This is a genomic window from Patescibacteria group bacterium (genome assembly GCA_041662665.1).
Classification (GTDB): Bacteria; Patescibacteriota; JABMPQ01; order JABMPQ01; family JAQVVF01; genus JAQVVF01.
In genome coordinates this window covers 1-57671 of record JBAZSC010000002.1, presented here as the reverse complement: position 1 = coordinate 57671, position 57671 = coordinate 1, and the positions used below count along the sequence as shown (strand labels likewise).

Genomic DNA, 57671 nt, shown 5'->3' with positions numbered 1-57671 from the left:
ATTGTTTTTGCTGGATGTTTATTATTTGCTTCTTTGATTTTGAGTGGATGTGCATCGAATAATATTGAAGATTTTAGTTGTGGAACAAAGAAAGATTCTGCTGGAATGAAACAAAGTGATGCTTTAAAAATTGCTCAAGCAAGTAGTTGCAACCAAGAAGGATTAACAACAAAAATTTCTTGCAATGAAAATACTGGAACTTGGTGGATTGATTTAAAAACTAAAAAAGAAGGTTGTAGTCCGGCTTGTGTGATTGATGTCAAAAAAAAGACTGCTGAGATTAATTGGCGATGTACTGGTCTGAAGAATTAACGAATTTAAAATCTAAAGTCAAAAATAAAGTAAAAAGTTAAAAATATGATTGATACACATGCGCATCTTGATTTTAAAGATTATGATAATGATCGAGATGAAGTAATTAAAAGGTCGTTTGCGAATGGACTAGAAAAAATTATTAATGTTGGAGCAAATTTAGATCGAAGTAAGCAAGCAATTCTGATTGCAGAAAATAATGAGGATATTTTTGCAACTGTTGGCGTACATCCAGAAGATTTGAAAGATTTTGATAATAATTTTAGGGAAAATTTTATTAAATTAGCAAAGACTAAAAAAGTAGTGGCGATTGGTGAATGCGGATTAGATTATTTTTACACTAAGGATCCAAAAAATATTGAACAACAGAAGAAATTATTTATTGCTGAAATTGAGATTGCTAAAGAATTAAATTTACCATTGATTATCCATTGCCGAGATGCTTATGAAGATGCATATGAAATTTTGAAAGATAAACAAGCTAAAGGAGTAATGCATTGTTATCTGAGCAACTGGCAAATGGCGCAAAAATTTTTGGATTTAGGATTTTATATTTCATTTACTGGTGCAATTACATATAAAAAGAAAGAAGAAGTATTGGAAGTTGTCAAAAAAATGTCATTAGATAAAATAATGGTTGAGACTGATTGTCCATATTTAACTCCACAAATTTTTCGAGGAGAAAGAAATGAGCCAATGTATGTGAAATATGTAATTAAAAAGATTGCAGAGATTAAAGGAATTAATTTTGATGAGGTGGAGAAGAAAACGACTGAAAATGCAGTTAAGTTATTTGAATTATGAATCATGAATTAAGAATTATGATTTGAAGGATGAGTTGTGAATTATGAATTCTCGATTCATTATTCTTTATTCTAATCTTGATTCATTATTCTTAATTCATAATTCATTATAAATTTATGTCAGTAGAAAAAGTAAATATTTTTGGCGAAGATGAGAATGAAATGGGAGTTCCAAAACAAGATGAAAAACGAGAACAGGAAGAACGCGAGGAAAGACCTCAGCGTCCAGAATATGGTCCTGAGTCGGAATTGGAAATAATTCCAAACAAGGAAAAAAAGAATGAAAATCCTTTTAATCCAGGCATGCCAAAGGAAAGGCCAGTAATTAAAAAGAAGAAAGAGAAAGAATTACCGAATTAAACACTCTAATTAATTTTCGAATTTATCGAATTATTTTTCGAATACTATGAAATATGATTTTAAAAAAATAGAAAAAAAGTGGCAGAAAAAATGGGATGAAGAAAAGCTTTATCAGGTTGATGTTAAAAAATCTGCCAAACCTTTTTATAATTTGATGATGTTTCCATATCCATCTGCTGAAGGTTTGCATGTTGGAAATATGTACGCTTTTACTGGATCAGACATTTATGGACGCTATCAAAGATTAAAGGGCAATGATGTTTTTGAACCAATTGGATTGGATGGTTTTGGTATCCATTCAGAAAATTTTGCAATTAAAAATAAGATTCATCCAGCAGTGATGGCAGAAAAAACTCAGAAAAGATTTTATGAACAATTACACATGATAGGTAATGCTTATGATTGGTCAAAGACTTTGGAAACCTATGATCCAAATTATTATAAATGGACGCAATGGCTATTTTTGCAGATGTACAAAAGAGGATTGGCATACAAAAAGAAAGCAGCTGTGAATTGGTGTCCTTCTTGTATGACTGTTTTGTCTGATGAGCAAGTTGAAGCTGGTTTATGTGAAAGATGTAAAACAGAAGTTGTAAAAAAAGATATGAGCCAATGGTTTTTCAAGATTACTGATTATGCTGAAAAATTATTAAAAAATATTGATAAAATTGATTGGACAGAAAAGACAAAATTAGCGCAGAAAAATTGGATTGGAAAGTCAGAAGGCATAGAAATTGAATACAAAATTGTTGACAGTGACAAGAAAATAATTTGTTTTACAACGCGACCAGATACTAATTTTGGTGCGACATTTGTAGTATTGGCGCCAGAAAGTAAAGTTTTGAATGAGATGGTTACTGATGAGCATAAAAAAGAAGTTGAAGATTATGTTAAGAAATCATTAGCAAAAAGTGAACAAGACAGAATTGAAGAGGGACGAGAAAAAACAGGCGTTTTTACTGGAGCTTATTGTATTAATAATTTGACAGGTAAGAAAATGCCGATTTGGGTATCTGATTTTGTTTTGGGAAATGTAGGTACTGGTGCAGTTGTCGGTGTGCCTGGTCATGATATCAGAGATTTTGAATTTGCAAAGAAATTTAAATTGCCGATTATCCGAGTTGTTATTGGAAAAGATAATGATACTTCAGAAATTATAGAAGCAAAACAGGTTCAAGAAAAAGAAGGAAAAATGATTAATTCTGATTTTTTGAATGGTTTAGATATTCATGATGCGACTAAAAAAATAATGGACTACTTAGAAAAAAAAAGTTGGGGTCAGAGAGTGGTTAATTATAAATTACGCGATTGGTGTATTTCTAGACAAAGATTTTGGGGACCGCCAATTCCAATCGTTTATTGTGAAAGTTGTGCTAAGAGAAAGCCAAAAATTATTTTAGTGCACGGAATTTATGGTCATTCTAAAGAAAATTGGTTCCCTTGGTTTAAACAAGAAATGGAAAATAGAGGCTATGAAGTTTTAATTCCTGATTTGCCAAATAATGAGCATCCGAAGATGAATGAATGGATTTCTGCGCTGGAAAAATTACCGATTAAAAAAGATGACCAGATATATTTAATTGGCCATAGTTTGGGTGCTCCAGCTGCTTGCCAGTTTGCATTGAAAAATAAGTTAAATATTGAAAAATTGATTTTAGTTGCACCTACTGGGAATAGTCAAGGTGAGTTAAATTGGAATAATTTGAAGAATGCTGGTTGTGATGACGAGGCATTAGCAATCATTAAGGAATTCAATGAACTGAATATCGGATTAGATGAACTGTCTAAATTAGTTAAAGAAAAAGTAATTTACTTGTCTGATAATGATCCATATATTCCTTTAGAAGTTAAAAAGGACTATGAAGTCTTAAATGCTAAAGTTAGTGTATTTAAGAATAAAGGACATTTCAATGAGACTGCTGGTATTAAAGAATTGCCGGAAATACTTTTTGAATTTCCTGATTCTATAAATAGCGGTATAATTCCAGTTCCAGAAGAAGATTTGCCAGTAATGTTGCCAAAGACTGATGATTATTTGCCTGACGGAACTGATCGATCGCCTCTTGCTCGAAATTTGGAATTTGTTAATACGAAATGTCCAAAATGTGGAGGAGAGGCAAAAAGAGAAACTGATGTCTCAGATACATTCTTAGATTCATCTTGGTATTTTTTGAGATATCCAAGTGTTGATATAAAAGATCAGCCTTTTGATAAAGAGATTACAAAAAAATGGTTGCCAGTTGATATGTATATTGGCGGACATGAGCATGCTGTACTTCATTTACTTTATACAAGATTTGTGACAATGGTTTTACATGATTTAGGGATGATTGATTTTGAAGAGCCTTTTAAAAAATTTCGAGCGCATGGTTTGATTATTAAAGATGGTGCCAAGATGTCAAAATCAAAAGGTAACGTTGTAAATCCTGATCTATATATTGAAAAATATGGCGCTGATGTTTTGAGGACTTATTTGATGTTTATCGGACCATTAAAACAAGGTGGCGATTTTAGAGATGAAGGTGTTGTTGGAATTGAGCGTTTTTTTGGTAGACTTTTCTTTTTAGTTTCTCAGGTACTTAGTTCCTTAGGTACTCAGGATGATGTGTTTGTTATTCAGAGAAATAAATTAATCAAAAAAGCAACTCATGATGTTGAGGAATTGGATTATAATACGATCATTGCATCATCAATGGAATTTTTGAATTTGTTAGATAAGCAAAAAGATAAAATTTCTAAAATTGATATAGAGACTTTGTTAATTATTTTGTCTCCTTTTGCTCCGCATTTTTGTGAAGAAATGTGGGAGACGCTTGGGAATAAGGAAAGTGTTTTTAAAGCATCTTGGCCATTATTTGATGAAAGTAAAATGAAAGAAGAAAAAGTTAAAATGATTATTCAGATCAATGGCAAAGTGAGAGATTTTATGGAAGTTGATACAAATATTTCTGAAGAGAAGGCAAGTGAACTTGTGCAAAAGAGAGAAAAGATTATGAAATATATTGTTGGAAAAAAGATTAAGAAAATGATTTTTGTAAAGGGAAGATTGATTAATATAGTTGTATAAAATACTCTAATTAATTTTCGAATAAATCGAATTAATTTTCGAATAAAAATCCGCCTTCGTTAAAACTTCGGCGGACAAAGAAAAAGTCCAGACTAAGGTTTGGACTTTTGAGTGAATGAGCGTTTAGGCTGTTTGAGTTTGTTGAGCTTCGATCATGATTTGATATTTCATCCAACCGATAATAAAATCAATTCCCTCTTCGTTGTTGCCGCCTTCGGGAATAATTATGTTAGCAAATTCTTTGGTTGGTTCGAAGTGAATTTTGAAGGCACGACTAACTTTTGGCCATTGTTTGCGAACTGATTCATTCGTTCTGCCACGACCACCTTCTTCTTTGGGTCTAGTATCTCTATCTTGTCTTCTGAAACCGCAAATATCTAGTGTTGGATCAACAAATAGTTTTTTGCGGTAAAGTGTTCTAAGTTTTGGATGCCAAAGAGCCATATGGCTGTCAATAAGATTAAAGCGTTTTGGCGTGATGATGAGTGGCTCTGGCCTGGTAACTCTAGTATGGCTGTCGAAATCGTATAGAGGCATTTCAACAGGTTTTCCTTCCTTTAAGCACATTACAAAATGAATAACTTCGAACCAATCAAGAGAATTATTAGGATCATCAAAATCCAGCTTCTCTCTTTCTTCTGGAGGCATATCGCTGCGATCAAGATAAAAATTATCTAATTCGTTATGCCCAACGTACTCTTCGCCAACAGCAGCAATAATTTTTTTTGCAACCTCTCCCTTGCCTGATCCACTTGCTCCTGTGATTGCAATGATATCATAAATTGATGGCCTATATAATCTTACTTTTGGTTGGATGATCACTTTTTCCTCCATTGTCCGCTTGCCATTGAACTATGGCGAAAGCGGGCTTTTGCTAGGGTACGAGAAAAAGCCTTGTTTAATTCATATTAAGATATTAGAATAGTTCGTCAAGTCAAATTTATGCGAAAAGTATCAAAAATTGGAATTGTAATATTAATGTTGGCTATTCTTGTAGCTATTGATTTGTTTTTGGTAAAAATGTTTCAACCTCAAGAAATATCTGAAATAAATGAATATAATGAGTCGCTAAATATAGAAAATCAATCTGAACAAAATATTAGTTCAGAGAATATTGTAGCTGAAGAGAATCAAAATGACGAAAAAGATATAAAAAAGAAACCAGAATTTGTAATGCCTGCGAGTTGTGATCTAGATGCTCCATTTACATGCCAAGCGCCATATCAGAATTGGGCAGAGCCTTGGCAGGAAGCTTGTGAGGAAGCATCTTTGATGATGATTGATCATTATTTGAAAGGAGAATATTTGAATTTAGAAATTCCTAAAGATGTAGCTAATCAGGAAATTTTGGATATGGTAGATTGGCAAGTACAAAATTGGGGTGGACATTTTGATTTGAAGGCAGAAGATATTGTCAGATTAGCAAAAGAGTATTATGGTTATAAGAATGTTGAAGCTAAATATGATATTACAGTTGAAGATATAAAGAAAGAATTAGCGCAAGGAAATGTTGTTTTAGCGCCAACTGCTGGACAAATGCTTGCTAATCCTCATTTTACGGCACCTGGTCCTGTTTACCATAATTTGGTAATTGTTGGATTTGATGAAAATGGATTTATTACAAATGATCCAGGAATTTGGCAAGGATTTAAATTTAGATATACTTTTGATAATTTGTATAATGCGATTCATGATTATGATCCAAGTTCGATGTTGAATGGAAAAAAAGTTATGATAGTTATAAAGAAATAAATATTCGGATATTTGGAAATTCGGAAATTACGGAGATTAGATATCGTACTTTAACAACGAGAAAAGGAGGAGAGAAAGAATGCCAAGCCAGAAGCATAATTTGACAGTTTCTTGCAAGCTTAGCGTGTTGTATGCTTTGCGAGAAGTTTTTAGAGGGGGTCAACTTTGGGATAGTTTTCTATACAATTTCTTGTCTGATTATATAGAAGAAGCAAAAGAAGAAGTAGTGTTGTTACAATTTCCGGATGATGAAGATGGTCGAAAGCAATTAGCGAAATTTCAGAGGGCGACCTTTAGTTTAATGAAAGATGTTGTGCAATTGGCTAGTGAGGTAGATAATTTTTCAAAATCTGTTTTTATTGAGCAAGAGGGAGGAGGACAGTAATGAGCGAAGAAATGGATGGAATGCGAAGATTGAGATGCGGAAGACATTTGTTGGTTGCTTTGCATGATTGTTTGTTTGAAGCAGAAGATCAAGTTTCTTTGGTTTTGACAGAAAGTTTGGAAGAGGCGATGATTCATTGTGGAAATGATGAATTGAAAGAAGCAACTTTGTTTTTTGCGGATAATCCGGCAGGTGATGTGCAATTTTTGAGGTTGAGAGAGGCATGGAAGATTTTGCACAAAGAAATGACTATTTTAGATGCTGGAATTCGTTTGCATGCCGATTCCCTAGCCAAGGAGGGAAGGAAAAATGTTTGAAAAAGATAAGATTGAAGTATCATTTGATTATACTTTAGCTCATTCATTGTTAGAAATTGTACGTGAACAACTTGGCGAGCAACATCCTTTGCTTGATAAAATGATTGCAGCAATTGATCAACATACATGTAGAAAAGCAAAGTTGGTGAAAATAGTTTTGTCTGATCGTGCACAATTGAATGATTTCCGAAATATTTTGGCTCAGTTGATTTCACGAGCTACAAAATTAAACGAGGAGATTCGTGTACATTAAGTGATTACCAGTTTTTACTGGTTTTTTTATGTCTTGAGATAGCAAAAAAAATATGTTAAATTGATATAACTATAGTTTTTTTTACTTTTTAATTTTTACTTTTTAATTTTAAAAACATGTGCGGAATAATAGCTTATATCGGAAATAAAAAAGCATCACCGATTTTAGTTGATGGTTTGAAAAAATTAGAATATCGTGGATATGATTCTTGGGGTTTGGCGACTATCAGTGATGGAAAAATTAATTTTGTGAAAAGCGTTGGCAGAATTGGCCAGAATTTAGAGATGACTAATCTTGCTGGAACAATTGGAATGGGTCATACAAGATGGGCAACTCATGGAGGAGTAACAGATCAGAATGCTCATCCTCATTTGGATTGTGAAGGAAAAATTGCAGTAATTCATAATGGGATTATTGAGAATTTTGCCAAATTAAAAGAGCAATTGATTAAAGAAGGTCATAAATTTAGATCAGAAACTGATACTGAAGTTTTAAGCCATTTGATTGAAAAATATTATGAAGGAAATTTGAAAGAAGCAGTGAGAAAAGCTTTGCTTTGCATTGATGGAACATATGGTATTGTTGTTATTTCTTCACTTGAACCAGATAGGATTGTTGCAGCTCGTCATGGTAGTCCATTAGTCGTGGGAGTTGGTGAGGGAGAAAATTATTTTGCGTCTGATGCGACAGCTTTGATTCCTTATACGAAAAAAGTGGTTTATATTGAAGAAAATGAGATTGTGGAAATTACAAAAGAAGGTTTTTATACTATTACAATTGATGATAAAAAAGTTAATTCAGAAGTTCATGAAATTGATTGGCAACAGGATTTAGCTGAAAAGAAAGATTTTAAACATTTTATGATGAAAGAAATTTTTGAACAGCCAAAAGTAGTTGAAAATGCTTCAGCTGGTCGAGTTGTATCTTCGGAAGGTTTGGCTCATCTTGGCGGTTTAAATATGTCAATTGAAGAAATGTTAAGAGTCAAAAGAATTGTTTTTATTGCTTGCGGTACTGCTTTGCATGCTGGAATGGTTGGAAAATACATGATTGAAGAATGCGCGTCAATTCCTTGTGAAGTCGAATGCGCATCAGAATTGCGTTATAAAAGAATTCTATTAGATAAAGATACTCTTGTTTTTGTAATATCGCAATCTGGTGAAACAGCTGACACAATTGCAGCAATGCGAGAAATACAGAGAAAGGGTATTAAAGTTTTGGGAATTTCTAATGTTGTTGGATCAACGATTGCTCGTGAAACTGATGGCGGAGTTTTTGTTCATGCTGGACCAGAAATTGGCGTTGCTTCAACAAAAGCTTTTTTGGCGCAAACTACTGTTCTATCAATCTTGGCTTTAGAATTTGGTAGACTTAAAAATTTGTCTTTCATGGAAGGAAAAAATATTGCAGAAGAGATAAAGAAAATTCCAGAAAAGATAAAGAAAATTTTAGAACAAAATGACAAAATAAAAAATTTAGCAGAAAAATATCGTGATTACAAAAATTTCTTGTATTTAGGTAGAAGATTTAATTATCCTATGGCATTGGAAGGAGCTTTGAAGTTAAAAGAAATTTCTTATATTCATGCTGAAGGCTATTCTGCTGGAGAAATGAAACATGGCGCAATTGCCTTGATTGATGAAAATTTTCCATGTTTTTTCATAGTTCCAAAAGATAGTGTTTATGACAAAACAATTAGTAATATGCAAGAAATAAGAGCAAGGAAAGGCAAAATTATTGCTATTACGACAGAGAGAAATACTGACATTGAAAAATATGCAGATGACGTGATTTATATTCCAGAAACTATAGAATTGCTTGAGCCATTGTTAACTGTTGTGCCAATGCAATTGCTGGCTTATCATATTGCAGAAATCAAAGGATTGGATGTGGATAAGCCGAGGAATTTGGCAAAGAGTGTGACTGTTGAATAATTCTAATTTTTATTCGAATTATATTCTAATTATTTTCGAATTAAAAAAACCTCGGGCGAGGTTAGAAAGGACATAGAGTTTTTGTTTTGAGAGCGTTTCCGATCCATAGAAAGCCGATGCCTTCAAGAATGATGAATGGGGTGGTGAAATTCATGAAGATCAGTTCTGTTTGGATTGGGGCGCGAAGAACTACTGTTACAAAAATTGAAGTAATGAAGAACAAAATAGCGTAAAGTACGAGAATGAGACCGAAGATTCTTGAAAGGCTTTCTGCTATTTTATCCATTAGCTTTTCAAATGTCTGCCTCATCGTTTTTCCTCCTTCCTTTTGTGGCGAGGAATTTAATTGATTTTAAAGTTTATTATTATTCATGCAAAAAGTCAAGAAAATTATCTATATTGGTGGTGGAACTGGAGCAAGTGTTGTTTTGGGTGGGTTAAAAGTGCACAAAAATGTTCAATTAACTAGTGTTTATCCAGTGACTGATAGTGGAGGATCAACTGGCAGATTATTGAAAGAAAATAAGGATTTATTGCCGATGGGTGATTTAAGAAAAATGCTGTTAGCTTTAATGCCGGAAAATAAAACGTGGAAAGATATTTTAGATTTTCGTTTTGAAAAAGGTGAATTTGAGGGTCATAATTTGGGAAATATTATTATTGCGAATTTACAAGAAAAATCTGGTGATATTGAAAAGGCGATTGAAGAATTATGCAAAGAATTAAAAATAAAAGATAAGATAATGCCTGTAGCTTTGAAAAGAGCTGATCTATGCGTAGAACTTGAAAATGGACAAGTCATAAAATCAGAAACCAATATTGATGAAGTAATTGGTTTTGATGGCAATTTGAAGATAAAAAAGGCTTGGATTGAACCAAAGATTAAAGCAAATCCTAGTGTTTTAAAGGCTATCAAAGAGGCAAATTTGATTGTAATTGGACCTGGAGATTTATATACTTCTGTTGTTGCATGTTTATGTGTTTCTGGTATTGCTAATGCCCTAAAGGCATCTAGAGCCAAAATTGTTTATGTCAGCAACATAATGACTAAGTTTGGACAGACGAACAATTTTAGTGTTCAGGACCATGTAGATGTTTTGGAACAATATTTGGGGCTTGGAATTTTGGATTATGTCATATATAATAAAACCAAGCCTAGTTTAGAAATACTTAAACAACATACGGAAATAAAAGGAAATTTTGTTGAATTTTTGAATCAGAAAAATACTCAAAAAATTAATTATATTGGTGCTGATTTATTAGGAAAAGCTTATAAGAAAAAGAAATCTGATGTTTTGATAAGGAGTTTGATTCATCATGATTCTAAAAAATTGGCAAAAATATTATTTGAATTGGTGTAATCAGGCGTTGTCATTCAGCGTTTATCAGCGTTCGAAATCAGCGTTAAATCAGCGATTTTAAATTATGTTAAGAAAAGATAAAATAGTTATATTAGATTTTGATCATACGATATTTAATACCGAGCTCTTCAAAAGACATTTGAAGACTATTTTTTTGCGTTATGGAATTACTTCTGATAGGTATGAGCAGACTTATAATTATATTAGAAAAAAATTAAAAAGACCGTATGATCCGGCTTTGCATGTTAGATTGTTGGAAGGCGAAATTACAGATATAAAAAGTTTGATGACAGAAGTCAATGGCCTAGTTGCTAATTCAAAAAATTATTTGTATGAAGATGTGATTTCTTTTTTGGAAAGCGTAAAAGATGATTGTGAATTATTTTTGGTATCATTAGGAGTAAAAAGATTTCAACAACCAAAAATTGATAATTGTAAGATAAATGGTTTTTTTACAAAAGTTTTGTTGACAGAAGGAGAAGGTGGTTTGAAAAAGGATATTTTGAAAGATCTGATTAATGAAAACAGAGATAAAAAAATTGCAATCATAGAGGATGTACCAGAAAATATTGATTATATAAAAAGAGGTTTTTCATATATTATTGCGATTAAGATTGAAAGACCAGGAGGCAAATATTCTGAAAGTAAGGCAGAATTAAATAATTTTACTGTAAAAGGTCTTTATCAAGCGACAAATATTGTTAAGTGTATACTTTAGTTATAAAGTTTATAAAGTTTTTAAAGTTATAAAGTTCTATGAAAAACATAACATCTTTGATTTTAGCAGCTGGAAAAGGAACAAGATTGAATTGTACTGATAGGCCAAAAGTAATGCTTATGATTGGAGACAAGCCAATGATAGAGTATCAAGTTAAAACAATGGAAGATTTGGGAGCGGACAGAATCATTTTGGTAATTGGATTTAGAGGAGATTTAATTAAAGATTACTTAAAAGATAGAGTAGAATATGTTGAACAAAAAGAACAATTAGGAACTGGACATGCGGTAATGATGGCAAAAGAAAAAATAAAAGATTTCGATGGATATGTTCTAATTGCTCCTGGTGATGCACCTTTTTTGACTTTGGAAATGTTAAACTCTTTAGTTACAAAATGTGAAGGAAGAGATTTAGATGGTTGTATTTTAAGCGTAAATTTAAAAGATCCATTAGAATATGGCAGAATTGTGCGAGATGAGAGTAACAATGTTTTAAGAATTGTTGAGAAAAAAGATGCAACGGAAGAGCAATTAAAAATTAAGGAAATAAATACCGGAGTATATTGTTTTAAGGCTAAAGCATTATTGGAAAATTTAGATTTAATTAGCAATAATAATGTTCAAAAAGAATATTATTTGACTGATTTGATTGAAATTATGAATAAAAAGGGATTGAAATTAGATACTGTTATCACTGACGATTTTGAGCATACAATGGGAATAAATAGACCCGAGGAGCTTGAAAGGGCGAGGCAGATTGTTAAATAAGTTAAATTGGTTAGATTGGTTAGACTAGTTAATTGTTAAATTGCTTCATTGTTATATTGTTAAATTGTTTATGAATATAATAAAATTAGCTGAGATAAATATTTTGGAAATTATTGAATATTTGAAAAATAATAAAGTTATTGTTGCGCCGACTGAAACCGCGTATGGATTATTAGCTAATGCTTTGAGTGATGAGGCTGTAAAAAAAGTTTTTGAAATTAAACAGCGAGAAATTAGCAAAGAATTGTCAGTCTTTATGAGAGATATTGAGATGGCAAAAAAATATGTTGAATTTAATGGTGAAGCGATGAGATTAGCTGAAAAATATTTGCCTGGTCCTTTGACTTTAGTTTTGAAGGTAAAAAAGAAAATGCCATTTGTTAAAAATAGTTTAGGAATTAGAATTTCAAATAATGATATAATTAAAAAGATTATGGAGAATGTTGATTTTCCAGTGACAGCAACAAGCGCAAATATTGCCAATGAAAAAGCTTGTTATTCTGTTGACGAGATTAAAGCTCAGTTTACTAATAAAGAAAAACAACCAGATTTGGTGATTGATGGCGGAAAATTAAATTTTGGGTGTATTTCTACTGTTATTGATTTAACTGGAGAAAAAGTTAAGATTTTGAGACAAGGGGATATTCGGATATTGAATATTAAATATTAGATCTATTTCTCGTTTTTTCTTAGTTCTGGTTAATTTTTTAAAATTTTGTTTATAAATAAGATATTCGGATATTAGAAATTAACGAAAAAAATTATGCTAAAAAAGACGGATCCAAAAATTTATAAGTTGATTAAGCAAGAAGAAAAAAGGCAAGCTGAATCAATTAGATTAATTCCTTCGGAAAATTATGTTTCCAAAGCAGTTTTAGAAGCAACTGGTTCAATTTTGACAAATAAATATTCTGAAGGCTATGCTAGAAAAAGATATTATGAAGGACAAGAGTTTATTGATCAAATTGAAGAGGAAGCAATAAGCCGAGCAAAAAAGTTGTTCAGAGCAGATCATGTTAATGTTCAGCCATATTCTGGCTCTCCAGCTAATTTGGCAGTCTATTTTGCTTTATTAAAACCAGGTGAAAAAATAATGGGAATGAGTTTGCCACATGGCGGACATTTGACGCATGGTTGGAAAGTGTCAGCTACTGCGAAATTTTTTAGTGCAGTTCAGTATACTGTTGATGAAAAAACAAAATTGTTAGATTATGACAAAATTTTAAGCTTGGCAAAACAAGAAAAACCAAGGATAATTGTTGCTGGTGCGACTGCTTATCCTAGAAAAATTGATTTTAAAAAATTCAAAGAAATTGCCGATTCGGTTAATGCATTGTTTTTGGCTGATATTGCCCATATTTCTGGCTTAGTTGCAGCAAATCTTCATCAAAGTCCAGTTCCTTATGCTGATGTTGTAACAACGACAACACACAAATCTTTGCGAGGACCAAGAGGAGCAATGATTATGTGTAAGGAAAAACACGCAAAAGCAATTGATAGAGCAGTATTTCCTGGCCTTCAAGGCGGACCACATGATAATACAACAGCAGCGATTGCGGTAGCATTGAAAGAGGCAAGTACTTCAAAGTTCAAAAATTATGCCAAACAAATTATTAAAAATGCTCAAGCTTTGGCTACAGAATTATTAAATTATGATTTTGATTTGGTAACAGGTGGAACTGACAATCATTTGATTTTGATTGATATGACTAACAAAAATTTATCTGGCAAACAGATGTCATCTGCTTTGATTAAGGCAGGAATTGAATGTAATGCTAATACTGTGCCTTATGACAAACGTTCGCCTTTTGATCCATCTGGAATAAGAATTGGAACGCCAGCTGTAACTACCTTAGGTACGAAAGAAAGAGAGATGAAAATTATTGCAGAATGGATGAAAGAGGTTAGCGAGAATGTTAACAATGAAAAAGTGTTAAAAAGGATTAAATATGAAGTCAAAAAGTTGTGTGGGAAGTTTGAGATGCCGGGAATGAAATAAATTTTAAATTACAAAATAACTAAATAACAAAAAACGGCTCGCGTGAGTCGTTTTTGATTATCTTTTTTCTGGTTTAACAAGGTTTAGGAATTCATCAATTTTTTTACATAATCTGATATGATATATTGCCTTATTATCTTGTTTTATTTTATAGAATCGAGGCTTATAGTTTAAAGATATAACGCACTTGAAAAAATCATTAGCTAGATTTGAAATATTGGAAACGAACATCATTGTTTTATATTTTCGATCTAGATAGATACTACCATCAGTTTCAATTAGACCTCTTATATAGTTTATCGTATATTGTTTGTTTTCTCTTATCCAATTTGGTATAAATACTTTTTGTTTAAATTTTGAGCCTTCTTTAGCTTGCCAACCTAATAATTTTGGCCAATAATTTGAGTAGCAACTAATGGTTGCACAATTTTCAAATTTACTATAGCTAGTACTAACTTTATTTGATGGTAATAGTTTTTGTAAAGATTTAGAAATTTTTTTAATTAAAAAAGGATATTTTGTGTCGCAGAATATCCTTAACCTTGTTGCTCTGCCATTTGGATTGGATAGATTACCGTCGCCCAAGGCTATTCCAATAATATAAGCTTGTAATTCTTTGTTTGAATTTAGAACTTTTTTATTCATTTAAAATGCCGAAGAAGGGAGTCGAACCCTTATGGACAGAGTCCACACGATTTTGAGTCGTGCGCGTAAACCATTCCGCCACTTCGGCGTAAAAATAAAAATTCTTTAAATCAATTTTATCTTGAATTTACGTTGTTGTCAATTTGAAATAATTATAGTATGATTATATACACATATGTCAAATATAATATCAATTGTAAATCAAAAAGGTGGAACGGGAAAAACAACTACAACAATTAATTTTGCTGCTGCTTTGGCTGAAATGGGAAAGAAGGTATTAATCGTTGACTTTGATCCACAGGGTAATGCAAGCTCTGGAGTGGGATTGGAAGTTAATGAAAAAACAAGAGGGATTTATGATGTTTTAACAGAAAAAGCAGAAATTAAAGAGGTAATTCAGGAATCAGTTGTTAAAAATCTTTTTGTGTTGCCAGCAAGTCAGGCTCTTGCTGCAGCAACGATTGAATTAGTGAATGTAAGTGATCGAGAATTTAGATTAAAAACTGCTTTAGAAAAATTAGATTTTTTTGAATTTATCTTGATTGATTGTCCTCCATCTTTAGGTTTATTGACAATTAACAGTTTAGTTGCTTCAAATTATGTTTTAATTCCAGTACAATGTGAGTATTATGCATTGGAAGGTTTAGGACAGTTATTAAAAACAATTCAACTAATAAAAGACAATTTACAGCCAAATTTGGAAATATTAGGAGTATTATTAACAATGCATGATCGAAGAATTAAATTATCGGAAGAAGTTGTATCTGAAGTTAGGACAAAATTTCCATTTAGAGTTTTTGATTCAATAATTCCTCGAAATGTAAGATTAGCTGAAGCTCCAAGTTTTGGAAAATCTATATTACAATATGCGTCTTGGTCTAAGGGTGCGAGAGCGTATCGCGGACTTGGTAAAGAAGTAGTTGAAGTGCTGAATGAAGCAAAAGTTACATTAGAACGAAGTTAGATAAGTTAGACTGGTTAGACTAAACGAAAATAAAATTAGTAAAACTAAGTAAAATTAATAAACGATAAAAATAATAAAATTGATAAAATTAATAAGCTGATAAAAAAGTAAAATTGTTAAAATAAAAAATTTATGTTAAATAAGAGTTTAGGACGAGGTTTGGAGTCATTGATTCCATTGAAGAAAAATCAATTTGTTAAAGATAATCAAAAAAAAGATACTGATGTAAAAACAGTTGAACGTTTGAAAAAGTTTTCACCAGCTTTGAGTGAATCTGTTGTTTTAGTTGATACAAAATTTATTGAACCAAATCCGCATCAGCCAAGAAAATATTTTGATGAACAGCAATTAAAAGAATTGGCAGAATCAATTAAAATTCATGGAATTTTACAGCCATTGATTGCGACAAAAGTTTTTGATAATCAATATCAGCTTTTAGCAGGTGAGAGAAGATTGCAGGCATCAAAGTTGGCTGGTTTAAAGCAAGTTCCGGTAATTGTAAGAGAACTAAATGAGCAACAGAAATTAGAAATGGCTTTGGTAGAGAATGTTCAAAGACAAGATTTAAATCCGATGGAAGAAGCTTTGGCATACAGCAGTTTAATTGATGAATTCAATTTAAAACAAGAGGATGTAGCTAAAAAAGTTGGCAAGAGCAGAGCGTTTATTACAAATACTTTAAGATTATTAACTTTGCCTCAAGAAATTCAAAAAGCAATTTTTGATAAGAAAATTAGTTTTGGACATGCAAAAGCTATTTTGGGTTTGAAGACAGAGGAAGAACAATTGAAATTATTTAAGAGTATTTTGTTGAACAATTTGAGTGTTCGGGCTTCTGAAAGTGGTGCGAAAAAAGTAAAAGTAAAAGATCATGTTAGATCATTCAGTCAAAAAACTCCTCTAATTATGGATTATGAGGAGCGTTTAGCCCAATCTCTAGGAACTAAGGTAGAAATCAAGAAGACTGGTAAATCTGGTAAAGTTATAGTTGATTTCTTTTCTGAAGAAGAGTTAGGAAATATTATGGAAGTTATAGCAGGAAAGCCACAGATCTGAAACAGATAACTTAACTAATTTACACAGATACACAGATAAATTTTTTAAATCCTTCGTACGTCAATTATTCCTTCAATTTTTGATACTTCGTGTAAAACCTCGAAAAACTGATCGAGGTTTTTTATTTCAAGATGAAGACACATAATAAAGGTGTCTTTTTTTGGATTTGATTTTGAATGAAAGTTTTCAATATTTACTCCAAAATTAGATAAAAGTGTGGCAATATCTTTGATCATACCAATGCGATTTAAACTTTCGACTTCAATCTTTGCATGATAATTTTCTTTAAGATCTTGGTCCCAACAAGCATCAACTATTCTTCCTTGGTCTGGTTTTTTTAATTCTTTGCAATTATATTTGTGAATACTTGCTCCTTCAGATCTTGTAATATGAGCTTTAATTTTGTCATTAATCGTTGGATTGCAACATTTGGCAATTTTTGTTAAAAATCCTCCTGTGTCGGAAATTATTGCACGAGGTTGAGGCTCTTTTTTGAAGAAAAGGAATTGTTTGTCATCTTTTTTTAGAATATCTTTTTCTTCATAAACAGCTTTAATAACTTGATTCAAATTAATTTCGCCTTCGCCTAACGCGGTAAATAAACCATCTAAATCAATATAATTCAATTTTTGAAGTGCTTTTGTTATTTTATTTTTTGGGACAGTTTCAATTGGTTTGTGTCCAAGTTGAGCAAGTTCATTGTTCAGGATTTTTTTACCATAAGCAATATTTTTGTCTTTATTAACTTGTTTGAACCAAGTTTTGATTTTGCTTTGAGCAATGCTTGTTTTAGCAAAAGTTAGCCAATCTCTTTTTGGCTTTGCAATAGATGAAGTAATGATGTTTACAACGTCGCCATTTTTAATTTTGTTATCTAGCGATGCAATATGTCCATTTATCCAAACTTCCTTACAACGATGACCAATTTCGGTATGAACTTGATAGGCAAAGTCAATTGGCGTGGCATTTTCTGGTAAATCTAAGACATCGCCTTTTGGAGTAAAAGCAAAAATTCTGTCTTTAAAAATATCAATTTTAAGAGATTCGGCAAATTTTTCAGAACGATTTTTGATCGGCAATTCTTTTTGCCAATCAGTCAATTTTTTAATCCAAGCAATTTTTTCAGCTGGCAATCTAGCAGGATTTTTGGGTTTTCCAGCTTCGTCATATTGCCAATGAGCAGCAATACCGCATTCTGCTTCTTCATGCATTTTTGATGTTTTAATTTGAATTTCAATGATCTCGCCATCAGGTCTGATGACAGTTGTATGAATTGATTGATAACCATTTGTTTTCGGTAAAGCAATATAATCTTTAATTCTGCCAATTAATGGTCGCCAGTTTTGATGAATAAATCCTAAAACTGTGTAGCATGTTGGAACATCTTTAACGACAACTCTTAAAGCAACGATATCATAAATTTCATTGATATTTTTATTATTGCGCAATAATTTTTTGTAAAGACTATAATAGTGTTTTGCACGTCCATGAATATCAATGTATTCAATATTTGCGTTTTTAAGTTTTCTTTTTAGATCAATAATTACTTTGCTAATATATTTTTTTCTTTCTTCAATTTTCTTTTGTGTTAAACTTTTGACCCAATTGTATTCATTTGGCATCAGAATCGGAAAGGCATAATCTTCCAATTGTCCTTTTAATTCGCCCATGCAAAGACGATTGGCTAATGGAGCATAAATATCTAATGTTTCTCGCGCTTTTTCTTGTCTTTTTTTTGGCTCTTTATAATTTAAAGTAGCCATATTGTGATAGCGATCAGCTAATTTAATTAGAACAACTCTAATGTCTTGAGCCATAGCTAAAAACATTCGTCTGATATTTTCTGCGGAATAGCTTTTAATATTTTCTTGATAAACAACAGCTTGTTTTAATTTTGTAACGCCTGAAACTAATTTTGCAACTTCATTGCCAAATTCTTTCTTAATATCTTCGAGCTTGATTGATGTATCTTCAACTGTATCATGAAGTAAGGCTGCAATAATTGTAGTTGCATCAAGATTCATGTCAATTAAAAAAAGAGCCACTTTAAGAGGGTGGGTAATATAAGGCTCTTTGCTTTCGCGGAATTGTCCAGCATGGCAATTATTGGCAAAAGTGAAAGCCTTCTTGATTTGTTCAAGCTCATTTTCTTGATATAATATTTTTGCTTTGTCGAAAAAAAGTTTTGTATCCATAGCAAGATAGTATTATCATAAAATTAAATAATCATCAAGTCAAATTGTGTAGTTAGTAATTAGTAACCAGTTACTAGTAATTAGGAAATATTGTCATTGACAGTAATTTCAGATTATGTTAAATTTTGATGTTGTTCTTTACAGCAAGGAGGGGAAGGAAAGTGGAAGAAAAAATATTGCCAATCGAAATCGATCCAGAATTGTTAAGAGTGTATAACGAATATGAAGAAGCACAAACTATTTATCAGAAATCATTTTCAGATCCTGAATACAAGAACAAATTGATTGCATTAATTGTTACTTTTTGTGCTTTAATTCTAGCTTTAATTCTTCTTTTTACAGCTGATATTTTTGGATACAAGATCCTTTTGTTGCCAGTTTTAATTGGTTGCACATCATTTGGATTTGTTATTTATCATCTTTTGAAAGAAAGAAATCGAGAGGCGCATTTTGAAAGGATGTCTCATGATAAAATTCTGAATATAAAGTACAAGCTTGGTATGATGATTGTTACTTTTAATGAGATAATTGATCTAGGAAGAAAGTTCGATGTGAAGGTCTTTAAGCAAAGAAGAGAAAATTTATTGAGATTAGCGAGTCAGTTGAAAAAGGCGGAAGAGAGTGGAGAAAATTTAGAACAAGCGATAGAGGCAATCAGACATGAATTTGTTTTTGGTCAAAAAATGTTAATTCAATCGTACTTAGTTCGTTGATCACCTGAAAGGTGATTTTTTTTATTCATAAAAAACCCTGCTATTAGCAGGGTAGAAATTATTTTTCTTGTTTTTCTGGCTGGTCTTTTGTGAAATCGCATTCTTTGCTGGAACATTTTATTTTTTTGTCAGTAGCAAAGACTAATAAGGATTGGCATTTTGGACATTTTTCGCCAGTTGGTTTGCTCCAATAGGCATTTTTGCATTCAGGATATTTATTACAGGCAAAGAAAGTTTTTCCTCTTTTTGATCTTTTTTCAATAATATCGCCTTTACCGCATTTTGGACATTTGACTCCAGTTGCTTTTTCAATTGGCTTGGTTGTTTTACATTCTGGATATTTAGAGCAAGCTAGGAATTGGCCGAAGCGTCCTTGTTTAACGATCATGGATGAACCACATTTTTCACATTTTTCGCCAGCATATTTTTTTTCTAGTTCTTCTTTTTCTTTCTTTTCTGATTCAATTGGTTCAGCAAATTTACATTCTGGAAAACCAGAACAAGCTTGGAATTTGCCAAAACGTCCGTATTTGATGACTACTGGTTTTCCGCATTTTGGGCATTTTTTGCCAGTTTCTTCTTCAAATTTTTTGACTTCTTTTTCTTTTTCTTTCAAATTTTTGGCAAATGGATCATAAAATTCCTTGATAGTAGGTTGCCATTTTTTTTCGCCTTCGGCAATTTTATCTAAGCTATCTTCCATTAAAGCAGTAAATTTGATATCAACGATTTGAGGAAAATGTTCGACTAGAAGATCGTTGACTAAAATACCGACTTCAGTAGGATAGAATTTGCGATTTTCGTCTTTGGCAATATAATTACGAAGTTGAATTGTAGATATTGTTGGTGCATAAGTTGATGGACGGCCAATGCCTTGTTCTTCAAGTGCTTTAATTAAAGTTGCTTCAGAATAACGAGCTGGCGGTTCAGTCATGTGCTTGCTTGGTAATAATTTTATGAAATCTAGATTTTCTTCTTTTGTTAATACTGGCAAAATTACTTCTTTAAGTGGTAATTTTCCATCTTGAGCATAAACTTTTAAGAAACCAGCAAATTTGACAGTTGAACCATTAGATCTAAATGTATAATTTTTTGCTTTGATATCAACAGAAACAGAATCTAAAGTTGCTTGTTGCATTTGGCATGCAAGAGCTCTTTGCCAAATGAGGCGATAAAGTTTATATTGTTTTGGATCTAAATTGTTTTGAATTTCATCAGGAACTCTAGCAAAAGAAGTAGGCCTGATTGCTTCGTGAGCTTCTTGAGCGCCTTTTGATTTTGTCTTAAAACGTCTTGGTTCAGGTAGAGCGTACTCTGAACTAAATTTTTGTTCAATAACATTTTTTGCTTCTGCTAATGCATCTTCTGCTAAATTAACAGAATCTGTTCTCATGTAAGTAATTAAGCCTGTTGATTTGCCATCAATATTAATACCTTCATACAATTGTTGAGCCAACATCATTGTTTGTTTAGCAGAAAAGCCTAATTTTTTGGAAGCTTCTTGTTGCAAAGTACTTGTTGTGAATGGAGGAGTTGGTGACTTTTTGATTTCTTTTTTTACGATATCGGAAACTAAATATTTTGCATTATTAAGATCAGCGACAATTTTGTTTGCTTGTTCTTGATTTTTAATATCGAGTTTTTTAAAGACAGTTTCGTCTTTTTTAATTAGTCTGGCTAAAAATGTTTCTTTAGCATCTTTCTTCTTTAATTCAGCTTCAATTTGCCAGTATTCTTGTTCTTTGAATTTTTCTCTTTCTCTTTCTTTGTCAACGATTAAGCGAACTGCAACAGATTGAACACGTCCAGCTGATAATCCTCGTCTAATTTTTTTCCACAAAAAAGGTGATAGTTTATAACCTACCAATCGATCTAAAACACGTCTTGCTTGTTGAGCATCGACTAAATTTAAATTAATTTTTCTTGGCTTTTTTAAAGCATTTAAAATTGCTTTTTCAGTGATTTCATGAAAAACAATGCGATCAGCTTTGTCTTGATCAAGATCTAATGCTTTTACCAAATGCCAAGCAATTGCTTCTCCTTCGCGGTCTTCATCAGTTGCAAGTATAACACTATCAGCTTTTTTAGTTTCTTTTTTAAGAATGCTGACTTGTTTTTTGGCTTTAGTTGGAATAATGTATTTTGGTTCAAAATTATTGTCAACATCAACTCCAAGCTCAGCTTTGGGAAGATCGCGGATATGACCATAGGAAGATTCAATAATGTAATCTTTCTTTGGCAAAAAACGAGTGATTGTGCGGGCTTTTGTTGGAGACTCAACTATGACTAGTTTTGACATAAATTATTTTAGATATTATTAATTCTTATACTAACTTATTAATAAGGTTTGTCAAATGGTAACGAGAATTAAGAATAACGAATCATGAATTATGATTGGAATAATGAATAGGGAATCTTGATTCTTAATTCATTATTCATTATTCATAATTCTCATTATTATGAGAATTAATTTTGTTATCTTGCCAATACATAATTCATAGCACCCAAATTTCTTACCTTGCCCTTCATTTCCATCATTGTCAAAGTTGCACTAACTTGAGAGGAAGGCATTTTGGATTGCTGTACAATTTTATCAATATGGACAGGTTCTTTTGTTATTATTTTTAATAATATTTCTTCTTCTTTGCTTTCTGGAACTATTTCTTTAGTCTGTTGATAAGATGTGGCGAGAGATAAATTTAATTCATCTAAAATATCTTGAGCGCAAGTGATTAATTTTGCGCCTTGTTTAATTAAATTATTCGGACCAATTGAATTTTGAGAATAAATACTGCCAGGAATAGCAAAAATATCTCGATTATGTTCAAGTCCAAATTTTGCGGTGATTAGAGCTCCAGAATCAGAAGGTGCTTCAATAACTAAGATTCCTAAAGACATGCCAGAGACAATTCTGTTTCGAGCAGGAAAATGTTGTTTTAATGGCAAAGTATTAATTGGATATTCAGAAATAACTGCACCATGTTGAGAAACAATTTCTGATAAAGATTTGTTGCAATATGGATAAATATGTTGGTGGTCAAGGCCTGAACCTAAAACTGCAATTGTTCGACCAGAAGCGGCAATTGCAGCTTGATGAGCAAAAGTATCAGCGCCTAATGCAAGACCTGAAATGATTGTTATTTTATTGCTAGCTAATTCATGAACAATATCAGGAATGACTTGTTTTCCATATTGAGAAATTTTTCTAGTTCCAACAACGCTAATTGCAAATTCATCTTGTTCTTTTAATTCGCCTCTGACATAAAGTAGGGCAGGCGGATCATAAATTTCTTTGAGCAATTTTGGATAGGCTTTATCTTTGATAGTGATAATATGGATGTTCTCTTTTTCTAATTTTTCCATTTCAGAATCTACTGAAATAGTAGGCCTTTTGACCAAAATATAATCAATAACTTTGTCTTCTAGACCAGCTTTGCTTAATTCTAAAGAATCAGCGAACCAAACTTGTTCCATAGTTTCGAAATGGGTGTAGAGTTTTTTGAATCTTCTGGCGCCGATTCTTAGATTTTGATTTAAAGCATTCCAATATTTAAGATCATCGCTAATCATTTGCAAATTTTTGCGAATTATTTGCTAATAAAAATAATTTATGTCTTTACAGTAACATAAAAAAGGAATTTTAGACAAACTATTGACAAAAATACAAAAATACAATATACTCTGTTTCTAATAATAATTTAATTTAATTTTATGGTTAACGAACAAAATCAAATTCAAAATCAAGAAGGAAAAAAACAAAAAAGAGAAAAAGTATTAAAAATTGTTTTCGGAATTATTTTTGGTATTTTAGTTTTAGGTTTAGGTGGATATTTGATTGCTTTTTTAGCTACTGATAATCTAGGATTTAAAAATTATATTAGTTTTAAGAAAGATAAAAAAACTGAAGAAATTAAAACAAATGAATCAGCAAATGAACAAAAAGAAAATATTAATGAGAACACAAATATTGTTAATGAAAATGTAAATTCTAAAAATGAAGATATTACTTCTGATTGGTTAGAATTTGATATTCAAGGAATTTCATTCTTATATCCTGAGGTATTAGATCAAAGCAAAAAAGTTAGACAAATTGATATTCCTGGTGAAAGAAAATATGATTTTTATGATTTTGGTATTTTTGGTGTAGGTATTATTAATAACGATGCAAATGAATCTTTGAAAGATGTTATTACTTATAATTTTGATCAAGATAATCTATTACAATTAGAAAATGTAAAAATCGGTAAAGATCAAAAAATTAATGCTTTGAAAGTTACGGTTACTGATGAATATAGCGAAAATTATGGCGTTCTAGGAATTAAATATTTCTTTGCAAATGGTGGTAAAGTATATACAATTACTCCTGGTCAGTCTTTTCCAACAAAAGAAGCTGAAGATTATTATGTAAAGAATAATCTTAAAACTATTGATGCTTTGATTGAGACAATTCAAATCAAAAATTAAGCCTTCCTTTATATACTTTTAAAAGAATGAATATTTGTAAAATCTGTAATAAAATAAATTATTTTTTGAAAATAATTTTGGTATTACGGCTGGCAAGCAAAAAATTGTAAACTTTGTTTTAAAGAATTTTTCCAATCTGGTCCTAGATCAGATTGGTTTATTTTTATTTCATTATCTTCAATGTCCCATTGAGGATTTTTTTTGATCAATGAGTAGGCATTTTCGTAGTTTGTTTGACCGATGAAGTTGACGACAAAACGATTGTAGCTTTTGCCATTTGGCAGATTAATCTGTTTTGTTTTGATATATTTAATTTTTGCTTTTTGAGAAATTATTTTTAATTCTAAAATATAGAATAAATTATTAACATAGTTAATTTGGGTATTTACTTCAGCGCTAATATTTGGAACATCTTTTAGCAAATTATTTTTTTGCTGTTGCAATTCATCAATATTCTCAATATTGGCAATTTGTTGATAAAGCTTCAAGCGTTTTTCAAAGTTTGGAAATATTTTTTCAGGCAAATATGCAGATAATGGCAAATCAAGTGTTGGAGAAATTTTTTCTTCTAATACTTTTTCTTGTCCTGATTTTAGATCTTTAATTGCTTGATTTAAAAGTCGGCAATATAAATTTAAGCCAACTGTGGTGACAGCTCCTGATTGTTCTTTGCCTAAAATATTTCCAGCGCCTCTAATTTCAAGATCTCGTAAAGCCAATTGAAAACCAGAGCCTAATTCTTTTGCTTCAAGCAATGCTTCTAATCTTCTTCTAGCTTTTTCTTTTAACTCTGTACTTTTATATAAAAAATAGGCATAGGCTTGTTTTTGTCCACGTCCAACTCTACCTTTTAGTTGATATAAATCAGCGAGGCCAAAATTTGAAGCATTATCAATGATAATCGTATTAACATTTGGAACATCAAGACCGTTTTCAATAATTGATGAAGCAACTAGAATATCAATTTTCTTGTCATAGAATTCAGCCATTATTTTTTCCAAATTGTTTTCTGGCATTTGTCCATGAGCAAAAGCAACTGAAATTGGTTTTTTATATTTTTCAATCAATTTTTTAATTTTTTCAGTTGCTGCTTGAATTGTTTGAACTTTATTATGAAGAAAATAAATTTGGCCATTGCGATCTAATTCTTTTTTGAAAGCATTAAAAATAATATTTTCAGAATATGGTTTGATGTAATTTGCAACAGATTGACGTCCTGGTGGAGGAGTACTAATGATGCTGATATCGCGAAGTCCTGATAATGATAAATTTAAAGTTCTTGGAATTGGTGTTGCTGATAATGCTAAAATATCAATGTTGGCTTTTAATTTTTTGATTGTTTCTTTATGTTTTACGCCAAATCTTTGTTCCTCATCTAAAACTAAAAGTCCGAGATCTTTAAATTTAATATCATTAGACAAAAGTCGGTGAGTGCCAATGATAATATTAATTTGACCTGTTGATAATTTTTCTAAAATATCTTGTTGTTGCAATTTTGATTGAAAGCGAGAAATGACAGCAATTTTTAAATCAAAATTTTCTAATCGATTTTTAAAATTATCGAAATGTTGTTTGGCAAGAATTGTGGTAGGACAAAGAATGGCAACTTGTTTTTTGTCTTGAGCAGCTTTGAAAGCAGCGCGCAAAGCGATTTCAGTTTTGCCAAAACCAACATCTCCGCAAATTAAACGATCCATTGGTTTTTTTGATTTTTTCTTTTCCATGTCATCTTTTACTTCTTTGATAACTTTGATTTGGTCAGGAGTTTCTTGATATGGAAAACTATTTTCTAATTCTTTTTGAATTTCATTGTCAGGAGAAAAAGTAAAGCCATGTGATTTTTCGCGATTGGCGTAAATTTTTAGAAGATCTTTGGCAATAATTTCAGTTCTTTTTTTAATTTTGCTTTTTAATTCTTGCCATGATGCAGTATGGAGACGATTAATTTTGGGATGTGATTGGCCGATATATTTGGTTATTTTTTCAGAATATTCGACAGGCAAAAAAAGTTTATCATTGTCAGCATATTCTAAAATTAGATATTCTTTTTCAATATTATCAATAATTCTTTTTGTCGTTCCTTTGAATAAACAGATGCCATGATCTTCATGGACTAAAAAGTCATTAATTTTTAATTCGGAAATAAAAGCTTCATTAATGCTTTTTTTATTTTCAGTTTTTTCTTGAATTATTTCATTGTCAGTTAAAAATAATAATTTTTGCTGATTGCTTTTGAATCCAAAAATATTTTTTAAGTATTCTTTTTTTTCAAGGATTATTTTTGAAAAATTTATATTTAAATTTGTAAATATTTTTTTAATTGCTTTTTCATCTTGAGTGAGAATAATTATTTTATAATCATGATATTTTTGCAATTCTTTTTTTAAGGCTAATAAATTATTGCTAAAATTTGGAATTGAAACAAAATCAAAATCAATTGTTTTTTCTTCTGGAAAAGATTGGATAATGATTTGAGTGAAATCATTAATTGATTTTTCAAATTCTTGATATGGTTTGTAAGAGAATGGATCAATTGATTCTTTTAAACTTTCTGGATCATTAATTATTGCAATTGCTTTTTTTGGCATTTTTAAATAATCAGATAATTTTCCATTGCTGTCATTTGTTTTGATTGGAGGAATTAAAATGGAATTAACTTTTTGTAATCCTTTTTTGTTTTTTGGATCAAAAATTTGAATGTCTTCAATTTTATTGCCAATGAATTCGATTCTGATTGGATATTTTTTATTGATTGGAAAAATTTCGATAAGTCCGCCTTTTTTAGAAAAATATCCTTTTGTAACTGCATTTGTATCTCGCTCATAGCCTTGAGTAGAAAAATCTTTAGCTAAATCATTTGGATCAATTAACTCATTTTTTGTCGCGCTTGAAAAATTTCTTTCAAAATTGCTAATTTTTGGACAAGTGCTATTTAGATATTCAATTGGAATAATATAAAATCCTGATTTGTTTTCAGAAATATCGGATAAGAAATTTTGTTTTTTAATAAAATCTTGTCTGATTTTTTCATTATCTAAATCTAGCGATTTTTCATCAATTGGTTTGAAGATTCTAATTGTAATATTTTCTTGCCAGTTTTTTAGATTATTATATGTAGATATTGCCAATTGATGATTTTTGACGAAATAAAAAATCGGCTGATCCATATTTTTTGGGGGTATCAGCTTGGTAATAATGTATGGCTTTGCTTGTTCACAAATACCGGTTAATACCGTTTTTTTGCTTGAAGAAAGCGTTTTGGCTAGAATTTCTAGCATAGAGAGATGATAGCATACTTGAGCCAAAAAAGCAAGACAAAACATTGACTTTTAATTATTTATGTTTTATACTTATATGTTTTTCAATCTGGTTGCAACGAAAGGAGGAAAAGGCAATGACGGAGAAATCGTTGGATTTAAAGGTATTTGTTGAGCTATTAAGGATGGGTGGGTGGTCGTTGGTAGGTGGCACTTTCTATTTAGGTGAATCAAGACCTATTACATTGTCTCGTCTTTTTTTTGAAGAAACTCAGATTGGTGCTGGAGTTCGTATGTTTAATGATGATATGTGTAAAAATTATCTCATTACGGTTAGAGATGATATCTTTATGATAAAGGATTGTGCAGTGACAGTACGTCGTGGTTCCGTTGCAATTATGAAGATTCGGAATCTGGAATTGGATAAGAAATCGCAGCAAGTAGTAAAGGAAGTTGATGAAAAAAGAAAGCGTAGAGCAAAGAATCAGCGTCGTTATGCTTTACGCAAACAAGTGGTTGGAATTTCGAATGATCTTATTGGTTCGGTTTTGACAAGTATTGATGTCGATGATGAGCAGAAAGTAACGATTCGTTGTGGCGATAAGAGCTTGAGAATTGAGTTTTTCAGAGGACGTTTGTATTTGAATGGTAGAATGATGCCAAAAATCGATCTTTGTTAACTGTTACTTTGTGACAGTTTTTTTATTTTTAAAATCTTGATTATATATTTTGATTTGCTATACTAAATTATTCTAGAAACCGAAACACAAGGAGGGAGAGGAAGATGGAGAAGGGCGAGGAAAGATTGAACGCTAAACAATTTATTGAGTTTTTAAGCACTGGTGAATGGGAAATTAGAGGTGGTGTTAATTGCCCATCTGGTCTTGAAAAAGCGCGTGTAATCAAGGATGCTTCTTATGGAAGTATAAGTGGCAGTGTTATTATGCGTACAGATTCAGGTTCATATTTTAGTGTTACATATACAGATAAGATTATTCTACTAAACCCATACTGTATTTTAGTAAAAGGTCGAAGTAAAAGAATGAATAAGGAGATCATTACTTTAAGAATAGTGAATTCGAGTTTACGTGAAAAAATCAAAAATGAAAAAGATCGTTTCCGAAAATTTAAGAAAAAGATTGAAAAAGAATATGGTTTTTCTTCGAATCTAAGTATTGATCAGAGCTACGGTTGTATTACTGTTTCAGTTGTTGTAGACGGTAGGACTTTGATTATTAGCGGAAAAGATCTTTCGATAAATGATGAACAAGTACCTTTGATTGGAGTTTAAGCTATTGCTTTGGTGGTAGCTTTTTTTATTTCTTAAAATCTTGACATAAATTTTCCATTTGATAAGATGTTATGAAAATGTTTTTTTCATTTTTCTGTCTGCGAGTTGCCAAAGCAAGACTATCCCTCCTTAAGTTTTGTGAGTAGCTATAATTTAAGCTTTTGCTTAGGCTTGCAGGCAGAAAAATGGAAGAAAACTAAAAAATAGTAACTAGTAAAAAGTAACTAGTAACTAGACTAAAAATATAATCGCATTGTTTGCGGTTTTTTTGTTTTAAAAATCTGCTTTTATTTAGCGGATTTAGTAATTTTTTCGATAACTTGATCAATGCTTTTATTAATGATTTCTTGTTCTTCTTTTGAAAAATTTCCTAGAACATAATTGGCAGTATCTGAAATTTGTTCTTTAGGTAAATTTAGAACACCAATTCTAAAACGTTGTATTTCATTTGTATTTAAAGATTGAATAATTGATTGCATGCCATTATGACCGCCAGCAGATTGGCCAGAAGTTCGAACTTCGCCAATTGGCAAATCGATATCGTCGTAAATTATAGTTAAATCTTTTTTGGGATCGATTTTGTAAAATGAAACAAGAGCTTGAACTGCAGTTCCTGAATTATTCATGAAAGTTTGTGGTTTGGCAAAAATTGTTTTTTCGTCTTTTAGATTAGTTTGAGCGACTTCAGCATTAAATTTTTTTTCTAAACTAAAATTTAAATCTAGCTTTTTTGCTAAACTATCTAAAGTTTGAAAGCCAACGTTATGTCGAGTATTGTTATATTTTTCGCCTGGATTACCTAAGCCAATAATTAATTGCATATTTTTAAATTAGAGTGAATATGAATATAAGAATAGACTAATTTGCATGTATTTGCATATTTGTAGATTAGCATAGATTTGTATATTTGTATTATGTTATTTGTCTTCTCTTGCTACAGAAATATGAATTGGAGCACATTCAAATCCATATTTCTCATGAATTTTTCGTTCTAAAAATCTTAAATATTGAGGAGCGATTGTTTCTGGTCCTTCTAGATAAAGATTGAATTTTGGAGGGTTGGTTCTGAATTGAATTAGCCTAATTAATTTTGGTCTTTTCTTTGATTTTTTATTGCGATGTGGAGGATAGTCTTTTAAAATATCTAATAAAAATTTCGTTAATTCTTCTTGATCAACGATTTGATTTCTTTTTTCGTTGGCTAGAATTAATAAATCTAAAATTTCTTTGATATTTTGATTAGTTTTGGCAGAAGTAAAAACAATTGGCGCAAAATAAAGAAAATTAAAATGGAAACGCAATGAATTTACTATTTTATCAATATTGCTTTGTTTTTGTTCCATTAGATCAAATTTGTTAGCAACAATGATGACGCTAGCTTTGCTTTCAAGAATTCTTTCGGAAATTCTTTTGTCTTGTCTTGATAAAAAATCTTCGCAATCAACAACAAATAGAATTACATCGCAATCTAAAATAGTAGCCAAACTTTTTCGAATCGAAAATTTTTCAATTCCAAATCGAGCTTCTCTTTTTCTTTTTATTCCAGCAGAATCGATGACAATAAATTTTTTGTCTTTGTATTCAATTGTATTTTCAATTGCATCTCTTGTTGTTCCTGGAATATCAGAGACTATAACTTTTTCTTCGCCTAATAAGGCATTAATGATTGAAGATTTACCGACATTAGGTTTGCCAAAAAAACCAACTCTGATTGTTTTTATTTCTGTTTCTTCTGTTTCTGATTCTTTTGTTTTTTTAATCAAAGAAGAAATTTTGTCTAATAGATCACCAATGCCAGAACTAGTTAAGGCTGAAATTATTTGTGGCTCTCCTAGTCCTAGACTTAACATTTCTTGGCCTCTTTCTCTTAGATCATCATTATCAGCTTTGTTGGCAACTAGAATTATTGGTTTCTTGATTTTTTTTAATTCTTTTGAAAAACTAATATCTGGAGCAGTAATGCCTGTCTTGATATTAGTTATAAACAAAATAATATCCGCTTTTTTTAAAGCGAATTGAATTTGATCTTGGACACTTTTATTTATTACATCTTGTGCTTTAACTTTGTATTCGAATCCGCCAGTGTCAAAAATGGTAAATACTTTTCCTTTCCAGCTAGTACTTCCATTAACGACGTCTCTTGTCGTTCCAGCGATAGGCGATGTAACAGATCTGCTTCTTCCAACTAGTTTGTTAAAAAGTGTTGATTTACCGCAGTTTGGTCTGCCGATGATAACGACGTTAGTATTCATAATGAGGTAATTGCGAAAAATTTTTGCCAATAATCATGATAATGTCTATTTTGCTATTATCATTATTATATTCTTTCGGAATTGTTGTTGATTTAATAACTTTTGCATTAAATCTGTTTTTTAAAAATTCGATAGTATTTGGTTTTTTGCCATTTGAATAATCATAGACTATCGTTTTGTTATAATCTATTTTTGAAGCATTGTCAAGAGCTAATACTTTTATATTGTCGTAGGCAATTAATGCTGATGCTTCTTGCGCAAGATTTGGAGTTTCTGTTCCATTAAGAACTTTAATATTAGCAGTTTCAATATCCTCTTGTTTTGGTTCAAAAACATTTTTGCAGTAATGATGTATTTCTGTAAAATCATTTGATTTTGGCAAGAAAATGAATGAACCATTAGGACTTGTTGAAGCATAAAGTAAACCATTTGGAGAATCATCTAAGACATGATTTTTTAGGTCACTTGAATCAATATTTTTTGCAAGTTCGCCGAGTTTTAACATTTCCCATAATTCTAAATTTGTTCTGATATGATCACCGAGGATGCCTAGAAGATCATTAATTTTTTTAGGATTGCTAATCGTTGAAACTGACATTGTTTTTTCTTTGGAGGCATAAAGAATTTGTTGTTGTCTTTTTGCTCTAGCGCTATCATTTGCTTCAAAAGCTTCTGATTTATCAGTAACCACTCCATGTCGAGAGCGAGAATATTTTAGAGCTGTTTCTCCATCCATGTGATTTAATCCTTTTTCAAAAGAAATTGTTTCTACGCCAAAATTATTAGTTGGATATTTGTCGTCAACAAAACTATGTTCAACATTAACATCAATTCCGCCAACAGCATCAACGGCTTTTTTAAAGCCTTCAAAATCAGCTTGAATATAATAATGAATTGGTAAACCAGTAACGCCTTCAATTGATTTAATAATTCTGTTCGAATCAGGATTGCTGTCTTTATCAAGAGCATAAACGCTATTGATTTTTGTATTGCCGAAATCTTTTAAGTTTACATAAAGATCTCGAGGAATAGAAATCAATGCTACTCTTGGTTTATCATTTTCATATTTAATGCTGAAAATGATAATTGTATCAGTAAGCATCGCGCCATCATGTCCTTCGCCACCTACTCCAAGAAGTAAAATATTTGTTCTTTTTTCTTTTTCGCCTTTTAATTTTTTATTAGGAATAATAAATTTTTGGAGCTGGCCTAACAAAGAAGTATTAGCTGTGACTTTAAAAACACTTTTTCCAATTGAAAAAAACTTAAAAGAAATAAGAGAAGTTATTAATAAAAAAATAATTAAGAATATAGGAACAATATTTTTCTTTAGCATTTTTAATTTTTGATCATTTAGTTTTATCATAATAGATATATTATATAAGTTGTTGCTAAGTGATGTCAATTGGTCTTGCTAAAAAATCTTTGATTGTGGTATAATTGTGTTACTTATAAAATATTAATTTTGCTTTTTTTAGAAAAGCGCGGAGGAGATATAATGGAAACAAAAATAGTACAAAAAACTTCAACAAAAGAATTTGTTGTTGAATTAGTGAAAATAATTTTAATTTCTTTAGCAATTATTATTCCAGTTAGATATTTTTTATTTCAGCCTTTTTTTGTTAGAGGTGAGAGCATGGAACCGAATTTTTCAGATGGTCAGTATCTAATTGTTGATGAAATAAGCTATCGTTTTGAAAAACCAAAGAGAGGAGATGTGGTTATTTTTAAGTATCCAAAAGATCCATCCCAATTTTTTATTAAGAGGATTATTGGATTGCCAGGTGAAAGACTTGAAATTTTTAATGGAAGTGTTAAGATATACAACCAAGATCATTCTGAAGGAATTTCTGTTGACGAAAGCTATCTGCCTGCTGATTTAAAGACGCCTGGCAGAATTGATTATACAGTCAAAGATAATGAATTTTTTGTGTTGGGTGATAATAGAAAAGCGAGCAGTGATTCAAGAATTTGGGGTCCGTTGCCAAAAGCAAATCTAATTGGTCGCGTTTGGCTTCGAGGTTGGCCATTGGCAAAGGTTGGTCTTTTTAAGACACCACTTTATTTTAGTGTTAAAAATTAAATTTAATCAATTATATGGGTAGACCTAAGAAAACATTAAAGAAACCTAAATTAAGAGTAAAGAAGAAATTAGTTGAAAAAGTAAAGGGAATGCATGATATTTTGCCTTCAGAAATGCCTTATTGGGATTTGTTTTTCGATGCAGTAGATAAAGTAACTAGAACTTTTGGTTTTAGTAAATTTGAAACGCCGATTTTAGAGAGAACAGAGCTGTTCCAAAGATCAACAGGAGAGAACACAGATGTTGTTCAGAAAGAAATGTTTTCTTTTATTGATAAAGGTGGAGATGATTTAACATTGCGACCAGAAGGTACACCTGGTGTTGTTAGAGCATATATTGAGAATGGTATGCATACCTATCCTCAGCCAGTTAAATTGTATTATGTTGGTCCAATGTTTCGCAGAGAAAAGCCACAAGCTGGCAGACAAAGAGAATTTCATCAATTTAATATTGAGGCTTTAGGAAGTTCAAAAGCAGTGATTGATGCGCAAGTAATTTTTATTGCATGGAAGATTTTGAAAAAAATTGGCTTGAACAATTTTGAGGTTCAGATAAATAGTGTTGGTTGCAGAGTTTGTCGTGAACAATATCGCGAGATGTTAGTTGATTTTTTGACAAGCAAAAAACAAAGATTATGTATGGATTGCAAAAAAAGATTAAAAAGCAATCCAATGAGAGTTTTAGATTGCAAGAATCCAAAATGTCAAGAAACAATCAATGAAGCACCGCAAATTATTGATTATCTATGCGAGGAATGCCATAATCATTTTAAAGAAGTATTAGAATATTTAGACGAAGCTAAAATTCCTTATAATTTGAATTCTAAATTAGTACGCGGATTAGACTATTATACAAAGACTGCTTTTGAAATTTGGCCAACAGGAGAAAAAGCTGTTGCAGCTCAAGGAAGTTTTGGCGGTGGCGGAAGATATGATGATCTCGTGGAAATTATGGGTGGTAGAGAAACTCCAGCAATTGGCATGGCTTTGGGAGTAGAGAGAATCATAAATTATTTAAAAGAAAATAGAGAACGAAAAGATTTACCTAGAAAAAAGCCAGATGTAATGCTTGTTCAATTGGGAGATATGGCTAGGAAAAAATCTTTAGGAATTATAAATGCGTTGATTGACAGCGGAATTTCTGTAGTTGAGAATATGCACAAAGATAGCATAAAATCTCAATTAAGATTTGCTAGTAATTTAGGAGTTAGATATGCATTGATATTAGGGCAAAAAGAAGTTTTAGATAAAAGTATATTGATCAGAGATATGCAAAGTGGAATTCAAGAAGTTTTAAATCAGGATAATCTAGCAATTGAGATCAAGAAAAAATTGAGTCAAAAGAATTAGTTTAATAAATATATTTATAAGAAAGGTGGGTGAATCTAATGGTTGATGTAACCAAAAGAGGCGATGAGAAAATCGAAAGTATGTTAAGGAGATTTAAGAAACAACTTCAGAGAAGTGGAGTTTTGGTTTTGGCAAGAAGCAAAAAACGTTTTGAAAGAAAGAAAAGCAAGAACTTAACAAGAAGAAGTGCAATTAAACGCAGTGAATTTAGAAAAGAAAGAGATTATCTTCGAAAGATAGGAAAATTAGATAGTCAAGCATTCAAACAATAATGAATTTAATTAATCGCACAAAGAGCAAGATTAATAAAGACTTTTTTGAAAAGATAGCTAAGGATACCTTTAGCTATCTGAATGAAAAAAGTAATTATGATTTTGATGTGGTTTTAGTTAGTGATGATGAAATTAAAAATCTAAATAAAAAATATCGCAAAATAGATAAAGTTACTGATGTTTTGACTTTCAATATAAAAGAAGAAAATTTTTTAGGTCAAATTTTTATTTGTATAGATCAAGTAAAAAGACAAGCAAAAAAGATTGAAAGAAATGACAAAGAAGAATTAGCAGAAATTTTTATCCATGGCATCTTGCATCTTTTTGATTATAATGATGAAAATGAAAAAGGTTATAAAAAAATGGTTTTTTTGCAAAAGGAAATATTATTTCGCCTCCGAAAAATCTTAGATAAATTTTATAGTTAGGCAAATATTTCTTTAATTTAAACCATCTGTATGGTACCAGCACATATTTTAAATGTTCTAAAAAAGTTCGTTCAATTAATCGATGGTAAAGACATTCCCTGGATTTTGAGTGGAAGCACTTCGCTTGTGATTCAGGGGGTGGATGTGCAAATTAACAATGATATTGATATTTTAACGACTGAGGTAGGTTCAAAACAAATAAATATTTTGATGGATGAATACAAAGTGAAAGAATCTAAATTTTCAAGTACTGATAAATATCAATCATTCTTTGGAATATATAAAATCGATGGTGTGAACATTGACGTGATGGGTGAGTTTCAATATCGTCTTAGAAACGGTTCATGGTCCGAGCCTAATCAAAATCACAAGATATTTATTAAAGAATACCAAGGAATGTCTTTGCCTCTGTTGAGCCTTGAACAAGAACTGGTGGAATATGACAATATGGGCAAAACTGAAAAGGTTGAGAAAATTAAACCTGTATTGCAGCGAATTCAATATAAAGCTTGTTTTTATAATTAATATTGATAAAAATAAAAATGAAAATAATAGATTTAAAAAGATTAGTTAAAAGTTTCGGTTATTCTTTTAAAGGTTTAATTTATACTTTTAAAGAAGAACAAAATTTTAGAATTCATCTTTTTGTGGCTTCGATTGTAATTATATTAATGGTTTTCTTTAAAGTATCGATGTTAGAAGCATTGATTTTGATAATTGCAATGACATTGGTAATTTTTGCTGAATTAGTCAATTCCATATTTGAAAGAATAGTTGATATTCTAAAACCGCGAATTCATGATTATGCGATGATAATAAAAGATATGATGGCAGCAACTGTATTAGTTGCATCGTTGGCTGCTGTTGCAATTGGTATAATTATCTTCTTGCCAAGAATTATAAATTTATTTAATATTTAGTTAGAAATTAAATAGATATTTTTAAAAATCTATTTATCAACAAATTAATCTTACAATTTATCGATTTTTTTGTTACACTAAATCTATTATTAAAGAATTATATTTATAAAACAAAATCAAAACTAAATGCCTAAAGAAGAAATTATTGTTGGACTAGATATAGGGTCTCACAAAATTAGAACAATTGTTTCAAGAGTTGATTTTGAAACAGAAAAGCCTCAAATTATTGGATTAGGTGAGTCTTTTTCTAATGGAATAAGACGAGGAGTTGTTGTTGATGTTGAAGAAGCAACTAGTAGCATATCTTCATCAATTGAAAAAGCAGAAAGAACAAGTGGTGTTCCAATTGAACATGCTTTTATTTCAGTTGGAGGGAGCCATGTTATTTCTGAAAATAGCAAAGGTGTGATTGCAGTTGGCCGTGCTGATAACGAAATCACAGAAGATGATGTTTCAAGATCAATTGATGCAGCATCAGCAATTTCATTACCACCAAATCATGAAATTTTACATGTTGTGCCAAGATATTTTATTGTCGACAATCAAGAAGGCATTAAAGATCCGATTGGAATGAATGGTGTAAGATTGGAAGTTGAAGCAGTAATTGTTGAAGGAGCAACGTCATATATTAAGAATTTAACAAAATGTATTGCGAGAGCTGGTATTGAAATTGATGATTTGATTGTTTCACCTCTTGCAGCTAGCTATTCTGTTTTGTCAAAAAAACAGAAAGAATTAGGTGTTGTTTTGGTTGATATTGGTGGCGGTACAACTGGATTAGTTGTCTATGAAGAAGGTGATTTGATGACTGTATCTGTATTGCCAATTGGTTCTGAACATATTACAAATGATTTGGCTATTGGTCTTCGTACTTCTATCGAAGATGCGGAAAGAATAAAATTAGAATATGGAGTAGCAGTGACTTCAGATATTGATAAGAGAGATGAAGTTGATTTATCGAAGATTGTTGGTGGCGAACCTCAACTAGTTGCAAGAAAAAAAATCGTAGAAATAATTGAAGCAAGATTATCAGAAATGTTTTCGATGATCGATAAAGAGCTTAGAAAAATTGATAGATCAGGAAAATTACCAGCTGGCATAGTGTTATGTGGTGGTGGCGCAAAATTGCCAAATATTGTTGATTTAGCGAAAAAAGAATTAAGATTGCCAGCACAAATTGGCTTTCCTGAAAGCATACCTGGAGTGGTTGATAAAATGGATGATCCATCATATGCAACACCAGAAGGTCTGATCATGTGGGGTTTGAGTCATGTAGAAGAGAGAAAAGACGTGCCTGGAATTTCTTCAATGGGTAATACTGTAGATAAAATAAAAGGTTGGTTCAAAACATTTCTTCCATAGAATAAATTGTAAACTGTAAACAAAATTTGGACAGTTTGAACAATAGTCTTGTTCAACTTATCCACATTGATTCTTGATGTATATAATTTTTTCAACTATAATGAGCTATTAGATAAGCTCATTTTTGGTATGCGAATGGCTTTAGCGAAAAAGCACATGCAAATAGTATGCGAAAAGCGCACTACGAATGCGAACATACGAATAATAAAGCGAAAAGGCACATACGAATACTAATGAATAGCTTTAGATGCTCCGATAATTTTAGAATAATTTGTATATTAAAGTGTTAAAAATAAATTTATGGAGATAAAACCAGAGATTGAAACATTTGCGAGAATCAAAGTGGTTGGTGTTGGTGGAGGTGGCTGTTCAGCTGTAAGTAGAATGCATTCATCGACAATGAAAGGCGTTGATTTTATTATTGTGAATACTGATGCTCAAGCATTGCAAGTTTCTAATATTAAAACAAGAATTAATATTGGCAAGACTTTGACAAGAGGATTGGGTGCGGGCATGAATCCAGAAATTGGAAGACAAGCTGCAGAAGAAGACCAAGAAGAAATTCAAGAAGCTGTCAAAGGAAGCGATATGGTTTTTATCACTTGCGGACTTGGTGGCGGAACTGGTACTGGCGCTGCTCCAGTTGTTGCGAGTATTGCAAAAGAAGCTGGCGCTTTGACTGTTGGTGTTGTGACAAAACCTTTTTCATTCGAAGGTGCACAAAGAAATGATATTGCTGAAAAAGGGCATGAAGAATTGGAAAGCAAAGTTGATACTTTAATTACAATTCCGAATGACAAATTATTGCAAATAATTGATAAAAAAACTTCTTTGACTGATGCATTTAAAGTAGTTGATGAAGTTTTAAGGCAAGGTGTTCAAGGTATATCGGATTTAATTACTGTTCCAGGCGTTGTTAATGTAGACTTTGCAGATGTTCGGGCAATCATGGAAGGTACTGGTTCGGCATTGATGGGTATTGGCGTTGCTTCTGGCGAAAATAGAGCTGCTGAAGCTGCAAAGAAAGCAATCGATAGTCCATTGTTAGAACAATCAGTTGATGGCGCAACAGGCGTGTTATTTAATGTTTGCGGTGGCGATGATTTAGGAATGTTGGAAATTGATGAAGCTGCTAAAGTAATTACAGAATCAGTTGATCCAAAAGCTAAAATTATTTTTGGTGCTGTTAGGGACGAAAGTTTAAATAATGAGATAAAGATCACAGTAATTGCTACAGGATTTTCATCAAAGAAAAAGAAAAAAAATCTTGATGATTCAATTCCATTATCAACATTATCCTCATCTTCTTCATCTAATATTCAAAATGACGTTTTTAAAGGATTTAGTTATCAATCAGTTGAAAACAATAGACCCAAAATTCAAGAACCTCGCAGACCAACAATCGAAGCTGATGATGACGAATTAGACGTACCAGCTTTTATAAGAAGAAAATTGAATAAGTAAAAACGAAGATACAAGATTAAAGGTATAAGTTATAAGTCCGTGAAATTTCACGGACTTTTTGTTATAATTAAATTTATTAAATTGAACAAAGATCTTGGTCTTTAATTTATTTTATTATTTTAGTTGAACAGATAAAGTGTTCAAATTAACTAAGGCAAAAATATTTTTTTGGCTAGGTGCTATATTTTTGGGAGGGATTTTTTTATCTCAATTTTTTAATTTTAATTTAATTCTAAAATTAGTAATTATTAATTGTGCATTAATTCTGATTTTTATTTGGCATAAATATCGGATTTGTTTGTTTATTGGTTTGGGAATTTTAGTTTTTTTATTTGGAATGTTTCGATACGAAATAGCATTGCCAAAAGTTGATAATACATGGGTGCAATATTATAACGAAAAAGAAGAAATTAAAGTTATTGGAAATGTTGTTTCTGAGCCTGATATTAGAATAGAGAATACGAGATTGACATTAGGAAATTTAAAATTAGGAGATAACGAAAATAAATTAAAAGGTAAAATTTTGGTAACTGTGCCAAAATATCCAGAATTTAATTATGGAGATTCGGTAGTAATGCAAGCAAAATTAAAAGATCCTGGTGAATTTAATGAATTTAATTATCGAGATTTTTTAGCTAAAAGCGGCATATATTCGGTTAGTTATAATCCAAAAATTGAATTAGTTTCTAGCGGACATGGAAATTTATTGTTTAACTATATTTTAAAAATAAAGAGTAAATTTAGGTCAAGTTTGACGAAAATTTTGTCAGAACCGCAAGCTTCTTTGATGGACGGATTATTATTGGGTAATAAAAGTGGTTTATCAAAAGAATTAATGGATAAATTTAATTTTGTTGGTGTTTCTCATATAATAGTTGTTTCAGGTTATCATGTTACAATTATATGTTCTATTTTATTAGCTTTTGGGATGTATTTTTTGAGCAGGAAACAATCTTTTGTTTTAGCTGTAACTGGATTATTGTTCTTTATAATTATTACTGGAGTGCAATCTTCAGCAATTAGAGCGTCTATTATGGGAGGATTAGTTCTAGTTGCTTTGAATTCTGGCAGAATGTCGAATATTAGAAACGTGCTTTTATTTTCGGCATTAACAATTGTTTTCATTAATCCATTGCTATTATCTTTTGATGTTGGTTTTCAGTTATCTTTTTTAGCAACGATTGGGATCGTCTATTTTACGCCAATTATTTTAAAATATTTAAAATTTCTGCCAAATATTTTTAAATTGCAAGAAATATTGGGAATGACTTTGGCGGCACAATTATTAGTATTGCCAATTATTTTTAATAATTTTCAAAGACTTTCGGTAATTTCACCATTGGTAAATATATTGATTTTGCCATTTGTGCCTTTGACGATGCTATTTGGATTCATGGGCGGAATTTTTGGATTGTTTGTTCTGCCAATAGGAAGATTGTTCGGGCTTTTAGCATGGTTGCTTGTTTCGTATATGATTTGGCTAGTGGAATTTTTTGTAAAATTTGATTTTGCATCAATTGAAGTTGATAAACTTTGGTTTGGATGGACGATATTGTATTATGTTATTATTATTGTTAGTTGGAGATTTTTTAGAAAAAAAATTAAGACGTAGAGACGTTGCAATGCAACGTCTCTACGATATTTAATTATGATAAAAGTTAAAAATAAAAAAATTGTTTATAGCATTATAGTTGTATTTGGATTGCTAAATATTGTTTTATGGCCAGCGGTTTTTAAATCTGATAAAAATTTAACAGCCTATTTTTTTGATATTGGGCAAGGAGATGCCTCATATTTTAGGACTGTTGATTCTCAAGATGTTTTAATTGATGGAGGTCCAAGCAGTAAGATTTTGGAAAAATTGGGAAAGGTAATGCCATATTATGATAAAAATATTGAATTAATGATTTTGAGTCATTCACATGCTGATCATATAGATGGGCTTGTTGATGTTTTAAAAAGATATGATGTTGGAGAAGTTTTGTATTTTGTAACTAAAGATGATTATGCTGGTTATTCAGAATTTAAAAGAATAATTAAAGAGAAAAATATTTTAGAAAAAAATGTTAAAGCTGGTGATGAAATTTCTATAGGACAAACTAAAATTAAAATTTTAGCTCCAATAAATTATACAGAAGGCGAGGATCAAAATGATTCTTCGGTTGTTTTAAGATTGATTTATGGGCAAAATTCTATTATGATGACAGGTGATGCAGGAGTAAAAAATGAGAAAGAAATTTTGACTAGCAATGTTGATTTGAAAAGTGATGTTTTGAAAGTGGGCCATCATGGAAGCAAATATTCAAGTTCAATGGATTTTTTGAAAGCAGTTGCACCGAATTATGGTATAATTATGGTGGGTTTGAAAAATGTTTATCATCATCCTGGACAAATTACTTTGGATAATTTGAATAATTTGGGCATTAAAGTTTTGAGGACAGATTTGGATAAAGATATTCGTTGTTTGTCTGATGGTATTAAAATAGAATGCGATAAGATTAAATAATTTTCAATTTACAATTTTCAATAAATTTACAATTTTCAATTTACAAGCTGTTTATTGAAAATTAATTTATTGAAAATTAATTGTAAATTGATTATTGAAGATTGAAAATTTCAATTGTTGTTCCTGCGTATAATGAAGAAAAATATATTAGACCGTGCATTGAATCTCTTGTGAATCAAGATTTTTTGGATTATGAATTGATTATGAGTTTAAATGCTTGTACTGATCATACTGAAGATGTTGTTCTAGATGTGGCGAAGAAAAATAATTTTAATAATTTAAAAATTGTTAAAGAAAATAGAAAAGGTGTTTCTTATGCAAGGCAAAGTGGCGCGGAGAATGCTCAAGGCGAGATTATTGCGAGTTGTGATGCGGATACTGTTTATCCGAGGGATTGGCTAAGAAAAATAGATAATCATTTTAATTTTGATTTACAAGAACAACAGAAAACACTTGAAATACTCGAAGCACCTGAACAAATTGCTGTTGTTTATGGAAGTGTGAGGATGAATGGTGGACCAGCATATTTAAAATTTTTGGCTCGATATATTTATACTTTGTTTTTACATATTTCTAGATTGTTTGGAAAAGATAATGTGACTGGAATGAATTTTGCTTATCGAAAAGATTTATTTATTAAGGCTGGAGGCTATGATTTGAATTTAAAATCTGCTGAAGATGTTTTTCTTGGACAAAAGCTAAAAAAATATGGTAAAGTTGTTTTTGATTCAAAGATTTTCGTATATACTTCGCCAAGAAGATTTGAAAAAGGATTTTGGAAGTTTTTGTGGTTTCATATCAAAAATTATTGGAATGTGTTTATTTTTAAAAAACAGCCAAGTGATTTTGAAGATATACGTTAGAAAATAGAAAACAGGAAACAGAAAATTGTTCAATGTTGTACTGTTTTCTGTTTCCTAATTTCTATTTTTATGAACATAGCATTTTTTACTGACACCTATCATCCTTATGTTTCTGGTGTTGCAAATTCAATAGATTTATTTAAAGATGAGCTTGAAAAACAAGGTCATCAAGTTTTTATTTTTGCGCCATTATTGAAAGATGAAAATGGAAATATTCCAAAAGATGGACCAAGAATTTATCGAATTGAATCTTTGAAGCAGGATGTGTTTTCTGAATTTACTTTGACGTTGCCAAACTTACCGCCGATTTTTCATGATTTTTATAAATTTAAAATTGATGTAGTCCATTCTCATACTCCATTTTATATGGGAATGTATGCGAGTATTGTGGCATTATTTTATAATATTCCAGTTGTTCATACTTATCACACACTTTACGAAAAATATACTGGTCATTCATTATTTAAGAATTGGTATAGTATGGATAAAGCTGTTATGAGTTTGGCAAAAGACATCTCAGTATTTTATAGCCAAAGATGTGATGCTTTGATTTCGCCTTCGGAAAAAGTAAAAAAAATGTTGCAAGACTATGGAGTGAAGAATGATATTTCAGTTATTCAGACAGGAATTGAATTAGACAAATTTAATAATGTTGATAAAAATTATTTGCGAAGCAGATTTAAAATTCCTGCTGATAAAAAAATAATAATGTATTTGGGTAGAGTTGCTCAGCCAAAAAATCCAATGTTTTTTGTAAAAATGTTTGAAAAAGTAGTAAAAGAAGATGATAATTGCATATTGGCAATTATTGGTTCTGGGCCAAGTCTTGAAGATTTGAAAAAAGAATTTGAAAAAAAGAATTTACAAGATAGAGTTATTTTTGGTGGATTTGCAAATCGTGATGAAGTACCAAAATGTTTTGCAGATGCTGAGATTTTTGTTTTTGCATCAAAGACAGATACTCAAAGCTTAGTTTTATTAGAGGCAGCAGCATCTGGTTTGCCAATTGTAATGTTGAAAGATGAAGGTTTGACTTCAGTAGTTAAAGATTCAGAAAATGGTTATGAAATTTCTAACGATGATTCAAAGTTATATTCTCAAAAAGTTCTAGAATTATTGCGAAATTCTGATTTACGTGCTAAAATGTCAACAAAGTCTGTTGAATTTGCGAAACAATTTTCGATTCAAAATCAGACGCAAAAGTTATTAAATCTTTATTTAGAAACGATAAAATTTCATGATAAGTCTTCATGGAGAAAAAGATTGTATAGAGGATTGAATAAAGAAATAAATTTGAAAGATTTTTTTATGGAAGATGGGAAATTCAAGATTGTTCAAAAATTGAAAAAGTTGAGAGATAAAATCAAGAGTTAGTAAAATTTGTAAAATAAGTAAAATTAATAAATTATGAAATTAGAAATTCAGGAATTAGAAATTTATTTTTAATTTTGATTTTTTAATTTTGAATTGTTTAAATTATGCCAGATAAAATTGAAAGAACATTAGTTATAATTAAGCCAGATGGTTTGCAGAGAAATCTTTTAGGCGAGGTTATTTCTCGTTTTGAAAAAAAAGGATTAAAAATTACAGCTTTGAAAATGATGCAATTAAGCGATGTATTATTGGATGAACATTATGCGCATCATAAAGATAAACCATTTTTTAATGACTTAAAGGGTTTTATGAAAAGTGCGCCTTGTGTTGCAGCAGTTTTGGAAGGCTATAATGCGATTTCAGCTGTTCGTTTATTAGTTGGTCCAACTAAAGGTTATGAAGCTGATGCTGGCAGTATAAGAGGTGATTTATGCATATCTGGATCAAGCAATATTGTTCATGCATCTGACAGTCCTGAAAATGCCGAAAAAGAAGTATTCAGATTTTTCAATAATGATGAATTGTTTGAATATAAAAAAATAGATTATGATTATCTTTATTCTGAAAAAGAAAAAGGTATATAATAATCTGAATTAAAATTAAAAGAGTCGAAAGGCTCTTTTTTGTTTATTTGAAAATCTCTTGACAGCAATTATTATTTTGCTATACTTTATTTAAGTAAATCACTTTACTAAAGTAAATTATATTTATGCTAAAATGGCAGAATAAGAAAACCAGTCAATTAATTCGAACTTTGCTAATGTTGAAAAATGAAAAAGAAGCAAAATGTTTTTTGCGCGATCTTTTGACAGAAGCTGAAATTATCGAATTTGGCAATCGTTGGCAAGCAGTGCAAATGTTAGATCGAAAAATTTCTTATACAAAAATAGTAAAACAGACTGGTTTGAGTTCTCGGACAATTGCCAGAATTTCGAAATGGTTAAATAATGGAATGAATGGTTATAGATTAGTTTTAGATAGATTAAATAAAAAGAATCATCATCAAACTTTACTTTCTGTGCAAAAGAGGTGAGTTTGGTATTTATAAAAATAATGAGCTCTCCTGTTTTGTACAAGAGAGCTCTTTTTATTTTAGTGCGGTAGAAAAAGCAGGCGAATTGCCTGCGAAGGAGGAAGAGAGATGATAGAAATCAAGAATCGTGAAGATTTTGAGAAAGCAGAATGGCCTATGGAAATGAGAGAAAAAGTAATAAAGTGGTGGGAGGAACGTTGGTGTCAAAGTGTTAAGGATGGAATGATTATCTTTGTTTTTTTTAGCGAAGAGGAAATTGATAATGCAAATTTTCCTCGTGAAAAAATATTGGAGTTGAAGAAAGAATTGCAGTTGGAGCGTGAATATGTGATGAAGCATGGAGGAGTAGTTGCGGTAGTATTTGAGAAAGAATTATTGGAACGTGAACAAAGATTGGCTATGGCACGTGCTTTGCTTGGTTTGAGAGGAGCTCAATATAATTCGCATGGCGATTTACGAGCAACTGGTCCTTTTGAAGAACATTGGTCGCACTAATTTTGGAACTATTTTATAGTTCCTTTTTATTTTTTAAGATATGATAAGAAAAATTCAGCTTTATTTTGTGGATTCTTTTCTTGACAAAATATTTAATTAAGATATACTATCGATATGTTCTTTGACATTTGATGTCATTTTTTTGTTCTTAAAATAGCGCGATGGACAGAAAGTCCGCCAAGGATATGGCGGCTTGCCCACCTTCGCTGAAGCTACGGCGGGCAATGGAGGGAAAGGAAATGGAGTTCGGAGAATTCGTTGAGCTGGTTTCTAGAGGCAAATATTGTCATAATGGCAAGCATGGGTTAGTTCTGGCTAGAGAGATTGCATTGGAACATTCTTTGATGACCAATAGGGTGATTGAATTTTTGATGGAAATTGGAGTGAGATGTGATTGTCAAATTATCTGTTTGAGTTTGGAAAATGAATATTTGTCTGAACAATGGAAATTGTGCACGCAAGGTGTTTCAAGGAGAATTAATGGAAGGGGATTTGTGGTTTGGTTTCGAAGAGAAGATGAATTTCCAAAAGAATTTGCTCCTAATAGCTTTCCTTTTTTGTTGAGATTGGGTTCAAAGGAGGCTTGAGATGAAAGTGGAGGTATTTTTTCAGCAATTGTGTACTCGGGATTGTTGTCAAAATGGACATGATTTTTCTCAAACTCGTGCCATAGTTGAAACCAACAATTTGGATTCAAATAGTGTGAGAAGAATCAACATTGGAAGATTGATTGTGTTTTTTAGAGTATTGAAGATTGAATGTGATTGCCAAGTTGTGAGCAAGTTTAATCCTTTTCAGGATCTGACTTGCGCGCAGAATTGGAATTATGTTGTATCTTCTGATAACAGGTTAGCTGATATTGATGGCGATTTTTATGCATTATTTTTGGGAAAGAGATTAAGACATGAGTATTTGATTGTGCCAGAGAGAACAAGAGAGGAGGTACAAAAATGTTGAGCGCAGATGATGTTTTGTTGATTTTTTTCTTTCATATTCTTGAGCCGATTTCAGAAAATTCCGATGTTTGCTTGATGAAAGAAAGACGAAATGATGTTCCGTTTGAATCAAAAACTCAACGAAAGTTTCGTCCAACTCGCATGAGGCCAAGAGATAAGATGGAATATTTTTTGAAAATCAGAGGTTAAGCGTTCTTTGTATTGAAGCTGTTATGGCTTCTTTTTTTTGGCCTCACTCTAATGCTTTTGCGAATATAAGCGAATACTTTTTTCGAATTTTCGTTTCGCTTTCGTTGATTTTGTTGTTAAATAAAATTATAATAAATATAAATTTCAAATTTTTTTAAATATAAATATCGTTCTTTGAAAAAGGAGGGACAAGATGTGGTTAAATAGGCAAATTAGCTTTGTTAAAGTTGTTGTAAATAGTTTTAGGCCTATTATGGCGGAATTAATAAAAGGCAAGAAAGCGCAAATTAAAGATAGGTTTGTTTTTTTATGGATGAGAAAAAGAATAGAATTTTTAAGCTTTGTTATTTTAACAATCATATTTCTAATTCTTGGATTAGGGATTAATTGGTCGGAAAAAGAAGTTGTCATTGTTGAAAAAACAAATTATCGAAAGACTGAAGATGAAACTGAACATATTAATCCTTCATTGCTAAGCGTACCTTATGTAGAACGCAATAAGTTTAGAGTGATAGAAACAAATGATGAAATTGTTTCCGACAAAAAAGTTTTGAAACGAAAAATAAAAATAAATTGGATTAGAGTGATGTTGGATAAAGATAAAGAGGTAAATGAAGATACAAGAAATTTTGTGAGGTCAGAACTTTCTTTAGTGCGCTATAGATGTTTTGCCTATTATAATAAACATGTTGAAGTTGTTTGCAGAGGAAAAAATCATTTTTGTACAGTTTCTTTTGAAGTTTATTTAGATCAGAAAAAATACAGAATGGAATTTAGGTCATTAGTTTCTGCTAGTGGATATGATAAAATTGATCGGTGGGTTGTTTTTATTTGGGCTGATGATAAAAGAAAAACAGATATTGATAAAAAAGATTTAGTGGAAAAGATTGTAAATCTTAGATCGAATTGCACTCCTTTTTCAAGTGAATAAAATGTTCTTTGAAATCCTCTGTAATGGGGATTTTTTTTGTTAAAATAATTTAGTATAATAAAATTATTAATTCATTAAAATAAAAAATTATGTCACATGAACATAACCAAGAATTTTTTGATGATTGTCCAATTTGCCAAGTTGCAAAAAAGGCACAGGAAGAAGGAAGAGAATTAGAAATGGGAGAATTGAAAGAAGCTTTTAAACAAGCTAAAGAGCAAGGATCTTTGGTTCGTGGAGAAATGTTTGATGAAGAAGAGGAAAAAAGATGAAAATTAATTTAATAAAATGAAAGTAAAAAATTTGTTGAATTTTAGTTTTTTGAACTTTTCGTCCAATGAAAAAATTGCGCAGGAGATTGTTGAACTGGTTAGCGGTTCTGCATTTCATGTCTATAAAGATAAAAGGGTAAGAGAATTGGTTGATTTTTCAAATATTGATAGAGTCGAGCAAGATAGAATATTTAATGAATTGCAGGTGACGGTTTTGGCATTAGTTATCTTGTTGCTAGAACAAAAATCTAATTTTGCTGTATCTAATAAAAAGGATACGTTATTAAAATTGAGGACTGATGTTGAAGAAAAGTTTATAAATTTTTTGTTGGAAATTGGAATTCAGCAAGGATTTGTGGATATGTGGAGTGGATTAATAAAGATGCGTTGTGAAGAATACAGAAATATTTATGAAAAGCGAAAAAGAAAAGCGACTAAATTTAATAGTAAATTATTGCTTACAGTTGTAACGAATGGCGGACTTAAGCATATTCGGAGGGGTGATGTATTTCCTGGTGATCATCTACGGCAATATATTTTGATTTGGCTTGAAATTGCAATGGAAGAGACTGAAGATATAATTAAAAAAAATAATTTATAAATAAATTAAAACAAAACCTATGAAACAAAAACCAAACATTTTTCGTTTTATCATTGCATTAATTATCTGCGAAGGCGCTGGAATAATTGGAAGTTTTTTTACAATTTCAGCAATTAAGGATTGGTATGTTAATTTGAACAAGCCATTTTTTAGTCCGCCAAATTGGTTATTTGGGCCAGCTTGGACTTTACTTTATTTTTTGATGGCAATTGCATTGTATTGGATCTGGCAAAAGGGATTGAAAAATAAAAATGTTTTATTCGCTTTTTATATTTTTATAATTCAATTAGTAATAAATGCAATTTGGTCTGTTTTGTTTTTTGGTTTGCGAAGTCCAATTTTAGGCTTAATTGATATTGTGATTATGTGGCTGTTGATTGTTTATAATATCTATTTATTTTATAAAATTGATAAAAAAGCAGGTTTGATTTTGATTCCATATTTACTGTGGGTTTCTTTTGCTACAATATTGAATTTTGCGGTTTGGAGGTTGAATTAAAAAAAATTAATTAATATGAAAAATCAGACAGAAAAAAATAATCAAATCATTATTTACAACGCTGAAGACGGGCAGACAAAAGTTGAAGTCCAAATGAAAGACGAGACAGTTTGGCTTACCCAGAAACAAATGTCGGAGCTTTTTGATAAAAACAGAAAAACTATTACTGAACATATAGGAAATGTGTTTAAAGAAGGAGAATTAGCGGAAAAGTCAGCATGCCGGAAATTCCAGCATACTGCTGAGGATGGAAAAAAATATAATGTTAATTTCTATAAAAAAATAGTTGAGAAAAATAAAAAATAATCATACATATTATAAAGAAGATTGGGTTTAAAATATTTTTATGGGTTTGACTATCTATTATTCTGGTAAAATAAAAGACAAAAAATTAATTCCTGATTTGCAAAAAAAGTTAATTTTTCTGAGTAAAAAGAAAAATTGGCAATATTTTTTAATAAATGAAAATGGTTATCAGGGAATTGTATTGGAACTGCATCCGCGAGCAGAAAGTTTTTCTATTATTTTTAATCAAGATGGCTATATTGTTGATCCTGGTTCTGTGATTTATAAAGAAAATTTAGTTGGCAAACCAGAGTTTGGCAGTTTTATTAAGACACAATTCGCTGGAGTTAAAACGCATTTAATTGTAATAAAATTGCTAGATTATTTAAAAAAGAATTATTTAATAAAGATGGATGTTGAAGATGAAGGAGAATATTGGGAGACAAGAGATACCAAATTATTGCAGCAAAGAATGGATTTTTTGAATATGGCTTTGGATATTGTGGAGAATAAATTAAAGCATAGCAAAATCGAACAAAAAGGTAATTTAGAGGAGATGGGTTTAGAAGTTGAGCAGATTTTAAAAAGTATTGATAAAAAAGATATTGAATTAGCAAGATTATTAAATGAGTTATAAATTGCAAATAATTTTAAAATAATTAATTTTTTAGGCATAATTTTTTAGATATGTTAGAACAATATTTAGAAAAATATTTTAATTTTTCAAACTTTCGGCAAGGGCAGAAAGAAATTGTCGAAAGCATTTTGGCTCGCAAAGATGTTTTGGCATTGATGCCAACAGGCGGTGGTAAATCTTTATGTTATCAATTGCCAGCGATTTTGAGCGATAAATTAACTGTAATTATTTCGCCATTGATTGCGTTGATGAAAGACCAAGTTGATGCACTGAAAGCTAGAGGAATTGAGGCGGTTTTTATTAACAGCTCTTTGAGTTTTGAAGAGATTGAAGCGAGGATGGCAGAGATTAAAATGAAAAAGATAAAAATTTTATATATTGCTCCAGAAAGATTAAGTCAGAAAAATTTTATTGAATTTTTGAAAACATTAGATATTTTTCTATTAGCAATTGATGAAGCGCATTGTGTTTCAGCTTGGGGTCATGATTTTCGGCCGGATTATATGCTGATTAAAAATTGCATTAAAGAATTAAAAAATAGGCCAATTGTGGGAGCATTTACAGCGACAGCTACGCCAGAAGTTAAGCAAGATATTATCAAAAGATTAGAATTGCAGGATCCAAAAATTTTTACAGCTGGATTTAATCGGCAGAATTTGAAATTTTTTGTTCAAGCTAATTTAAAAGCAGGTCAAAGACCTAATGAAGTTTTGAGGATTGTAAAATCTTTGCAAGGCAGTGGAATTGTTTATACTTTGACTCGAAAAGAAGCAGAAGAGACAGCTGCTTTTTTGTGTGAAAATAATATTAAGGCGACGTTTTATCATGCAGGAATGCAACCTTTGCAAAGATCGCAGATGCAAAACGATTTTATGGAAAATAAATTTAAAGTGATTGTAGCAACGATTGCTTTTGGCATGGGAGTTGATAAAGCAGATGTCAGATTTGTAATTCATATGGGAATGCCAGCAAGTTTGGAAGGATATTATCAAGAAGCAGGCAGAGCTGGACGCGATTCTGAAAATGCTTATTGTATTTTATTGCATAGCAAAAAAGATGTCGGTTTGCATAATTATTTTATTCAAAAGGATAAAGAGGAAATGCAGAGATTAGGAAAGAACTATGCGGAAATTAGTCAGGTCATAGATGTTAAATATCGCCAATTGGAAAAGATGGTGGAATATGTCGAGAATAATAAATGTCGGAGAAAAATGATTTTAGAGTATTTTGCAGATTTAGATTTAAATAAAATTAATAATAATTGCCAAGGCTGTGATGTGTGTTTTAATTTTAAATGGCAAAATACTTTGGCGAATTTGGATATGGATGTTTTACAAGACAAAAATTCTAAACATTCAGGTTCTGATACAGTTTTACAGACTATTAAGTTATATCAGCAAAAACATACTTTAGAACAAATTGCTAAAATCAGATCTTTGGGAGTAAGAACTATTTTTAATCATTTGATCAAATGGTATAAAAGTGGCGGTGATTTGGAAATTGAAAAATTTATTACAAAACAGGAAGAACAGCAGATTTTGCAGGCAATGGCTAAAGCTTCCGATTATCAAAGATTAAGGCCAATTAAAGATCAATTGCCGGAGAGTGTGAGTTATGAAAAAATTTGTTGTGTAATTGCAAAGATTCAGAGAATTGATTTGAAATAAAATAAATTTAAAAACGTTGACAATTTAATATTATTATGCTATTATTTTAGGTTGGTTTTAAGGTAAGCAAAGCATTAAATTAATGCATCAAAATTTTGAACTGATAAGTTAATATTTGAATTATTTTAAATATTGTCTTATCTGTTTTTTTTATGTTCTTTATAATTTTGATTAGAAACCGGCAAGAAGGATTAATTTATTAATTTTTATTTCCGGTTTCTAAAGAGACACCCAGCAGTGCATTGAATATCTTTCTGCACTGCTTCTTTGAGGAGGATAGGATGAACAATTCTCGATTTCCAGCAAGGAATACAAGTGCAGTAAAGTCCAGTCCTACAAATCCAACTTCACGCACAGGTATTGTAATTGCTGACGATGATGATGACGATGATGATGGACCAGTTCCAGTTAGGATTGCGGCAAGATCGGCTGTAGTTCGTCGTACAGTTTCAAAAGCTTCAGTTCCAGTTGCAGTTCGGCCAGTAGTTGTTGACGATGACGAAGATGAAATTGTCATTGTTAGAAGATCTGCTAGGTCGGCTATCTTCAGATCTAACGCGCTTTATCAGAGAGTTGTTGTGATTGCGCCGACGAGAAGTACTTGTGTGAACATTGCAACTGTTCTGGAAGCAGAAGAATTGCCTTTGACATTGCTTGAAAAAGTGAGAGCTCTCGAGATGGATGCTGCAATTTCTGATCTGGCAAACAGCGGATTTGGAGTTGTTGCAGGTACAGGAACTGGCAAGACTGTTGCGATTCGTGATATCTGCCAGAAGGCGCTTGCGACAGACAATCTGCGAATTGCAATTGTAACTCGCGAGTATGATCCAGCGGAAAATCAGCGTCATGCCAATGTCTTTGTGATTACGCCTGGCGTATCTTTGAACTGGTTGAAAGATGGCAGGATTTCAAAAAGTGATCTAATCATTATCGATGAAATTCATCAGACCTCTGAACATCTGGAATTGTCTATGGCTTTGGCCAAAAAGACTGGTTGCAGATTCGTTTGGATGTCGGCAACGATTGATCCAGAGGACTTCAAGAATTATCTTGGAGCAGAGACAGTAATTACTTGTGATGCTTTTGATCCGACGCGTAAAGCAAGAGTTGAAATTGTTAGAACGACAATTGAAGAAACTCTTGATGATCTGGTTGGTTGGGTTGGGAATGAAGAACGTGGCGTGGCAGTCTTTGTGCCAAGTCGAGGCATTGCTGAAAAGTTGGCTAGCCAGTTTTCTAACACTGGAATTCACACTGATTTTTATCATGGTGGTGAATCAGCTGACAAGTTGAGGCCATATTTGACTGGCAAGGTAAAGAAGCCATTTATGATTTTTATGACCATTGCTGGCGCATCCAGTCTCAATATCGTTGGATTGGATACAGTAGTGATTGTTGATCAATTCTATTCTGAAGTTGTGCTTTCTGGAGGAGTCAAATCCTTGCAGAAGCAAGAGCTCGGAAATAATGAATTGTTGCAAATGGGCGGTCGTGTAAATGGGCGAGCAAAGAATGGCAAGATTGTGATCGTATCAGATCGTAAGATTGATTTTCACAGTCTTCGGGCAACGGCGCCGGATTTTGTTCTTGGTGGTAACCTTGAGAATACGGCTCTGATTTGCGCTCGATTGGGAATTGATATTGCTGATCTTGATTTGATTGGCGAAATTGATATAGATGCTTATGATCGAGTTGTAAAGCGTTTTTGTGATCGTGGCATCATTTCTTTGGAAGGCGGAATTCATTTGACTGAGCTTGGCGAGCGAGTGGAGAGATTGCCACTTGAACCTGCAATGGCAGAATTGCTTGTCAAAGCTCAAGATTCAAAAGATGAAGATTTGTTCCATAGAGTGCTGATTGTTTCTTGCATCGGTCAATTGTATCGGTTGCATAAAGAAGAATGGGATATGTCTGTTTGTGTCTGTGGTTCTGACCATTTGACAGCGTACAACATTATTGTTCAGGCACTTCTGGAATTTGGCTATGTTCGTAAAGATGATGTTTTTTCTTACAGATTGCGTGATGATCGCAATCCTTACGAAAAGAGCGAATTCATGAAATGGTGCGATGAAAAAGGCTTTTTTGCCAAAGAGATCAGGGATGTACTGATGGCTGTCAATTCAGTTTATCGGCATTTTCAGATGGAATGTCCTGATCCAGAAAGCTTGAAGTTGGTTGAATGTGATTCTTCCGAACACAGCAAATTTGTTGATTTGTTGGCAAGAGTTCAGTCTTTGGACTTTGTTCATTATCAGCAGAATTCGATAGCTGGAACAGTATGGGCTGCAAAGGGCGGAATGAATAGAGGCGGCTATGTTTTGGGCAAGATCAGATATTGGAATGATAAGCGAGAGATTCGGAGAGCAAGCATTGAAGGAACGGAAATTCCTTTGAACTTGGTTATGCAATATTCTTCGCTTAAGCCAATTGAATTTCTAGGAAGGACTTATCTTGGTGAAAAATATGGCGTTCGTTTTGTGAAGTACTTTGCTGGCGAACCAATTGGACTGCCGTTTTTGAATTTTGTAGAATTGGAAGATATTCCTGCACAATATAGAGACAAGGTGTAGAGCATTTCTTTGCGGAGTGCTCTTTTTTTATTGGAAAAATTTTATTGTTTTGTTGAAGAAAATTGGGTGGTTAATTTGATTAATATAGTCTTTTTCCGATTCTATTGACAAAGACTAAAAAATTTGCTATACTTAAAATAATAAGAAATCAGGGTGTTTTCACCCATAGATTCGAGCCTCGCTCATGCATTTACTTAAATATGTGACGTCGCAGGAATCGGATCACATATTTATGTCAAATGAAGCAGTGCTTTCAAAGAAAGCGTCGTTTTTAAATCTAGGATTAGTCCCAGATCTTTTAAGCGCGTTAGAAAAACAACAATTTACAATTCCTACTCCAATCCAAGAAAAGGCGATTCCAGTGGCAATAGAAGAAAAAGATATTATTGGTATCGCTCAAACTGGAACTGGAAAGACAATGGCTTTTGGTTTGCCAATGATGCAAAGAATTGCCAAAACAAATGGACAAGGTTTAATTCTTTTGCCAACAAGAGAATTGGCAATGCAAGTTGAAGAATCATTATTAAAAATTGGCAGAACTCTTGGTCTTAAAACTGCAATATTAGTTGGTGGCGCATCAATGAGTATGCAAAGACAAAGAATTTATAGTCATCCACATATTATTATTGGTACTCCTGGCCGTATTATCGACCATTTACAAAGACGCAATTTGAATTTAAGCAAAGTTAATACTTTGGTTTTAGATGAAGCTGATAGAATGTTAGATATGGGTTTTGCGCCTCAAATTAAAGAAGTATTAGAAACTGTTCCAAAAGAGAGACAGACTATGCTTTTTTCAGCAACAATGCCTGGAAGAATTGTTACAATTGCAGCGAGATATATGAAAAGCCCGATTAGGATTGAAGTAGCTCAATCTGGTACAGCTGCCGAAAAAGTGGAACAAGAAATGTTCGTTGTAAATCCTCATCAAAAAAGATTATTAGCAATTAAATTGTTAAAAGAATATAAGGGCACAGTATTGATTTTTACTAGAACAAAATTTGGTGCTAGTAAATTATGCAGATTCTTGATAACTTCTGGATTTAGTGCTTCAGAAATTCATTCAAATAAAAGCTTTGCACAAAGACAAGTAGCTTTAAACTTATTTAAACAAGGAAGATCAAGAATATTAGTTGCAACTGATGTTGCATCTCGCGGTATTGATGTTTCTGATATTGAATTAGTCATTAATTATGACTTGCCAGATGATCCAGAAGATTATGTACATAGAATTGGCAGAACTGGCAGAGCTGGAAAAGGCGGAAAAGCAATTTCATTTGCAATGCCTGATCAAAAATACAAAGTTGTACAAGTAGAAAGACTAATTAGAAATAGCATTAGTATTTCAAAGACTCCTCTTTTGGAGCAACCAATTCAACCTGCATTTAATTCTTTTCGTCCAGTACAAGCAAGATCAAATACTTCTTTTCAAGGAAGAGGCAGATCTAGTTTTCAAGGACAAGGACGTGGACGTCAGCAAAATAGCGGACAAAGCAACAGACGTTTTCCAAAAAGAAATGCTGGACAATTTAATTATGGCAATAGCTGGTAACTTTTGCGCAAAAAAACGCAGAAGCTAACGCGGAAAACGCAGAAAGAATATCGAATTTAATTTATTTTTATGTTAGAATGTACCTAGATAATCTTGGTACATTTTTTTTATTAATTATTTAAAATTTATGCCAAAAAGAAAAGGCGTCTTTAGAACAAAAATGGAAAGAAAGGGTAAAAAATTGTATGCCAAACGTGAAACAACCGGAGAATTTAAGGACATACAAAATATTGGTAAAACAATAAAGGGCGAAAAAAGACAGCATTCAAAGAAAAAAGTTAAACCTGGCTATGGATTCAGAGGCGAAACAAAATAGATGAAAACATTAATTGTTAATATTTCTATTGCTCATCAAAATACTTTGAATGTAGCAAAAAATATGGCTCGAGTTTTTGATTGTAAAATTAAAAAGCCAAATGAAATAAATATTAATGATTTAAAAAAATACGATCTGATTGGTTTTGGTTCAGGCATTTATTTTATGAAACATCATGTCAGTTTGTTAAATTTAGTTGAAAAATGTGATGACATGAAAGGAAAAAAAGCATTTATTTTTTCAACTAGTGGATTTAACAGTAAAGTTGTTGTAAGAAAAATGCACAAAGCTTTGAAAGAAAAATTGCAAGCGAAAAATTTTGAAATTATTGGCGAATTTAATTGTCCAGGACTAGATACTTGGGGGCCATATAAATATATGGGTGGATTGAATAAAAATAGGCCGAATGAGAGAGATTTTAAAAATGCAATTCTATTTGCAAAAGAATTAGTTAAAAAATTTTAATTTTAAGTTATAATAATATTGTTTAAATTAAATTTATGGCATTAATTGAAAGTATAAAAAATATAGTTACAAAATTGCCAGCTGAATTAAAAGAAAAAAATGGAAAATATGAATTTGAATTAACAATTGCAGAAAGAAAAGTTTTTTTATCAAGCAAAAAATTAGTTTATAAAGCAAAATTTAAAATTGATGATGCTAAAAAAGAATTAATATTTTCAGAAATGTTGAAAGAATCAGGATTTGGATTATCTTCTGGTTCAGATGATCAAGCTCCTGGGTTTGGTTTTAAAGCTGGAACTTATAAAACTGGACTTGGTCCAAGAACTGGAAAAATAGAAGAGCAATCAGAACTATTTAAAAAGAAATATAATTATAAATTTGATTTTTCTAAAATAAGAAATGAATTTGAAAAAGCTGTACAAAATTCAGGCTATAATTTTAAGTATCAAATATTTTCAGTATAAAATTGTTTAGTCAAAAATTTTAATAAATTTTGAGTTTGCTTAATTCATTCTTGTAAAAATTGTTAAAATATTATAACATAAAAAATGTTACTTTAATTTTTTATTATGTTGTTTCAGTCAATAATTGTTGTTTTAGGCCTTTGCCTTTTTGAAATTATTTCAAGTGTTGATAATGCAATTGTCAATGCTCATGTTTTGCAGACTTTGCCGAAAAGATTTCGAAAGATTTTTTTATTTTGGGGTTTGCTGATAGCAGTTTTTCTTGTTAGAGGTATCTTGCCTTTTTTGATAGTTTGGTTGGCAAATACTGATTTAGGATTTGGAGAAGTATTTGAGTCTGTTTTTTCTAATGATCCAATGATCAAAGAGGCTTTAGAAGAAACCAAGCCATTGCTTTTATCAGGTGGCGGAATTTATCTATTGTTTGTAGCTTTGTCATGGCTTTTTTTGGAAAAAAAGAAATATGCATTTTTAGTTGAGCATTTTATTTTTCATCAAGGTGTTTGGTTTTATGCATTAGCATCTGTATTTTTTACAGTTATGATTGCTCTTTCAGTAAAAATTGGAAATCCGGCAATGGCATTATCAACTTCGATTGGCGCAACAGCCTTTTTTATTACTGATGGAGTAAAAAAGAATGCTGAAGAAAAAGGTAAAACTTTATTAAATTCAAGTACTGTTGGAGCGTGGAGTAAAATAATGTATCTTGAAGTGTTAGACGCTTCTTTTTCAATTGATGGAGTAATTGGTGCTTTTGCTTTTACAATGTATGTTCCTCTAATTTTGTTAGGTAATGGTTTAGGTGCAGTTGTTGTTCGCGAGATAACTATTCGAGGAATAAATTTGATTTCTAAATTTGCCTATTTAAAAAATGGTGCAATGTATTCAATTGGAGTTTTGGGCGCGATAATGATTTTAGAAGCTTTTGGCAATGAGTTTCCATTTTGGATTGCGCCTTTAGCAACAATTTCTTTGTTGGCAATATTTTTATATTTATCATATAAAGAAGGAAGAAGGAAAAATATAATAAAGGCGTAAATAAAAAACTGTTAGATAAGTTAGACTGGTTAGACTGGTTAGACTGGTTAGACTAGTTAGATTAGTTGGGTTGTTAATTATTTTAAAAATGGGTAATAACTGGATTTAGCCACCAAATTTAGTAACTAAATCAATTAATAATTCTTCTTGTTTGTCTAGCGAAATCATTCTATGATTAAATTTCCAAGCAATTTCAGCAACAAACAATTGCAATC

The 57671-nt window shown here is 31.3% G+C and carries 60 protein-coding genes and 1 tRNA gene (1 of these 61 running past the window's edge); 51 read left to right on the top strand and 10 right to left on the bottom strand.

The genetic code is table 11. The features are described 5' to 3' along the window. The 4 genes from WC663_03565 to leuS all read left to right on the top strand — a co-directional run. On the top strand, positions 1 to 312 hold the 3' portion of the coding sequence (locus WC663_03565; protein MFA6296406.1) for a hypothetical protein. The gene continues 12 nt to the left of window position 1, outside the view; only the last 312 of its 324 coding nucleotides appear in the window; its start codon lies beyond the left edge, outside the window; it ends in the stop codon at positions 310 to 312. Positions 313 to 357: 45 nt separating this feature from the next. After that, positions 358 to 1116 (top strand): TatD family hydrolase, encoded by a 759-nt coding sequence (locus tag WC663_03560; protein MFA6296405.1) that lies wholly within the window; start codon positions 358 to 360, stop codon positions 1114 to 1116. 116 nt (positions 1117 to 1232) lie between these two features. Next, complete coding sequence (locus tag WC663_03555) at positions 1233 to 1475, top strand: hypothetical protein (GenBank protein MFA6296404.1); 243 nt, start codon at positions 1233 to 1235, stop codon at positions 1473 to 1475. A gap of 46 nt (positions 1476 to 1521) precedes the next feature. After that, entirely contained in the window at positions 1522 to 4542 is a 3021-nt protein-coding gene (leuS, locus tag WC663_03550) for a leucine--tRNA ligase (protein ID MFA6296403.1), read from the top strand. A 123-nt stretch (positions 4543 to 4665) separates the two neighbouring features. Here the strand turns inward: leuS and WC663_03545 are convergent, their stop codons facing one another. Beyond that, on the bottom strand, positions 4666 to 5364 hold the full coding sequence (locus WC663_03545) for a uridine kinase (GenBank protein ID MFA6296402.1): 699 nt from the start codon (positions 5362 to 5364) through the stop codon (positions 4666 to 4668). Positions 5365 to 5484: 120 nt separating this feature from the next. Between WC663_03545 and WC663_03540 the strand changes: the two genes are divergently transcribed. The 10 genes from WC663_03540 to glyA all read left to right on the top strand — a co-directional run bounded on the left by WC663_03540 (position 5485) and on the right by glyA (position 14028). Next, a complete protein-coding gene (locus tag WC663_03540; protein MFA6296401.1) occupies positions 5485 to 6294 on the top strand; it encodes a C39 family peptidase in 810 nt (269 codons plus the stop codon). Positions 6295 to 6373: 79 nt separating this feature from the next. Continuing rightward, complete coding sequence (locus WC663_03535; GenBank protein ID MFA6296400.1) at positions 6374 to 6679, top strand: hypothetical protein; 306 nt, start codon at positions 6374 to 6376, stop codon at positions 6677 to 6679. Beyond that, a complete protein-coding gene (locus WC663_03530; GenBank protein ID MFA6296399.1) occupies positions 6679 to 6996 on the top strand; it encodes a hypothetical protein in 318 nt (105 codons plus the stop codon). Before WC663_03535 ends, WC663_03530 begins: the two co-directional genes overlap by 1 nt. Further along, the gene (locus WC663_03525) at positions 6989 to 7249 is read left to right on the top strand and encodes a hypothetical protein (GenBank protein MFA6296398.1); all 261 of its coding nucleotides are present in this window, start codon (positions 6989 to 6991) and stop codon (positions 7247 to 7249) included. The genes WC663_03530 and WC663_03525 overlap by 8 nt, the downstream gene beginning before the upstream one ends. 116 nt (positions 7250 to 7365) lie before the next feature. Further along, positions 7366 to 9183 (top strand): glutamine--fructose-6-phosphate transaminase (isomerizing), encoded by a 1818-nt coding sequence (glmS, locus tag WC663_03520; protein MFA6296397.1) that lies wholly within the window; start codon positions 7366 to 7368, stop codon positions 9181 to 9183. 371 nt (positions 9184 to 9554) lie between these two features. Then, on the top strand, positions 9555 to 10544 hold the full coding sequence (locus tag WC663_03515) for a gluconeogenesis factor YvcK family protein (GenBank protein ID MFA6296396.1): 990 nt from the start codon (positions 9555 to 9557) through the stop codon (positions 10542 to 10544). A gap of 64 nt (positions 10545 to 10608) precedes the next feature. Next, positions 10609 to 11262, top strand: a complete 654-nt coding sequence (locus WC663_03510; GenBank protein MFA6296395.1) for an HAD hydrolase-like protein — start codon at positions 10609 to 10611, stop codon at positions 11260 to 11262. Positions 11263 to 11300: 38 nt separating this feature from the next. After that, positions 11301 to 12029: a sugar phosphate nucleotidyltransferase gene (locus WC663_03505; protein MFA6296394.1), complete on the top strand. Its 729-nt coding sequence runs from the start codon at positions 11301 to 11303 to the stop codon at positions 12027 to 12029. A 70-nt stretch (positions 12030 to 12099) separates the two neighbouring features. Beyond that, positions 12100 to 12699 (top strand): L-threonylcarbamoyladenylate synthase, encoded by a 600-nt coding sequence (locus tag WC663_03500; protein MFA6296393.1) that lies wholly within the window; start codon positions 12100 to 12102, stop codon positions 12697 to 12699. A 93-nt stretch (positions 12700 to 12792) separates the two neighbouring features. Beyond that, complete coding sequence (glyA, locus tag WC663_03495; protein MFA6296392.1) at positions 12793 to 14028, top strand: serine hydroxymethyltransferase; 1236 nt, start codon at positions 12793 to 12795, stop codon at positions 14026 to 14028. A gap of 57 nt (positions 14029 to 14085) precedes the next feature. On the opposite strand, the gene WC663_03490 is transcribed toward glyA, so the two are convergent. Both WC663_03490 and WC663_03485 read right to left on the bottom strand, forming a co-directional pair. Then, positions 14086 to 14673 carry an LAGLIDADG family homing endonuclease gene (locus WC663_03490; protein ID MFA6296391.1) on the bottom strand — a complete coding sequence of 196 codons (588 nt, stop codon included), beginning with the start codon at positions 14671 to 14673 and terminating at the stop codon, positions 14086 to 14088. A 6-nt stretch (positions 14674 to 14679) separates the two neighbouring features. Continuing rightward, a tRNA-Leu gene (locus tag WC663_03485) sits at positions 14680 to 14761 on the bottom strand. Positions 14762 to 14848: 87 nt separating this feature from the next. Here WC663_03485 and WC663_03480 point away from each other — a divergent pair. Continuing rightward, positions 14849 to 15637: an AAA family ATPase gene (locus WC663_03480; protein MFA6296390.1), complete on the top strand. Its 789-nt coding sequence runs from the start codon at positions 14849 to 14851 to the stop codon at positions 15635 to 15637. Between the two features lie 132 nt (positions 15638 to 15769). After that, the gene (locus WC663_03475; protein MFA6296389.1) at positions 15770 to 16693 is read left to right on the top strand and encodes a ParB/RepB/Spo0J family partition protein; all 924 of its coding nucleotides are present in this window, start codon (positions 15770 to 15772) and stop codon (positions 16691 to 16693) included. Positions 16694 to 16737: 44 nt separating this feature from the next. Here the strand turns inward: WC663_03475 and WC663_03470 are convergent, their stop codons facing one another. Further along, the gene (locus WC663_03470; GenBank protein ID MFA6296388.1) at positions 16738 to 18888 is read right to left on the bottom strand and encodes a bifunctional (p)ppGpp synthetase/guanosine-3',5'-bis(diphosphate) 3'-pyrophosphohydrolase; all 2151 of its coding nucleotides are present in this window, start codon (positions 18886 to 18888) and stop codon (positions 16738 to 16740) included. A gap of 128 nt (positions 18889 to 19016) precedes the next feature. Here WC663_03470 and WC663_03465 point away from each other — a divergent pair, with 128 nt between their 5' ends. Next, positions 19017 to 19601 (top strand): hypothetical protein, encoded by a 585-nt coding sequence (locus tag WC663_03465; GenBank protein MFA6296387.1) that lies wholly within the window; start codon positions 19017 to 19019, stop codon positions 19599 to 19601. A 58-nt stretch (positions 19602 to 19659) separates the two neighbouring features. Here the strand turns inward: WC663_03465 and topA are convergent, their stop codons facing one another. After that, positions 19660 to 21900: a type I DNA topoisomerase gene (gene topA, locus WC663_03460; protein MFA6296386.1), complete on the bottom strand. Its 2241-nt coding sequence runs from the start codon at positions 21898 to 21900 to the stop codon at positions 19660 to 19662. A 176-nt stretch (positions 21901 to 22076) separates the two neighbouring features. Continuing rightward, positions 22077 to 23171 (bottom strand): DNA-processing protein DprA, encoded by a 1095-nt coding sequence (gene dprA / locus WC663_03455; GenBank protein ID MFA6296385.1) that lies wholly within the window; start codon positions 23169 to 23171, stop codon positions 22077 to 22079. A 141-nt stretch (positions 23172 to 23312) separates the two neighbouring features. Between dprA and WC663_03450 the strand changes: the two genes are divergently transcribed. Then, on the top strand, positions 23313 to 24065 hold the full coding sequence (locus WC663_03450; protein ID MFA6296384.1) for a hypothetical protein: 753 nt from the start codon (positions 23313 to 23315) through the stop codon (positions 24063 to 24065). Between the two features lie 83 nt (positions 24066 to 24148). On the opposite strand, the gene mfd is transcribed toward WC663_03450, so the two are convergent. Continuing rightward, the gene (mfd, locus tag WC663_03445) at positions 24149 to 27343 is read right to left on the bottom strand and encodes a transcription-repair coupling factor (protein ID MFA6296383.1); all 3195 of its coding nucleotides are present in this window, start codon (positions 27341 to 27343) and stop codon (positions 24149 to 24151) included. 116 nt (positions 27344 to 27459) lie between these two features. On the opposite strand from mfd, the gene WC663_03440 reads away from it, so the two are divergent. Both WC663_03440 and WC663_03435 read left to right on the top strand, forming a co-directional pair. Further along, a complete protein-coding gene (locus WC663_03440; protein MFA6296382.1) occupies positions 27460 to 28002 on the top strand; it encodes a hypothetical protein in 543 nt (180 codons plus the stop codon). Positions 28003 to 28106: 104 nt separating this feature from the next. Further along, entirely contained in the window at positions 28107 to 28613 is a 507-nt protein-coding gene (locus tag WC663_03435) for a hypothetical protein (GenBank protein ID MFA6296381.1), read from the top strand. A 287-nt stretch (positions 28614 to 28900) separates the two neighbouring features. Here the strand turns inward: WC663_03435 and pth are convergent, their stop codons facing one another. The 3 genes from pth to WC663_03420 form a co-directional block, all read right to left on the bottom strand. Then, complete coding sequence (gene pth / locus WC663_03430) at positions 28901 to 29434, bottom strand: aminoacyl-tRNA hydrolase (protein MFA6296380.1); 534 nt, start codon at positions 29432 to 29434, stop codon at positions 28901 to 28903. Positions 29435 to 29530: 96 nt separating this feature from the next. Further along, on the bottom strand, positions 29531 to 30865 hold the full coding sequence (der, locus tag WC663_03425; GenBank protein MFA6296379.1) for a ribosome biogenesis GTPase Der: 1335 nt from the start codon (positions 30863 to 30865) through the stop codon (positions 29531 to 29533). Then, positions 30855 to 32231 carry an LCP family protein gene (locus tag WC663_03420; GenBank protein MFA6296378.1) on the bottom strand — a complete coding sequence of 459 codons (1377 nt, stop codon included), beginning with the start codon at positions 32229 to 32231 and terminating at the stop codon, positions 30855 to 30857. The genes der and WC663_03420 overlap by 11 nt, the downstream gene beginning before the upstream one ends. Before the next feature lie 132 nt (positions 32232 to 32363). Here WC663_03420 and lepB point away from each other — a divergent pair, with 132 nt between their 5' ends. The 31 genes from lepB (at position 32364) to WC663_03265 (ending at position 57456) form a co-directional block, all read left to right on the top strand. After that, a complete protein-coding gene (gene lepB / locus WC663_03415; protein ID MFA6296377.1) occupies positions 32364 to 32948 on the top strand; it encodes a signal peptidase I in 585 nt (194 codons plus the stop codon). A gap of 14 nt (positions 32949 to 32962) precedes the next feature. Continuing rightward, a complete protein-coding gene (gene hisS, locus WC663_03410) occupies positions 32963 to 34297 on the top strand; it encodes a histidine--tRNA ligase (protein ID MFA6296376.1) in 1335 nt (444 codons plus the stop codon). Between the two features lie 38 nt (positions 34298 to 34335). After that, a complete protein-coding gene (locus WC663_03405) occupies positions 34336 to 34569 on the top strand; it encodes a 30S ribosomal protein S21 (GenBank protein MFA6296375.1) in 234 nt (77 codons plus the stop codon). Next, entirely contained in the window at positions 34569 to 34997 is a 429-nt protein-coding gene (ybeY, locus tag WC663_03400) for an rRNA maturation RNase YbeY (GenBank protein ID MFA6296374.1), read from the top strand. Before WC663_03405 ends, ybeY begins: the two co-directional genes overlap by 1 nt. A 30-nt stretch (positions 34998 to 35027) precedes the next feature. Beyond that, a complete protein-coding gene (locus WC663_03395) occupies positions 35028 to 35522 on the top strand; it encodes a hypothetical protein (GenBank protein MFA6296373.1) in 495 nt (164 codons plus the stop codon). A 17-nt stretch (positions 35523 to 35539) separates the two neighbouring features. Beyond that, complete coding sequence (locus WC663_03390; protein MFA6296372.1) at positions 35540 to 35917, top strand: diacylglycerol kinase family protein; 378 nt, start codon at positions 35540 to 35542, stop codon at positions 35915 to 35917. A gap of 126 nt (positions 35918 to 36043) precedes the next feature. Then, entirely contained in the window at positions 36044 to 37279 is a 1236-nt protein-coding gene (ftsA, locus tag WC663_03385; GenBank protein MFA6296371.1) for a cell division protein FtsA, read from the top strand. Positions 37280 to 37579: 300 nt separating this feature from the next. Next, on the top strand, positions 37580 to 38743 hold the full coding sequence (ftsZ, locus tag WC663_03380; GenBank protein ID MFA6296370.1) for a cell division protein FtsZ: 1164 nt from the start codon (positions 37580 to 37582) through the stop codon (positions 38741 to 38743). Positions 38744 to 38879: 136 nt separating this feature from the next. After that, positions 38880 to 40355, top strand: coding sequence for a ComEC/Rec2 family competence protein (locus WC663_03375; GenBank protein MFA6296369.1), 1476 nt, complete (start codon positions 38880 to 38882; stop codon positions 40353 to 40355). Between the two features lie 36 nt (positions 40356 to 40391). Further along, a complete protein-coding gene (locus WC663_03370; protein ID MFA6296368.1) occupies positions 40392 to 41249 on the top strand; it encodes a ComEC/Rec2 family competence protein in 858 nt (285 codons plus the stop codon). 101 nt (positions 41250 to 41350) lie between these two features. Then, positions 41351 to 42112, top strand: coding sequence for a glycosyltransferase (locus WC663_03365; GenBank protein ID MFA6296367.1), 762 nt, complete (start codon positions 41351 to 41353; stop codon positions 42110 to 42112). Positions 42113 to 42181: 69 nt separating this feature from the next. Further along, complete coding sequence (locus WC663_03360; GenBank protein MFA6296366.1) at positions 42182 to 43486, top strand: glycosyltransferase; 1305 nt, start codon at positions 42182 to 42184, stop codon at positions 43484 to 43486. Between the two features lie 116 nt (positions 43487 to 43602). Then, the gene (gene ndk, locus WC663_03355; protein MFA6296365.1) at positions 43603 to 44070 is read left to right on the top strand and encodes a nucleoside-diphosphate kinase; all 468 of its coding nucleotides are present in this window, start codon (positions 43603 to 43605) and stop codon (positions 44068 to 44070) included. Positions 44071 to 44195: 125 nt separating this feature from the next. After that, positions 44196 to 44519 carry a YerC/YecD family TrpR-related protein gene (locus WC663_03350; protein ID MFA6296364.1) on the top strand — a complete coding sequence of 108 codons (324 nt, stop codon included), beginning with the start codon at positions 44196 to 44198 and terminating at the stop codon, positions 44517 to 44519. A gap of 108 nt (positions 44520 to 44627) precedes the next feature. Continuing rightward, entirely contained in the window at positions 44628 to 45014 is a 387-nt protein-coding gene (locus tag WC663_03345; protein MFA6296363.1) for a hypothetical protein, read from the top strand. Between the two features lie 161 nt (positions 45015 to 45175). Continuing rightward, entirely contained in the window at positions 45176 to 45601 is a 426-nt protein-coding gene (locus WC663_03340; GenBank protein MFA6296362.1) for a hypothetical protein, read from the top strand. 1 nt (position 45602) lies between these two features. Continuing rightward, positions 45603 to 45971 carry a hypothetical protein gene (locus WC663_03335; protein MFA6296361.1) on the top strand — a complete coding sequence of 123 codons (369 nt, stop codon included), beginning with the start codon at positions 45603 to 45605 and terminating at the stop codon, positions 45969 to 45971. Further along, positions 45965 to 46159 carry a hypothetical protein gene (locus tag WC663_03330; protein ID MFA6296360.1) on the top strand — a complete coding sequence of 65 codons (195 nt, stop codon included), beginning with the start codon at positions 45965 to 45967 and terminating at the stop codon, positions 46157 to 46159. The genes WC663_03335 and WC663_03330 overlap by 7 nt, the downstream gene beginning before the upstream one ends. 193 nt (positions 46160 to 46352) lie before the next feature. Beyond that, positions 46353 to 47090 (top strand): hypothetical protein, encoded by a 738-nt coding sequence (locus WC663_03325; protein MFA6296359.1) that lies wholly within the window; start codon positions 46353 to 46355, stop codon positions 47088 to 47090. An 89-nt stretch (positions 47091 to 47179) separates the two neighbouring features. Then, complete coding sequence (locus tag WC663_03320; protein ID MFA6296358.1) at positions 47180 to 47362, top strand: hypothetical protein; 183 nt, start codon at positions 47180 to 47182, stop codon at positions 47360 to 47362. Positions 47363 to 47378: 16 nt separating this feature from the next. Next, complete coding sequence (locus WC663_03315) at positions 47379 to 47963, top strand: hypothetical protein (GenBank protein MFA6296357.1); 585 nt, start codon at positions 47379 to 47381, stop codon at positions 47961 to 47963. Between the two features lie 19 nt (positions 47964 to 47982). Next, positions 47983 to 48462, top strand: coding sequence for a TspO/MBR family protein (locus WC663_03310; protein MFA6296356.1), 480 nt, complete (start codon positions 47983 to 47985; stop codon positions 48460 to 48462). Positions 48463 to 48477: 15 nt separating this feature from the next. Next, positions 48478 to 48768 (top strand): hypothetical protein, encoded by a 291-nt coding sequence (locus WC663_03305; protein MFA6296355.1) that lies wholly within the window; start codon positions 48478 to 48480, stop codon positions 48766 to 48768. A gap of 40 nt (positions 48769 to 48808) precedes the next feature. Next, positions 48809 to 49384, top strand: a complete 576-nt coding sequence (locus WC663_03300) for a hypothetical protein (GenBank protein MFA6296354.1) — start codon at positions 48809 to 48811, stop codon at positions 49382 to 49384. A 50-nt stretch (positions 49385 to 49434) separates the two neighbouring features. Then, positions 49435 to 51051 carry a RecQ family ATP-dependent DNA helicase gene (locus WC663_03295; protein ID MFA6296353.1) on the top strand — a complete coding sequence of 539 codons (1617 nt, stop codon included), beginning with the start codon at positions 49435 to 49437 and terminating at the stop codon, positions 51049 to 51051. 281 nt (positions 51052 to 51332) lie between these two features. Continuing rightward, positions 51333 to 53621 carry a DEAD/DEAH box helicase gene (locus tag WC663_03290; GenBank protein MFA6296352.1) on the top strand — a complete coding sequence of 763 codons (2289 nt, stop codon included), beginning with the start codon at positions 51333 to 51335 and terminating at the stop codon, positions 53619 to 53621. Between the two features lie 232 nt (positions 53622 to 53853). Continuing rightward, positions 53854 to 55173, top strand: coding sequence for a DEAD/DEAH box helicase (locus WC663_03285; GenBank protein ID MFA6296351.1), 1320 nt, complete (start codon positions 53854 to 53856; stop codon positions 55171 to 55173). A gap of 127 nt (positions 55174 to 55300) precedes the next feature. Beyond that, positions 55301 to 55489 (top strand): hypothetical protein, encoded by a 189-nt coding sequence (locus tag WC663_03280; GenBank protein MFA6296350.1) that lies wholly within the window; start codon positions 55301 to 55303, stop codon positions 55487 to 55489. Further along, positions 55490 to 55954: a flavodoxin family protein gene (locus WC663_03275; protein MFA6296349.1), complete on the top strand. Its 465-nt coding sequence runs from the start codon at positions 55490 to 55492 to the stop codon at positions 55952 to 55954. It abuts the gene before it with no gap. Between the two features lie 35 nt (positions 55955 to 55989). After that, positions 55990 to 56418 (top strand): hypothetical protein, encoded by a 429-nt coding sequence (locus WC663_03270; GenBank protein MFA6296348.1) that lies wholly within the window; start codon positions 55990 to 55992, stop codon positions 56416 to 56418. A gap of 105 nt (positions 56419 to 56523) precedes the next feature. Next, entirely contained in the window at positions 56524 to 57456 is a 933-nt protein-coding gene (locus WC663_03265; GenBank protein ID MFA6296347.1) for a DUF475 domain-containing protein, read from the top strand. Positions 57457 to 57671: the final 215 nt, after the last annotated feature.

Coding starts and splice junctions, on each gene's coding strand:
- WC663_03525 (MFA6296398.1), top strand. CDS start 6,989: ATGTTTGAAAAAGATAAGATTGAAGTATCATTTGATTATACTTTAGCT.
- WC663_03280 (MFA6296350.1), top strand. CDS start 55,301: ATGCCAAAAAGAAAAGGCGTCTTTAGAACAAAAATGGAAAGAAAGGGT.
- WC663_03395 (MFA6296373.1), top strand. CDS start 35,028: ATGGTACCAGCACATATTTTAAATGTTCTAAAAAAGTTCGTTCAATTA.
- WC663_03290 (MFA6296352.1), top strand. CDS start 51,333: ATGAACAATTCTCGATTTCCAGCAAGGAATACAAGTGCAGTAAAGTCC.
- WC663_03295 (MFA6296353.1), top strand. CDS start 49,435: ATGTTAGAACAATATTTAGAAAAATATTTTAATTTTTCAAACTTTCGG.
- WC663_03540 (MFA6296401.1), top strand. CDS start 5,485: ATGCGAAAAGTATCAAAAATTGGAATTGTAATATTAATGTTGGCTATT.
- dprA (MFA6296385.1), bottom strand. CDS start 23,171: ATGATTAGCGATGATCTTAAATATTGGAATGCTTTAAATCAAAATCTA.
- WC663_03555 (MFA6296404.1), top strand. CDS start 1,233: ATGTCAGTAGAAAAAGTAAATATTTTTGGCGAAGATGAGAATGAAATG.
- lepB (MFA6296377.1), top strand. CDS start 32,364: ATGGAAACAAAAATAGTACAAAAAACTTCAACAAAAGAATTTGTTGTT.
- ybeY (MFA6296374.1), top strand. CDS start 34,569: ATGAATTTAATTAATCGCACAAAGAGCAAGATTAATAAAGACTTTTTT.
- leuS (MFA6296403.1), top strand. CDS start 1,522: ATGAAATATGATTTTAAAAAAATAGAAAAAAAGTGGCAGAAAAAATGG.
- mfd (MFA6296383.1), bottom strand. CDS start 27,343: ATGCTAGAAATTCTAGCCAAAACGCTTTCTTCAAGCAAAAAAACGGTA.
- pth (MFA6296380.1), bottom strand. CDS start 29,434: ATGCAATTAATTATTGGCTTAGGTAATCCAGGCGAAAAATATAACAAT.
- WC663_03435 (MFA6296381.1), top strand. CDS start 28,107: ATGGAGAAGGGCGAGGAAAGATTGAACGCTAAACAATTTATTGAGTTT.
- glyA (MFA6296392.1), top strand. CDS start 12,793: ATGCTAAAAAAGACGGATCCAAAAATTTATAAGTTGATTAAGCAAGAA.
- WC663_03310 (MFA6296356.1), top strand. CDS start 47,983: ATGAAACAAAAACCAAACATTTTTCGTTTTATCATTGCATTAATTATC.
- WC663_03470 (MFA6296388.1), bottom strand. CDS start 18,888: ATGGATACAAAACTTTTTTTCGACAAAGCAAAAATATTATATCAAGAA.
- topA (MFA6296386.1), bottom strand. CDS start 21,900: ATGTCAAAACTAGTCATAGTTGAGTCTCCAACAAAAGCCCGCACAATC.
- WC663_03405 (MFA6296375.1), top strand. CDS start 34,336: ATGGTTGATGTAACCAAAAGAGGCGATGAGAAAATCGAAAGTATGTTA.
- WC663_03320 (MFA6296358.1), top strand. CDS start 47,180: ATGTCACATGAACATAACCAAGAATTTTTTGATGATTGTCCAATTTGC.
- WC663_03315 (MFA6296357.1), top strand. CDS start 47,379: ATGAAAGTAAAAAATTTGTTGAATTTTAGTTTTTTGAACTTTTCGTCC.
- WC663_03465 (MFA6296387.1), top strand. CDS start 19,017: ATGTTGTTCTTTACAGCAAGGAGGGGAAGGAAAGTGGAAGAAAAAATA.
- WC663_03350 (MFA6296364.1), top strand. CDS start 44,196: ATGCTAAAATGGCAGAATAAGAAAACCAGTCAATTAATTCGAACTTTG.
- WC663_03560 (MFA6296405.1), top strand. CDS start 358: ATGATTGATACACATGCGCATCTTGATTTTAAAGATTATGATAATGAT.
- WC663_03360 (MFA6296366.1), top strand. CDS start 42,182: ATGAACATAGCATTTTTTACTGACACCTATCATCCTTATGTTTCTGGT.
- WC663_03440 (MFA6296382.1), top strand. CDS start 27,460: ATGACGGAGAAATCGTTGGATTTAAAGGTATTTGTTGAGCTATTAAGG.
- WC663_03370 (MFA6296368.1), top strand. CDS start 40,392: ATGATAAAAGTTAAAAATAAAAAAATTGTTTATAGCATTATAGTTGTA.
- WC663_03450 (MFA6296384.1), top strand. CDS start 23,313: ATGGTTAACGAACAAAATCAAATTCAAAATCAAGAAGGAAAAAAACAA.
- WC663_03345 (MFA6296363.1), top strand. CDS start 44,628: ATGATAGAAATCAAGAATCGTGAAGATTTTGAGAAAGCAGAATGGCCT.
- ftsA (MFA6296371.1), top strand. CDS start 36,044: ATGCCTAAAGAAGAAATTATTGTTGGACTAGATATAGGGTCTCACAAA.
- WC663_03300 (MFA6296354.1), top strand. CDS start 48,809: ATGGGTTTGACTATCTATTATTCTGGTAAAATAAAAGACAAAAAATTA.
- WC663_03330 (MFA6296360.1), top strand. CDS start 45,965: ATGTTGAGCGCAGATGATGTTTTGTTGATTTTTTTCTTTCATATTCTT.
- WC663_03535 (MFA6296400.1), top strand. CDS start 6,374: ATGCCAAGCCAGAAGCATAATTTGACAGTTTCTTGCAAGCTTAGCGTG.
- WC663_03390 (MFA6296372.1), top strand. CDS start 35,540: ATGAAAATAATAGATTTAAAAAGATTAGTTAAAAGTTTCGGTTATTCT.
- WC663_03265 (MFA6296347.1), top strand. CDS start 56,524: ATGTTGTTTCAGTCAATAATTGTTGTTTTAGGCCTTTGCCTTTTTGAA.
- hisS (MFA6296376.1), top strand. CDS start 32,963: ATGGGTAGACCTAAGAAAACATTAAAGAAACCTAAATTAAGAGTAAAG.
- WC663_03275 (MFA6296349.1), top strand. CDS start 55,490: ATGAAAACATTAATTGTTAATATTTCTATTGCTCATCAAAATACTTTG.
- WC663_03305 (MFA6296355.1), top strand. CDS start 48,478: ATGAAAAATCAGACAGAAAAAAATAATCAAATCATTATTTACAACGCT.
- WC663_03530 (MFA6296399.1), top strand. CDS start 6,679: ATGAGCGAAGAAATGGATGGAATGCGAAGATTGAGATGCGGAAGACAT.
- WC663_03420 (MFA6296378.1), bottom strand. CDS start 32,231: ATGATAAAACTAAATGATCAAAAATTAAAAATGCTAAAGAAAAATATT.
- WC663_03500 (MFA6296393.1), top strand. CDS start 12,100: ATGAATATAATAAAATTAGCTGAGATAAATATTTTGGAAATTATTGAA.
- der (MFA6296379.1), bottom strand. CDS start 30,865: ATGAATACTAACGTCGTTATCATCGGCAGACCAAACTGCGGTAAATCA.
- WC663_03505 (MFA6296394.1), top strand. CDS start 11,301: ATGAAAAACATAACATCTTTGATTTTAGCAGCTGGAAAAGGAACAAGA.
- WC663_03480 (MFA6296390.1), top strand. CDS start 14,849: ATGTCAAATATAATATCAATTGTAAATCAAAAAGGTGGAACGGGAAAA.
- WC663_03285 (MFA6296351.1), top strand. CDS start 53,854: ATGTCAAATGAAGCAGTGCTTTCAAAGAAAGCGTCGTTTTTAAATCTA.
- WC663_03340 (MFA6296362.1), top strand. CDS start 45,176: ATGGACAGAAAGTCCGCCAAGGATATGGCGGCTTGCCCACCTTCGCTG.
- WC663_03515 (MFA6296396.1), top strand. CDS start 9,555: ATGCAAAAAGTCAAGAAAATTATCTATATTGGTGGTGGAACTGGAGCA.
- glmS (MFA6296397.1), top strand. CDS start 7,366: ATGTGCGGAATAATAGCTTATATCGGAAATAAAAAAGCATCACCGATT.
- WC663_03270 (MFA6296348.1), top strand. CDS start 55,990: ATGGCATTAATTGAAAGTATAAAAAATATAGTTACAAAATTGCCAGCT.
- ftsZ (MFA6296370.1), top strand. CDS start 37,580: ATGGAGATAAAACCAGAGATTGAAACATTTGCGAGAATCAAAGTGGTT.
- WC663_03490 (MFA6296391.1), bottom strand. CDS start 14,673: ATGAATAAAAAAGTTCTAAATTCAAACAAAGAATTACAAGCTTATATT.
- WC663_03475 (MFA6296389.1), top strand. CDS start 15,770: ATGTTAAATAAGAGTTTAGGACGAGGTTTGGAGTCATTGATTCCATTG.
- WC663_03510 (MFA6296395.1), top strand. CDS start 10,609: ATGTTAAGAAAAGATAAAATAGTTATATTAGATTTTGATCATACGATA.
- WC663_03325 (MFA6296359.1), top strand. CDS start 46,353: ATGTGGTTAAATAGGCAAATTAGCTTTGTTAAAGTTGTTGTAAATAGT.
- WC663_03335 (MFA6296361.1), top strand. CDS start 45,603: ATGAAAGTGGAGGTATTTTTTCAGCAATTGTGTACTCGGGATTGTTGT.